The sequence below is a fragment of the Rothia sp. HMSC08A08 genome (genome assembly GCF_001808385.1).
Taxonomy (GTDB): domain Bacteria; phylum Actinomycetota; class Actinomycetes; order Actinomycetales; family Micrococcaceae; genus Rothia; species Rothia dentocariosa.
In genome coordinates, this window is record NZ_KV793061.1 from 57,672 (window position 1) to 113,558 (window position 55,887).

56 protein-coding genes, 1 tRNA gene and 1 riboswitch (2 of these 58 running past the window's edge) are annotated in these 55,887 nt (G+C 56.1%); of the genes, 37 read left to right on the forward strand and 20 right to left on the reverse strand.

Annotation, left to right across the window (positions count from 1 at the left end; all coding sequences use genetic code 11):
* Together ptsP and HMPREF3164_RS03315 are read left to right on the forward strand one after the other, a co-directional pair.
* Window positions 1–1,434, forward strand: partial view of a phosphoenolpyruvate--protein phosphotransferase gene (gene ptsP, locus HMPREF3164_RS03310; RefSeq protein WP_070448843.1) — the 3' portion only. The gene continues 261 nt to the left of window position 1, outside the view; 1,434 of the gene's 1,695 nt are visible here — the last part of the coding sequence; its start codon lies beyond the left edge, outside the window; the stop codon is at window positions 1,432–1,434.
* A gap of 190 nt (window positions 1,435–1,624) precedes the next feature.
* Window positions 1,625–1,903 carry an HPr family phosphocarrier protein gene (locus HMPREF3164_RS03315; RefSeq protein ID WP_013397859.1) on the forward strand — a complete coding sequence of 93 codons (279 nt, stop codon included), beginning with the start codon at window positions 1,625–1,627 and terminating at the stop codon, window positions 1,901–1,903.
* 100 nt (window positions 1,904–2,003) lie between these two features.
* On the opposite strand, the gene HMPREF3164_RS11165 is transcribed toward HMPREF3164_RS03315, so the two are convergent.
* Window positions 2,004–2,228, reverse strand: coding sequence for a hypothetical protein (locus HMPREF3164_RS11165; protein ID WP_168160747.1), 225 nt, complete (start codon window positions 2,226–2,228; stop codon window positions 2,004–2,006).
* Window positions 2,229–2,255: 27 nt separating this feature from the next.
* On the opposite strand from HMPREF3164_RS11165, the gene HMPREF3164_RS03320 reads away from it, so the two are divergent.
* On the forward strand, window positions 2,256–3,356 hold the full coding sequence (locus HMPREF3164_RS03320; protein WP_070448847.1) for a lipid II:glycine glycyltransferase FemX: 1,101 nt from the start codon (window positions 2,256–2,258) through the stop codon (window positions 3,354–3,356).
* 71 nt (window positions 3,357–3,427) lie between these two features.
* Entirely contained in the window at window positions 3,428–5,512 is a 2,085-nt protein-coding gene (locus tag HMPREF3164_RS03325; protein ID WP_070448850.1) for a threonine/serine exporter family protein, read from the forward strand.
* 107 nt (window positions 5,513–5,619) lie between these two features.
* On the opposite strand, the gene HMPREF3164_RS03330 is transcribed toward HMPREF3164_RS03325, so the two are convergent.
* A complete protein-coding gene (locus HMPREF3164_RS03330; protein WP_070448858.1) occupies window positions 5,620–6,294 on the reverse strand; it encodes a uracil-DNA glycosylase in 675 nt (224 codons plus the stop codon).
* Between the two features lie 101 nt (window positions 6,295–6,395).
* Between HMPREF3164_RS03330 and HMPREF3164_RS03335 the strand changes: the two genes are divergently transcribed.
* The 7 genes from HMPREF3164_RS03335 (at window position 6,396) to HMPREF3164_RS03360 (ending at window position 12,274) form a co-directional block, all read left to right on the forward strand.
* Window positions 6,396–6,788, forward strand: a complete 393-nt coding sequence (locus HMPREF3164_RS03335) for a DUF3263 domain-containing protein (RefSeq protein WP_070448860.1) — start codon at window positions 6,396–6,398, stop codon at window positions 6,786–6,788.
* Window positions 6,789–6,929: 141 nt separating this feature from the next.
* On the forward strand, window positions 6,930–7,481 hold the full coding sequence (locus tag HMPREF3164_RS03340) for a LytR C-terminal domain-containing protein (protein WP_004005590.1): 552 nt from the start codon (window positions 6,930–6,932) through the stop codon (window positions 7,479–7,481).
* Window positions 7,482–7,508: 27 nt separating this feature from the next.
* Window positions 7,509–7,691, forward strand: coding sequence for a hypothetical protein (locus tag HMPREF3164_RS11025; RefSeq protein WP_141744099.1), 183 nt, complete (start codon window positions 7,509–7,511; stop codon window positions 7,689–7,691).
* A gap of 162 nt (window positions 7,692–7,853) precedes the next feature.
* Entirely contained in the window at window positions 7,854–9,476 is a 1,623-nt protein-coding gene (gene groL / locus HMPREF3164_RS03345; protein ID WP_048754150.1) for a chaperonin GroEL, read from the forward strand.
* 250 nt (window positions 9,477–9,726) lie between these two features.
* Entirely contained in the window at window positions 9,727–10,062 is a 336-nt protein-coding gene (locus HMPREF3164_RS11170; RefSeq protein WP_168160748.1) for a hypothetical protein, read from the forward strand.
* Between the two features lie 194 nt (window positions 10,063–10,256).
* Window positions 10,257–11,540, forward strand: coding sequence for a 23S rRNA (uracil(747)-C(5))-methyltransferase RlmC (rlmC, locus tag HMPREF3164_RS03355; RefSeq protein ID WP_246822588.1), 1,284 nt, complete (start codon window positions 10,257–10,259; stop codon window positions 11,538–11,540).
* A gap of 86 nt (window positions 11,541–11,626) precedes the next feature.
* Window positions 11,627–12,274 carry a hypothetical protein gene (locus HMPREF3164_RS03360; protein WP_070448862.1) on the forward strand — a complete coding sequence of 216 codons (648 nt, stop codon included), beginning with the start codon at window positions 11,627–11,629 and terminating at the stop codon, window positions 12,272–12,274.
* Here the strand turns inward: HMPREF3164_RS03360 and HMPREF3164_RS03365 are convergent.
* Entirely contained in the window at window positions 12,271–12,546 is a 276-nt protein-coding gene (locus HMPREF3164_RS03365; RefSeq protein ID WP_070448864.1) for a hypothetical protein, read from the reverse strand. The two genes, HMPREF3164_RS03360 and HMPREF3164_RS03365, sit on opposite strands and share 4 nt — an antisense overlap.
* A gap of 121 nt (window positions 12,547–12,667) precedes the next feature.
* Here HMPREF3164_RS03365 and HMPREF3164_RS03370 point away from each other — a divergent pair, with 121 nt between their 5' ends.
* The 4 genes from HMPREF3164_RS03370 to HMPREF3164_RS03385 all read left to right on the forward strand — a co-directional run bounded on the left by HMPREF3164_RS03370 (window position 12,668) and on the right by HMPREF3164_RS03385 (window position 16,835).
* Window positions 12,668–12,850: a hypothetical protein gene (locus tag HMPREF3164_RS03370; RefSeq protein ID WP_246822589.1), complete on the forward strand. Its 183-nt coding sequence runs from the start codon at window positions 12,668–12,670 to the stop codon at window positions 12,848–12,850.
* Window positions 12,850–14,877: an HsdM family class I SAM-dependent methyltransferase gene (locus HMPREF3164_RS03375; RefSeq protein ID WP_141744100.1), complete on the forward strand. Its 2,028-nt coding sequence runs from the start codon at window positions 12,850–12,852 to the stop codon at window positions 14,875–14,877. Before HMPREF3164_RS03370 ends, HMPREF3164_RS03375 begins: the two co-directional genes overlap by 1 nt.
* Window positions 14,870–16,087, forward strand: a complete 1,218-nt coding sequence (locus HMPREF3164_RS11175; protein ID WP_168160749.1) for a restriction endonuclease subunit S — start codon at window positions 14,870–14,872, stop codon at window positions 16,085–16,087. The genes HMPREF3164_RS03375 and HMPREF3164_RS11175 overlap by 8 nt, the downstream gene beginning before the upstream one ends.
* A gap of 100 nt (window positions 16,088–16,187) precedes the next feature.
* The gene (locus HMPREF3164_RS03385) at window positions 16,188–16,835 is read left to right on the forward strand and encodes a recombinase family protein (RefSeq protein WP_070448871.1); all 648 of its coding nucleotides are present in this window, start codon (window positions 16,188–16,190) and stop codon (window positions 16,833–16,835) included.
* A gap of 273 nt (window positions 16,836–17,108) precedes the next feature.
* Here HMPREF3164_RS03385 and HMPREF3164_RS03390 read toward each other — a convergent pair whose 3' ends face one another.
* Complete coding sequence (locus HMPREF3164_RS03390) at window positions 17,109–18,470, reverse strand: MFS transporter (protein WP_246822590.1); 1,362 nt, start codon at window positions 18,468–18,470, stop codon at window positions 17,109–17,111.
* Window positions 18,471–18,739: 269 nt separating this feature from the next.
* On the opposite strand from HMPREF3164_RS03390, the gene HMPREF3164_RS03395 reads away from it, so the two are divergent.
* Entirely contained in the window at window positions 18,740–19,162 is a 423-nt protein-coding gene (locus tag HMPREF3164_RS03395) for a cupin domain-containing protein (RefSeq protein ID WP_197702312.1), read from the forward strand.
* Window positions 19,163–19,665: 503 nt separating this feature from the next.
* Window positions 19,666–21,207: a hypothetical protein gene (locus HMPREF3164_RS03400; protein ID WP_037231286.1), complete on the forward strand. Its 1,542-nt coding sequence runs from the start codon at window positions 19,666–19,668 to the stop codon at window positions 21,205–21,207.
* A gap of 233 nt (window positions 21,208–21,440) precedes the next feature.
* Here the strand turns inward: HMPREF3164_RS03400 and HMPREF3164_RS03405 are convergent, their stop codons facing one another.
* A complete protein-coding gene (locus HMPREF3164_RS03405) occupies window positions 21,441–21,953 on the reverse strand; it encodes a mycothiol transferase (RefSeq protein ID WP_070448874.1) in 513 nt (170 codons plus the stop codon).
* 229 nt (window positions 21,954–22,182) lie between these two features.
* Here HMPREF3164_RS03405 and HMPREF3164_RS03410 point away from each other — a divergent pair, with 229 nt between their 5' ends.
* The 6 genes from HMPREF3164_RS03410 (at window position 22,183) to HMPREF3164_RS03430 (ending at window position 27,065) form a co-directional block, all read left to right on the forward strand.
* Window positions 22,183–22,443 (forward strand): HigA family addiction module antitoxin, encoded by a 261-nt coding sequence (locus HMPREF3164_RS03410; protein ID WP_070448906.1) that lies wholly within the window; start codon window positions 22,183–22,185, stop codon window positions 22,441–22,443.
* Window positions 22,415–22,585: an NAD(P)-dependent oxidoreductase gene (locus tag HMPREF3164_RS10845; protein ID WP_246822591.1), complete on the forward strand. Its 171-nt coding sequence runs from the start codon at window positions 22,415–22,417 to the stop codon at window positions 22,583–22,585. The genes HMPREF3164_RS03410 and HMPREF3164_RS10845 overlap by 29 nt, the downstream gene beginning before the upstream one ends.
* Window positions 22,586–22,833: 248 nt before the next feature.
* The gene (locus HMPREF3164_RS03415; protein ID WP_070448908.1) at window positions 22,834–24,240 is read left to right on the forward strand and encodes an FAD-dependent oxidoreductase; all 1,407 of its coding nucleotides are present in this window, start codon (window positions 22,834–22,836) and stop codon (window positions 24,238–24,240) included.
* Window positions 24,241–24,450: 210 nt separating this feature from the next.
* Entirely contained in the window at window positions 24,451–25,149 is a 699-nt protein-coding gene (locus HMPREF3164_RS03420) for an isochorismatase family protein (protein WP_070448914.1), read from the forward strand.
* Window positions 25,146–25,913: an SDR family oxidoreductase gene (locus tag HMPREF3164_RS03425; protein ID WP_070448915.1), complete on the forward strand. Its 768-nt coding sequence runs from the start codon at window positions 25,146–25,148 to the stop codon at window positions 25,911–25,913. Before HMPREF3164_RS03420 ends, HMPREF3164_RS03425 begins: the two co-directional genes overlap by 4 nt.
* A 21-nt stretch (window positions 25,914–25,934) precedes the next feature.
* On the forward strand, window positions 25,935–27,065 hold the full coding sequence (locus tag HMPREF3164_RS03430) for an isochorismate synthase (RefSeq protein ID WP_070448917.1): 1,131 nt from the start codon (window positions 25,935–25,937) through the stop codon (window positions 27,063–27,065).
* Here HMPREF3164_RS03430 and HMPREF3164_RS03435 read toward each other — a convergent pair.
* Window positions 27,028–28,086 (reverse strand): 4'-phosphopantetheinyl transferase family protein, encoded by a 1,059-nt coding sequence (locus HMPREF3164_RS03435; RefSeq protein ID WP_070448919.1) that lies wholly within the window; start codon window positions 28,084–28,086, stop codon window positions 27,028–27,030. The genes HMPREF3164_RS03430 and HMPREF3164_RS03435 overlap by 38 nt on opposite strands.
* A gap of 114 nt (window positions 28,087–28,200) precedes the next feature.
* Here HMPREF3164_RS03435 and HMPREF3164_RS03440 point away from each other — a divergent pair, with 114 nt between their 5' ends.
* Entirely contained in the window at window positions 28,201–29,523 is a 1,323-nt protein-coding gene (locus HMPREF3164_RS03440; RefSeq protein ID WP_070448921.1) for an RNase H family protein, read from the forward strand.
* Window positions 29,524–29,698: 175 nt separating this feature from the next.
* On the opposite strand, the gene HMPREF3164_RS03445 is transcribed toward HMPREF3164_RS03440, so the two are convergent.
* The 4 genes from HMPREF3164_RS03445 to HMPREF3164_RS03460 all read right to left on the reverse strand — a co-directional run bounded on the left by HMPREF3164_RS03445 (window position 29,699) and on the right by HMPREF3164_RS03460 (window position 32,792).
* Window positions 29,699–29,989 (reverse strand): WXG100 family type VII secretion target, encoded by a 291-nt coding sequence (locus HMPREF3164_RS03445; protein WP_004005567.1) that lies wholly within the window; start codon window positions 29,987–29,989, stop codon window positions 29,699–29,701.
* A gap of 274 nt (window positions 29,990–30,263) precedes the next feature.
* Window positions 30,264–31,754: a sensor histidine kinase gene (locus tag HMPREF3164_RS03450; protein ID WP_070448924.1), complete on the reverse strand. Its 1,491-nt coding sequence runs from the start codon at window positions 31,752–31,754 to the stop codon at window positions 30,264–30,266.
* 6 nt (window positions 31,755–31,760) lie between these two features.
* Window positions 31,761–32,465, reverse strand: a complete 705-nt coding sequence (locus HMPREF3164_RS03455; RefSeq protein WP_013397834.1) for a response regulator transcription factor — start codon at window positions 32,463–32,465, stop codon at window positions 31,761–31,763.
* Between the two features lie 60 nt (window positions 32,466–32,525).
* Window positions 32,526–32,792 (reverse strand): hypothetical protein, encoded by a 267-nt coding sequence (locus HMPREF3164_RS03460; protein ID WP_013397833.1) that lies wholly within the window; start codon window positions 32,790–32,792, stop codon window positions 32,526–32,528.
* Window positions 32,793–32,967: 175 nt separating this feature from the next.
* On the opposite strand from HMPREF3164_RS03460, the gene HMPREF3164_RS03465 reads away from it, so the two are divergent.
* The 5 genes from HMPREF3164_RS03465 (at window position 32,968) to HMPREF3164_RS03485 (ending at window position 37,415) form a co-directional block, all read left to right on the forward strand.
* Entirely contained in the window at window positions 32,968–33,507 is a 540-nt protein-coding gene (locus HMPREF3164_RS03465) for a DUF3027 domain-containing protein (protein WP_239664661.1), read from the forward strand.
* Between the two features lie 229 nt (window positions 33,508–33,736).
* Window positions 33,737–34,441 (forward strand): iron-dependent transcriptional repressor DtxR, encoded by a 705-nt coding sequence (locus HMPREF3164_RS03470; protein ID WP_013397831.1) that lies wholly within the window; start codon window positions 33,737–33,739, stop codon window positions 34,439–34,441.
* A 666-nt stretch (window positions 34,442–35,107) separates the two neighbouring features.
* A riboswitch (cyclic di-AMP (ydaO/yuaA leader) is annotated at window positions 35,108–35,291 on the forward strand.
* Between the two features lie 2 nt (window positions 35,292–35,293).
* Complete coding sequence (locus tag HMPREF3164_RS03475; protein ID WP_048754131.1) at window positions 35,294–35,947, forward strand: C40 family peptidase; 654 nt, start codon at window positions 35,294–35,296, stop codon at window positions 35,945–35,947.
* A gap of 284 nt (window positions 35,948–36,231) precedes the next feature.
* A complete protein-coding gene (locus HMPREF3164_RS03480) occupies window positions 36,232–37,029 on the forward strand; it encodes an L-threonylcarbamoyladenylate synthase (RefSeq protein WP_070448926.1) in 798 nt (265 codons plus the stop codon).
* A gap of 137 nt (window positions 37,030–37,166) precedes the next feature.
* The gene (locus HMPREF3164_RS03485; RefSeq protein WP_013397829.1) at window positions 37,167–37,415 is read left to right on the forward strand and encodes a hypothetical protein; all 249 of its coding nucleotides are present in this window, start codon (window positions 37,167–37,169) and stop codon (window positions 37,413–37,415) included.
* Between the two features lie 18 nt (window positions 37,416–37,433).
* Here HMPREF3164_RS03485 and HMPREF3164_RS03490 read toward each other — a convergent pair whose 3' ends face one another.
* Complete coding sequence (locus HMPREF3164_RS03490; protein WP_070448928.1) at window positions 37,434–38,396, reverse strand: DUF4031 domain-containing protein; 963 nt, start codon at window positions 38,394–38,396, stop codon at window positions 37,434–37,436.
* Window positions 38,397–38,460: 64 nt separating this feature from the next.
* On the opposite strand from HMPREF3164_RS03490, the gene HMPREF3164_RS03495 reads away from it, so the two are divergent.
* Window positions 38,461–38,533: transfer RNA gene (locus HMPREF3164_RS03495), tRNA-Arg, on the forward strand.
* A gap of 54 nt (window positions 38,534–38,587) precedes the next feature.
* Here HMPREF3164_RS03495 and HMPREF3164_RS11315 read toward each other — a convergent pair.
* On the reverse strand, window positions 38,588–38,995 hold the full coding sequence (locus HMPREF3164_RS11315) for a hypothetical protein (RefSeq protein ID WP_246822592.1): 408 nt from the start codon (window positions 38,993–38,995) through the stop codon (window positions 38,588–38,590).
* 4 nt (window positions 38,996–38,999) lie between these two features.
* Between HMPREF3164_RS11315 and HMPREF3164_RS03500 the strand changes: the two genes are divergently transcribed.
* Window positions 39,000–39,572 (forward strand): DUF6318 family protein, encoded by a 573-nt coding sequence (locus HMPREF3164_RS03500; RefSeq protein WP_246822593.1) that lies wholly within the window; start codon window positions 39,000–39,002, stop codon window positions 39,570–39,572.
* A gap of 149 nt (window positions 39,573–39,721) precedes the next feature.
* Here the strand turns inward: HMPREF3164_RS03500 and HMPREF3164_RS11030 are convergent, their stop codons facing one another.
* Window positions 39,722–40,033 carry a hypothetical protein gene (locus HMPREF3164_RS11030; RefSeq protein WP_141744101.1) on the reverse strand — a complete coding sequence of 104 codons (312 nt, stop codon included), beginning with the start codon at window positions 40,031–40,033 and terminating at the stop codon, window positions 39,722–39,724.
* Between HMPREF3164_RS11030 and HMPREF3164_RS03505 the strand changes: the two genes are divergently transcribed.
* Window positions 40,032–40,637 carry a DUF6318 family protein gene (locus tag HMPREF3164_RS03505; protein ID WP_139044854.1) on the forward strand — a complete coding sequence of 202 codons (606 nt, stop codon included), beginning with the start codon at window positions 40,032–40,034 and terminating at the stop codon, window positions 40,635–40,637. The genes HMPREF3164_RS11030 and HMPREF3164_RS03505 overlap by 2 nt on opposite strands.
* Window positions 40,638–40,750: 113 nt before the next feature.
* Here the strand turns inward: HMPREF3164_RS03505 and HMPREF3164_RS03510 are convergent, their stop codons facing one another.
* The 3 genes from HMPREF3164_RS03510 to HMPREF3164_RS03520 all read right to left on the reverse strand — a co-directional run bounded on the left by HMPREF3164_RS03510 (window position 40,751) and on the right by HMPREF3164_RS03520 (window position 43,246).
* Window positions 40,751–41,452: a TANK-binding kinase 1-binding protein (TBK1-binding protein 1) gene (locus HMPREF3164_RS03510; RefSeq protein WP_246822594.1), complete on the reverse strand. Its 702-nt coding sequence runs from the start codon at window positions 41,450–41,452 to the stop codon at window positions 40,751–40,753.
* A gap of 176 nt (window positions 41,453–41,628) precedes the next feature.
* Entirely contained in the window at window positions 41,629–42,162 is a 534-nt protein-coding gene (locus HMPREF3164_RS03515; RefSeq protein WP_070448935.1) for a GNAT family N-acetyltransferase, read from the reverse strand.
* Window positions 42,163–42,397: 235 nt separating this feature from the next.
* Window positions 42,398–43,246: a VOC family protein gene (locus HMPREF3164_RS03520; protein ID WP_070448937.1), complete on the reverse strand. Its 849-nt coding sequence runs from the start codon at window positions 43,244–43,246 to the stop codon at window positions 42,398–42,400.
* Window positions 43,247–43,392: 146 nt separating this feature from the next.
* Between HMPREF3164_RS03520 and HMPREF3164_RS03525 the strand changes: the two genes are divergently transcribed.
* The 3 genes from HMPREF3164_RS03525 (at window position 43,393) to sucD (ending at window position 48,593) form a co-directional block, all read left to right on the forward strand.
* Complete coding sequence (locus tag HMPREF3164_RS03525; protein WP_070448940.1) at window positions 43,393–46,251, forward strand: ATP-dependent helicase; 2,859 nt, start codon at window positions 43,393–43,395, stop codon at window positions 46,249–46,251.
* A 228-nt stretch (window positions 46,252–46,479) separates the two neighbouring features.
* A complete protein-coding gene (gene sucC / locus HMPREF3164_RS03530; protein ID WP_023134562.1) occupies window positions 46,480–47,646 on the forward strand; it encodes an ADP-forming succinate--CoA ligase subunit beta in 1,167 nt (388 codons plus the stop codon).
* A gap of 29 nt (window positions 47,647–47,675) precedes the next feature.
* Window positions 47,676–48,593 (forward strand): succinate--CoA ligase subunit alpha, encoded by a 918-nt coding sequence (gene sucD / locus HMPREF3164_RS03535; protein WP_037236873.1) that lies wholly within the window; start codon window positions 47,676–47,678, stop codon window positions 48,591–48,593.
* A 369-nt stretch (window positions 48,594–48,962) separates the two neighbouring features.
* On the opposite strand, the gene HMPREF3164_RS03540 is transcribed toward sucD, so the two are convergent.
* From HMPREF3164_RS03540 to HMPREF3164_RS03555, 4 genes are all read right to left on the reverse strand, one after another.
* Window positions 48,963–50,171, reverse strand: coding sequence for a VIT1/CCC1 transporter family protein (locus HMPREF3164_RS03540; protein ID WP_070448941.1), 1,209 nt, complete (start codon window positions 50,169–50,171; stop codon window positions 48,963–48,965).
* A gap of 284 nt (window positions 50,172–50,455) precedes the next feature.
* Window positions 50,456–50,956 carry a Dps family protein gene (locus HMPREF3164_RS03545; RefSeq protein ID WP_070448943.1) on the reverse strand — a complete coding sequence of 167 codons (501 nt, stop codon included), beginning with the start codon at window positions 50,954–50,956 and terminating at the stop codon, window positions 50,456–50,458.
* Window positions 50,957–51,231: 275 nt separating this feature from the next.
* Window positions 51,232–51,897, reverse strand: a complete 666-nt coding sequence (locus tag HMPREF3164_RS03550; protein WP_048754122.1) for an HAD family hydrolase — start codon at window positions 51,895–51,897, stop codon at window positions 51,232–51,234.
* Between the two features lie 23 nt (window positions 51,898–51,920).
* Entirely contained in the window at window positions 51,921–52,598 is a 678-nt protein-coding gene (locus tag HMPREF3164_RS03555) for an NAD(P)-dependent oxidoreductase (RefSeq protein ID WP_048754121.1), read from the reverse strand.
* A gap of 176 nt (window positions 52,599–52,774) precedes the next feature.
* On the opposite strand from HMPREF3164_RS03555, the gene HMPREF3164_RS03560 reads away from it, so the two are divergent.
* Both HMPREF3164_RS03560 and clpB read left to right on the forward strand, forming a co-directional pair.
* A complete protein-coding gene (locus tag HMPREF3164_RS03560) occupies window positions 52,775–53,374 on the forward strand; it encodes a hypothetical protein (RefSeq protein WP_048754120.1) in 600 nt (199 codons plus the stop codon).
* Between the two features lie 225 nt (window positions 53,375–53,599).
* A protein-coding gene (gene clpB / locus HMPREF3164_RS03565) for an ATP-dependent chaperone ClpB (protein ID WP_013397814.1) crosses the window boundary here: on the forward strand, window positions 53,600–55,887 show its 5' portion. The gene runs 310 nt beyond the window's last position; the window shows 2,288 of its 2,598 coding nt (coding positions 1–2,288); the start codon lies at window positions 53,600–53,602; its stop codon lies beyond the right edge, outside the window.

Consider the following 55,887-nt stretch of genomic DNA (forward strand, 5'->3'; position numbering starts at 1 on the left):
GCCGTAAAGCTGGTTGAGACTCAGCAGATGGCACCTGAGCGCGCGATTTGGGAGGCAGCAACCTCGTTCGCCGACCAGATGGCTGCCCTTGGCGGTTACATGGCTGAGCGCGTCACCGATATTCACGATGTGCGCGCCCGTATTGTGGCGGAACTGACCGGTCAGCAGGCGCCGGGCATCCCCTTCGCGGAGGAGCCTTTCGTGCTCGCCGCAGTTGATCTTGCCCCCGCAGATACCGCGACCCTTGACCCGAAGAACGTGATCGCCCTGATCACTTCAGACGGTGGTCCGCAGGCGCATACCGCGATTTTGGCGCGCGGCCTGGGCCTTCCCGCTATTGTGGCGGCGAAGGGCGTTACCGATATTCCCGACGGCACCGAGGTCTATGTGGACTCAAATGCGGGTATCGTCAATACCGAGCCGACCGATGAAGACCGCGAAGCCGCCGAAAAATACGCTAACCGCAAACCTATCGCCGACTTCGACGGTAAAGGCGTGCTCGCCGATGGCACCCGCGTGCCACTCTACGCGAATGTGGGCGACGGCAAATCCGCCGAAAAGGCTGCCAGCCTGAACGCCGAAGGTGTGGGTCTGCTGCGCACCGAGTTTGGTTTCTTGGGGCACGACGCCGAGCCGTCTATTGAAACCCAGGCAGCAACTTACAAGTCTGTGTTTGATGCCTTCCCCGGCAAGCACATCGTGGTTCGTACCCTGGATGCGGGTGCCGACAAGCCTCTGCCCTTCCTGAACGTGAATCCCGAGGAAAACCCGGCGCTGGGCGTGCGCGGTTTCCGCACCGACTGGACCGTACCCGGCGTGCTGACCCGCCAGCTGGAGGCTATCAAGCAGGCGTCCGAGGATTCCGACGCCGATATTTGGGTTATGGCACCGATGATTTCGACCACCTCCGAGGCTCGCAACTTTGCGAAAATGCTCAAGGAGGTCGGCCTGCCGGTACACGGCGTGATGGTTGAAACCCCCGCCGCAGCCGTGAACGCCGAAGCGATTTTGGGTGAGGTCGATTTCGTGTCGATCGGCACCAACGACCTGACCCAGTACACGATGGCTGCAGACCGCCTGCTGGGCGATCTGGCTCACCTGAACAACCCGTGGCAGCCTGCGGTGCTGAAGATGATTAAGCTGACCGTCAAGGGCGCTAAGCGAGCTTCGGTGAACGCCGGCGAGAAGAAGTATGTGAGCGTCTGCGGTGAGGCCGCCGCTGATCCGGCGCTGGCCGTGGTGCTGGTCGGCCTGGGGGTTGATACCCTCTCGATGAATGCCGGTGCTATCCCCGCGGTTGCGGCGGTGCTCAAGTCGGTGACCCTGGAACAGGCACGTCATATCGCCAATAAGGCTTTGGAACAGATTTCCTCTGCCGAGGCGAAGGCTGCCGCCCGCGCTGAGCTGCCGATTCTGGACGAGCTCGGCCTCTAGAAGACGCCTCAAACCCGGTGGAGAATAAGGCTAAACCGGTGTTGAAAGTTTATTTCAAGATCGGGTGAGGCATTGATCCCCAAGCGGTGAGTAAAACTGTACAATTGAGGCAAGAAAACAGGGGGTGCATCCTCCCGTTTGATAAACATGGAGTCGATAACAGACGATTCCTTCACAAAGGAGAAAAACCATGGCAGAGGTTATTGCCACCATTGCAAGCCGCGTTGGTCTGCACGCACGTCCCGCAGCAATTTTTGCTGAGGCAGCTGGCGACCTCCCCGTTGAGGTCACCATTGCAGCCGAAGGCGAGCCCGCAGACGAGGCAATGGATGCGGCTTCGATCCTATCCCTGATGTCCTTGGGTGCTAAGCACGGTGACCGTGTGGTGCTCCGAGCAGAAGGTGAAGGCGCAGACGAAGCTCTAGAGACCCTGAAGAAGATTCTCGAAACCGACCACGACGCAGAGTAATCCTTCCGGCGACTCTCGCCAGCTTACCGGTATCCCGTCGCTTCACGTGCGGCGGGATACCTGCTTTAAGGCTCGGGCGCGCATCCGGCTGTTTTCCGCCTCATGCCTCAGCCAGCCCGATCAGGTCGGAAGGGGCATAAAAAGGCTCTTGATACGGATAAAGCGGCGTTTTTAACTCTTTATTCACAGCAAAGCTCTTTTCAGGCGAGGCGAACCCCGCCGATGCACCAATCGCCGCGCCTCTTGTTAGACTTAAGGCGTGCGTGCGCCGCGAGCGCATCAAAAAGACCGCACAAGGTTCGCGGGCGATAGACGTTCGGAACACCCACCACCCCACGAGAGATAGAGACCCTTGCACGAAATTACGGCACGTTTTGCAACCCCAGCAGAAATTCAGGAGTGGGATACCCACGTGATCGCCAACCCGGACGGCGGAAATCTGCTGCAGTCCGCATCATTCGCAAAAGTCAAAGCCGACTACGGGTGGAAACCCCGCTATATCGTGTACGAAGGCACCGTCGATCGTGACGGCGAGAAGCAGCCTTTCGCCAGCTACAGCCTGGCGTTCGAGAAGAATATTCCGTTGCTGGGCAAACTCTGGTACTTCATCAAAGGCCCGGCGGTGCATGATGCCGATGAGCTGCCCGCCCTGCTGCAGGCGAACCGCCGCCTGATTACCGAGCAGAAATTGGGTGTTTTTGCCGTTAAGATCGAACCTGAAATCGTGGCGGATGAGCACGCCCAGCAGGTTATTGCGGGCACCGAGCTGGTTCGTACCGCCGATATTCAGCCGAATGACTACACCGCCATCCTCTCCACCGAAGGCACCGAGGAAGAGGTGCTCAAGTCGTTGTCTTCGCGCGGACGTAACGCTGTACGCCGCGCCACCCGTGAAGGCTGCGAGGTCAAACGGGTTGAGCTCACCGACGAAAATATGCGCGCCATGTATGCCCTTATGGATACCGTGGGCCAGGGCAAAGTTTCGCTTCTGCTGCGCCCCTACGAGTATTACCGCGACTTCTGGAAGGCCTTCGAGAACGCCGGGCAGGGCAGGCTCTACTTCACCTATGAAGACGGCAAACCTTCCGTGGGCGCCTACGTGATTAACTACGGCACGAAGGGCACCTATAAAGACGGCGGTTCTAAGCCGCGCCGTAAACAGTACGGTGACTCTCATCTGGTACAGTGGACTGCGATTACCGACCTCATGAAGGAGCACGGGATCAGCACCTATGACTTCTGCGGCACCCCGCCCGCCGCCGAACTCAAGAATAAGGAACACCCTTACTACGGTCTGGGTCTGTTCAAAACCTCGTTCACGAAGAACGTGACCGACTTCGTGGGCGTTTACGATCAGCCTATTTCAGAGCTCAAATATAAACTCTGGAACGCCGGTGTGGAGCGGCTGATGCTTCGCCTGTGGGTGAAGAAACACCACTATTCCTTCTACTAGGAAACGCCGCACCGCCACGCCACTCACCGGTACACACAGCGCACCAGCACGTAACACGATCAAGGGATACTATGGCGAAGAACCCCGAGGAGCACAGCTACAACCCAGCCGATGAGAACGCGAGGAGTATTCGCCGCCCGGGATATTTCTTCGCCGTGCCTCTCTCCGAAGTGCACGACTCCAAGCTGCGTGAGGCGCTTGCCCACAGCGGCAAGGAGGTTGAGCAGGCTGAGCAGGCGCGTGAGGCGCTTTACGAGGTTGCGGCGGCGCACGGCGTGGAAACTGATACGGACGATACCCAGCTTCTTCCCGTCGACGAATCGGGGATGCCTCTCGACGAGGCTCCACAGATGTCCTACGAGCCGGAAATACCCTACGAGGAAATCCCCGAAGAACCCGTAATCCAGGCGGTGCAGAGCGTGCCGCCTGAGATACCGCATCCGCAGGAGCCGCCCGCGCAGACCTCCAGTAATATCGTCACGGAGGTTGCTAAATACCGCCAGTCCCAGCCCGTTCCTATGACGGGCATGATTCCGCAGGTGCCCAATTCGCATGCGGCACAGCGGTTCGGTGGTGTAGAGCCCACGGCGAGCGCACCCCCGGTATCCGTACCCACTACGACCGTACCCGCCGGGCGCGGTACGGGCGGACGGTGGGGCGTGCGAACCACCCTGCGGTCCTTCGTGCGTGCAGGCAGTCAGGCGGCGGCGCACGCGGCACCGCGCGGTGCGGCGCGCATCGCCCAACGGCAGTTCACCCCGCGCGCCAAACGCGAAGAACGCGCCCGGCGTGAGGCCCTGTACCGTGAGAAAGAATACGCCCGCGACACCCTCAATTTCACGCTACGCCTGGCGGAGGCCATGTTCTACTATGGCGCGGACGCGATGGACGTAGACTCGGCGATTATTGCGGTGTCTTCGGCGTATGGGCTCGATTCGGTGGATGTTAATATCACCAACCAGTCGGTGACCATCAACTACACCTCCGACCCTGATATTTACATGGAGTCGCGCATCAGCTCTCGCAGCATGAGTGCCGACTCCCGGTTCACCCATACGCTCGTGCGCGTGGTGCGTACCTCTACCGAGAATTATGAGGCGCTCGCTTCTACCTACGGGCTGATTCACGATATTACCGAGGGCGGCATGACCTTGGAGGATGCCGACCTTCGCCTGAGCGAGATTACGAACCATCCTAAACCGTATCCGCCGCTGATTACCTGGCTGGCGAATATTGGCTGCGCAACCACGCTGACGGCGGCGCTGGGGGCGAGCTGGTCTACCGCAACCGCTGCGGCGATCGTGTTTATTCCCGTGTACCTGCTGATTCAGTGGCTCAATAAGATTGGTATGCCCACGTTTTTCCGCATGGCGGCGAGCGCGGGTCTGCTGACCTTCCTGGCGATTTGGCTGGGAGGGGATCATTCCATGATTCGCCGCCCGGGGGAGTCGATTTCGGCGCCTCTGGTGGTTGCCGCCGGGCTGATCATGTTCCTGCCGACCTCGCGTCTGGTGGGCGCGGTTCAGGATGCGATTAACGGTTTCCCGGTGACGGCGGCGGGAAGATTCGTTTCGACGGGCATGAGCTTTTTGGGCCTGGTGATCGGCATTGCCTCGGCGGTGAATGCGATTAGCCTGTTTGGCGGCCCGATTCTGGATATTGAGCAGAGCCGGTTTGAGCTTCCTTCGCCGCTCACGTTCTCGGTGTTCATGCTGGCTGCGACGGTTACGTTTGCGATTACCCTACATACGAAGCTTGTGAAGCTGGGGTGGCTGGTGCTCATTACCTGTAGCGCCTTGGTGACCTATCACCTGTATACCTACCTGGTGGGGGTAGATTCGGGGCGTGCGAATACGGCGCTTGCTGCCCTCGTGATTGGCATGCTGAGCACCTACGTGGCGTACCGGTTGCATGCCCCGCAGGCGGTTTTTTCGATTCCTGCGCTGACCTTCCTGCTGCCTGGTTTGTCGTTCTTCCGCGGCATGTACCTGCTGACGGTGGAGACGAACGTGGTCTGGGGTATCCAGAGCATGATTTCGGCGGTTTCGATTGTGATTGCGATGGCGGCGGGCGTGACGTTGGGAAACTACCTGATGCAGTATCTGTTGCAGCGTTTCGCGGTTCCGCGCAATGTGCCCGCGGAGGCTGCCGAGTAGCGCATCCGCGGCTCTCACGTTCCTCTGATGCGGGATGCTACAAAGGCTCTTTATTCCACATTGGAATAAAGAGCCTTTGTATGTAGGTATGAGTGGGCAGATGCGCGCTATTTGACCGTCCAGTCCACCGGTTCCGCACCCTGCCGCACCAGCAGCGTATTCACCCGCGAGAACGGGCGCGAACCGAAGAACCCGCGATGCGCCGACAGCGGCGAGGGATGCGCCGACTCCACACACGGATACGGTTCCAGCATCGGGGCGGTACGCCGCGCATCCGCACCCCACAGCAACCCGACCAGGGGTTTATTGCGAGCCGCCAGCGCCCGAATAGCGCACTCGGTCACCTCTTCCCACCCTTTATTGCGATGCGACCCCGGCGCCCCTTCACGCACGCTGAGCACGCGGTTCATGAGCATGATGCCCTCATCGGACCACGAGCTTAGATCGCCGTGCTGCGCGGGCTCAATCCCCAAATCGTCGGAAAGTTCCCGGTAAATATTGATGAGCGATTTCGGCAGGGGCATATCCCGCTGCACCGAGAACGAAAGCCCCATCGCGTTCCCGGGGGTGGGGTAGGGGTCTTGCCCCACGATCAGCACCTTGACCTCGTTCATGGGGCGTGAGAATGCGCGGAAAATATTTTGACCTGTGGGAAAAGTTCGGTGTCCCGCCGCGTGTTCGGTGCGTAAAAACTCGCCCATGGCGTGGATTTTATCTTCGACGGGCGCGAGAGCCTGCGCCCAGTCTTCGCTCATAATGTCGGTCAGCGGCGGGTTCGTCATGAAAATACTCCCTGAGAAAATTTGACTCTAATAACACGGTGACTTCAACCAACATACTCTAAAGTGTTCATGTAGACCACCTATGTTCGTCAGGAATCCAGATGCCGATACCTTCTTCGGAAACCCCCGAACCTTCGCCTGCTAGCGGCTCCGAAGCCGCCGAACCCGCAGCGGCAGTCCCCGCCGATAGCCCCGAACCCAGCCCCATAGCACAGACAGCGCCTTCCGCCTCCGACACTTCTGAGACCCACGAAACCGGCGGAAAAACTGAGAACACGCGAAAATCTGCTCTCACCGATTTAGAGCGTGCCATGATAGCCCTGGAAAAGCGGCACTGGAAGTACCAGGGCACCAAAGAGAAGGCGATTACCGCGCTCGGGCTCACCCCGATCGCCTACTATCAGAAGCTCAACACGATGATCGACAGCCAACGCGTGATCGCCGCCGAACCTATCCTGATGCACCGCCTGCGCGAGGTTCGCGACCGCAGCTAAAGGCAGCCGCACCGATGTGTGCATGAGCGCACGCCGCTCTGAACAGGACGGATAAAGCCCCATACGGTACCCTGTAAGAGAGAGCTTTGGCAGGGCTCCACCGCGCAGAGCGGTACATCTATTACTCAACCTAGGGAAGTCATGAGCCAATACCCGCACGATGAATTCGACGACATCGACGAGAATACCGCCCGCCGTGGAACATACCGCGGTGTGATTGACGACCCTTCCAAGAGCCCCAAAGGCATTATTCCCGTTGTCGTCGCCGGTATTTTATCGCTCGTGATCGGCGGCGCCATGTACATTAACCACCCGCGCAGCAGCTCGCCCGAGGCTGCCGCGCGTGCCAAGAGCTACAGCGCCCCCGCCTCGCCCTCGGAGTCTTCGTCGCCCTCTGCTTCGGCATCCGAGCAGGCTAAGGATGCGAACGTGGCGGTCTATAATGCATCCGCACCCGGCGGGTCTGCGGCCAAGGCAAGCGCCGCGCTTGAAGGTTACACGATTACCGAAACCGCAAATTGGTCGGGCACCCCTCCGCAGTCCAGCACGGTCTACTACAAGGACGAGGCCAAGAAGTCACAGGCCGAAGCTATTGCGAAAACCCTGAACATCACGACGGTTCAGGAAAGCTCAGACACCTCGATTCTGGGCGAGAACGATATTGTGGTGGTGCTCGCCACCGACTACAGCTAACGGTATCAATCGGCCTGAGACTGCGGTGTGCGGTACCGTTTATCACCCCCGCTAGTTTCGGGAACGTTCAATGAGCCTTATGCGCTCGCATATAACATCGCCCGGCACTCGAAACTGGTGCTTTGGCTCCGTGCATTCGCACTCGAAGCCGTACCCGTTCACCCCATCGCGGCTTTCCGCACGCCTCAAGAATGCGCTGAGGGCGATTAAGCTAAATTCGGTGCTCAAAATGTTTGCCCTCGGGCGCACCAAGTGCCAAAATTGTTTTTAGCACTCGGCGCCTTCAGGTGCTAAAACCGGTATCGAAATTTGCTTCGGCAGACCGGAAAACCTGAGCGCTCCATTCGAAACGTCCAGGAGGGATATCGCCACATGGCAAAACTTATTGCTTTTGATGAAGAAGCTCGCCGCGGTCTAGAGCGCGGACTGAACACTCTAGCCGATGCCGTTAAGGTAACTCTTGGCCCCCGTGGCCGCAACGTCGTGCTTGAGAAGTCGTGGGGCGCACCCACGATCACCAACGACGGTGTTTCCATCGCTAAAGAGATCGAGCTTGAAGACCCCTATGAAAAGATTGGCGCCGAACTCGTCAAAGAGGTAGCCAAGAAGACCGACGATATCGCAGGTGACGGTACCACCACCGCAACCGTGCTCGCTCAGGCGCTCGTGCGTGAGGGCCTGCGCAACGTGGCTGCCGGTGCTGACCCGCTGAGCCTCAAGCGCGGCATTGAGAAGGCTGTTGAGGAGGTCACCAAGACCCTGCTCGACTCCGCAAAAGAGGTTGAGACTGAGGAAGAGATCGCGGCAACCGCATCCATCTCTGCGGGCGATCAGGAGATCGGTAAGCTGATCGCTCAGGCTATGGAGAAGGTCGGCAAGGAAGGCGTGATCACCGTTGAGGAATCCAACACCTTCGGCCTGCACCTGGAACTCACCGAGGGTATGCGCTTCGATAAGGGCTTCCTCTCCGGCTACTTCGTGACCGACCCCGAGCGTCAGGAAGCCGTGCTGGAAGACCCCTACATCCTGGTGGTCAACCAGAAGATCTCGAACGTGAAGGATCTGGTTCCCGTTCTTGAGAAGGTCATGCAGTCCGGCAAACCGCTGCTGATTATCGCCGAGGATGTTGAGGGCGAGGCTCTGGCGCTGCTCGTGCTGAACAAGATGCGCGGCTCCATCAAGTCCGTTGCCGTGAAGGCACCCGGTTTCGGTGACCGTCGCAAGGCTATGATGGCTGATATCGCGATCCTCACCGGCGGCCAGGTTATTACCGAAGAGGTTGGCCTGTCCCTGGATACCGCAACCCTTGAGATGCTGGGTAAGGCACGCAAGGTTGTTGTCACCAAGGACGAGACCACCATTATTGAAGGCGCTGGCGACGCCGCCGCACTTGAGGGCCGCGTGGCACAGATTCGCGCCGAGATCGCAAACTCCGATTCCGACTACGACCGCGAGAAGCTGCAAGAGCGCCTGGCAAAGCTCGCCGGTGGTGTGGCTGTACTCAAGGCTGGCGCAGCAACCGAGGTTGAGCTGAAGGAACGCAAGCACCGCATTGAGGATGCTGTGCGCAACGCAAAGGCAGCCGTTGAAGAGGGTATCGTCCCCGGCGGTGGCGTGGCACTGATTCAGGCGGGCGCGAAGGTCTTCGACAAGCTCGACCTGAAGGGTGACGAGGCAACCGGCGCAAACATCGTGCGCGTGGCTATTGATGCTCCGCTGAAGCAGATCGCAACGAACGCTGGCCTTGAGCCCGGCGTGGTGGTCGATAAGGTTCGTTCTCTGCCCGAGGGCACCGGCCTGAACGCTGCAACCGGCGAGTACGAAGACCTCATGGCTGCGGGTATTAACGACCCCGTGAAGGTGACCCGTTCCGCTCTGCAGAACGCCGCATCGATCGCCGGTCTGTTCCTGACCACCGAGGCTGTGGTGGCTAACAAGCCTGAGCCCGCATCCGCTGCGGCACCGGCTGCTGACCCGATGGGCGGCATGATGTAACGTTTCCCGACTGAGGGAGTATGTTGAAGCTCTCCGGGGTGGGTTCCTGACCGGCACAATGCCGGGTGCGGGACTCGCTCCGGAGAGCTTTTGTCTATCTCAGAGACGCGAGCAGGTGGTTTTTGTCCCGAGCAGGTAGGAGAATCCTACCTTTTCGGCCAAATCCTACCTGCTCGCGCGTATGCGTGATTGCTTGCAACGTGCGCCGTGATTCGTTCGGGATGGGCGAGCCGCGCGGTATGCTGGATTTATGATGCCTAACACCACCTCCAAATCTTCCGAAAACGCCCCTGATGCCCCCGCCCGTTCCGACCGAAACACAAAGAGCATCGGCTCGCGAAATTCATTTCTGAGCATCGGGTCGGTGAACTCATTCTGCAGCATTGGCTCTGTAAATTCGGCGTTTTCGATTGGCTCGGCTTTCTCGTTCGGATCTATCGGCTCGGCTTTTTCTTCGCTGTCCATTGCCTCGTGCCTGAGCTACATGAGCGTGTTATCGGTTTTATCGGAAGCATCTGTGCTCTCGGCACGGTCGTACAGGTCGGTGCTTAAGGCGGGCCAGCAGAAGAAGGCAAAGAAACCGTAGCCTTTCCGCCCGATCCAGCCCTGCCTGCTAAAAAGAGCCTTTATGTGAATAAAGCGTAGTTTTCGCCGCTTTATTCACATAAAGGCTCTTTTTTCGATGGGGCAGGGGCAAAGGAGCACACCTGGCGGCACATCAGCGAAACCACCCGACGGGTTACCCGTGCCCGCGCATCCACAAGGTAGAATGGTGGGGCTATGGAATGCGCCTATTATCGTGAGAGTCTTTGCCGCTCCTGCACTAGCATCGAAACCCCGTACCCCGCCCAGCTCGCGGCGAAACAGGCCGATGCGCGCAGGCTTCTTGCGGCCTACCCTCACCTGACCTGGCTGGAACCTGTCGCCAGCGACGAGGCGCATTTTCGGAATAAGGCGAAGCTGGTGGTGGGCGGTTCGGCGCAGAACCCGTCCCTGGGCATCGTGGATTATCGTTCGGGGCGTGCCACCGATTTAAGCGAATGCCCGCTCTATATTGAGCCGATTGAGCGCGCCATTCCGGTATTGCACGAGCTTATTCAGCGTGCCGATTTGACCCCGTATGACATTCCGGCCCGGCGCGGTGAGCTCAAGAATATTCTGGTGACCGCATCCGAGACGGGCGAGCTGATGGTGCGGTTTGTGCTCCGCTCGAAGAAGCTGCTGGTGCCTATTCGCCGCCAGCTGGGGTGGCTGCAAGAGCGTCTGCCGAAGTTAGCGGTGCTGTCGGTGAACCTGCTGCGCGAGCATGTGGCGCTGATCGAGGGCGAGGAAGAGATTATTCTGACCGAGCGGCAAACCCTGCCGATGCGCGTGAACGGCATGAGTCTGCACCTGCGCCCGCAGAGTTTCTTTCAGACGAACACGCAGATTGCGCAGGCGATGTACGTGCAGGGCCGCGAGTGGGTGGGGCAGGTTCAGCCGCGCACGCTCTGGGATTTGTATTGCGGTGTGGGCGGTTTTGCCCTGCACGCGGCACAGGTGATGCATGGTGAGGTCACCGGGATCGAAATCAGTGCGGAGGCGATTCGCAGCGCCCAGCGTACCGTTGCCGAGCAGGGGCTTAAGGACGTGAAATTTGCGGCGGGGGATGCGACCGAGTTCGCCATGAACGCCCGCGAAACCCCTGAGATGCTGGTGGTGAATCCGCCCAGGCGAGGCATTGGCGAGAGGCTGTGCGCCTGGGTTGAGGGTTCGGGGATTGAGCACGTAATTTATTCGAGCTGCAACGCAAAAACCCTTGCCGCTGACTTGGCGCGCATGCCCTCCTATAAGCCGGTTGCCGCGCGTTTGTTGGATATGTTCCCGCACACGAACCACTATGAGACGGTCTGTTTGCTAACCCGAAAAAATGTCGCAGGGTATGTGAACGTCGATATTGATGTGAAGGAGCTGAAGCGTGGCAAGCGCCGCCGCAAGGCGAAGCTCCTAGCTGATGACTTGACGAAGGAATCCATCGGTCCTACTACGCCGAAAAGGCGCTGGAAAGCCCAAATAAGCCCGTAGAGGACGTTAAGCCTAACGTTGTACCCGTTGTACCAATCGAGCAGGAAAAGCACTCAGAAGGCGAATATGCGCCTCCTAGGGGCAATATGGAGCCAGAGGCGACATATTCCCTTCTGGACGATTACAAAGTCGATTCTGAGGACGTTAAGACCGCTACGGAGGCTTTGAGGTCACAGTACCGCAGAAAGCATGTGGACGTGCGAGGGGATGGTGTCTATGCAAGCATTGAGCATGCACGAGCAAACATCCCAGAGACCACGAGCAAGCTTCAGGAGGACGTGGACAGGGCACACGCCCAGTTCAAGGCTGATAAAGCGGCTGTGGATGAGCTGAAGAGTCAGAAGGCACCAAGCCTGTACGGTCTGAAGCAGTGCTTTAGGATTGCAGGCAATCAGAAGGGCAAGACCCCGTTCGAGCGCATGCTCGATGACATGTTCGCCCAGATGATGGCTGAGCTGATGAGGCAGATGATTGAGGAGCAGCAAAGACAGGCACGCGAGGAAGCCGAGAAGAGGCTCTATGAGAGCCGCAAGGACATGTGGGATGCCGAGAAGAGGCTCAGGGCTGCGAACCGCGCCATAGACAATGAGGCAAGCAGAACGAGAGGCAGAAGGGTTACAAGTCACATGCAGGACGCATACGAGGCAGATAAGGCGGCATACAAGACTAATAGCGAGCAGTACGAGAAAAAAATAAGCGGTTCCCGTGGTGGGAGCCGCTTATTTGCGTCTTAATGAAGCTCAGGGACAGGAACGCCAGACCATGCCGTTCCAAAATGGTCTATTGCCCAGATGTACAGGTCTAGCTCCTCGTCGTGGAAGACCACCTCATCGGTGTGCTCTAGCAGGAAATCGGGGTCGGAGATGATGTAGTACTGGAATATCTCGTTGTTCAAGTCTCCATTTATCAGCTCTAGCGGACGGCTTGCAATCTCGTTGGCGAGCACCATCCCTCCCACCTGTCTTGATAGGTCTTCGTATGTCTTGATGTAATCGTTGAAATCCATGGAATCCGCCTTTTCTGAGAGCAATCTCGACCGTCTTCAGACGGTCTTGCTAGGAGGTTGTTGATAATTACATAGAACTATGATGCTATGTATACATAGTTTTGAAATGAGGAGGTTTCGTATGACGCAAAAGAGCGATAAATCAAAAGACACGAAGCTCTTGCAGGTTTATGTCGAGCCTGAGCTTCATAAGGCACTACAGCAGTATTGCCTAGATAAAGAGACAAAGAACGCTCCAGTTGTGAGGGAGCTGTTAGTCGAGTTCCTTGAGGAACAGGGATATTACGAAAGAGGTGAGAAATAATGGCAAGCATTGAAGAAAAGGTCGAAGAGCACTACAAGAAAGTTCTTGACGACTTGCATATCCGTCATTTCGGAAAGACGGAGACGATTAACGATTCAATCACTAAGGCTTTGAAAGAGGCTGATTCCAAGTCAGGCGGTTCTGGGAACAATTTCCCTGACATTCAGCTCTTGCTTCAGAACAAGACCCGTAGGGACATTCCTGTGATGATTGAAGCCAAGGGCACGAAGGGAAAACTTGAGAAGCTGGCGAGTGATGGCAGCATCGAGCTCATCAGCAACGGCAAGAACCCCAACAGGGCTGTTCAGCAATTTGCCGTAAACGGCGCCCTGCACTATGGGCAGGCGATTCTGGATGAGGGCACGTACAGTGAGGTTGTGATTGTCGGAATCAACGGCACGACTATGGCAGCTGGCGAGGTAGCTGACCCAGAAATCAAGGCATATTACGTGGCTAAGAAGAACGACAGCGTTCCTAAGGTGCTTGAGGGCTTTGACTTCGTGCAGATGAAGGGTGCAAACATAGATTCTTTCTATGCCGAGCTGGATAAGCTGTCTCTGACCGCAGAAGAGCGCGAGAGATTGAAGCGCGACAAGGAAGAGCGCCTTGAGCAGAGCATCAAGGATATCCATCAGCGAATCTATGACGATGCGACCATCAGGGCGTTGTTATCGACCAACGACAAGCTGTATTTCTTCTGCGGCCTTATCATGGCGGGACTTACGACAGAAGGCGTTAAGCCGTTGGAGCTTGAGCGCTTTTACAGCAACGATGACGCCGACGATAACGATGGTGGCATCATCCTGACGAGAACGAAGTCTTTCCTGAACAAGAAGAAGTGCCCGAAAGACAAAATTGACATGGTGCTGAACTATCTGAAGCCCGTATTTGAAAAGCGTGACCTCTGGAAGCCAGTCAATGGAGAGAGCATTATCAAGTCGGTTTTCAAGCAGATTAAGGCGGATATCCTGCCGCTGCTTGAAAGCAACATCCATTTGGACTTCACGGGCAAGATTCTGAACAGCCTGAATGACTGGGTGTCCATCGAGAACGACAGGCTTAACGACGTTGTTCTCACGCCTCGATTCGTTACGAACCTGATGGCACGAATTACACGTACTGATATGGATTCGTTCGTCTGGGATACCTGTATGGGTTCTTCCGGCTTCCTTGTCTCTGCAATGGAAATCATGATTGAAGATGCAAAGCACCGAATCAAGGATGATGAGAGCAGAGATGACAAGGTTCAGCACATCAAGCAGAACCAGCTCCTCGGTATCGAGATTCTGGGCAACATTTACATCCTTGCCGTTCTGAACATGATTCTCATGGGCGATGGCTCGTCTCAGATTATCTGCGGCGACTCGCGCAAGGAAGTGCCGAGGTACATGAAGGCGCACAGCTTCCCTGCCAACGTCTTTTTGCTGAACCCTCCGTATTCAGCACCGGGCAAGGGTCTTGTCTTCGTTGATGAGGCATTGTCTCGCATGGAGACGGGATACGGTGCTGTGCTGATTCAGGAGAACGCAGGAAGTGGTCAGGGCGACGTGTACGCGAAGCGCATTCTCGAGAAGAACACGCTTGTCGCAAGCATTCACATGCCTGGCGACTTGTTCAACGGCAAGTCATCCGTACAGACGGCGATTTACCTGTTCAAGGTCAACTGCCCGCATGAGACAGATAACGTCGTGACGTTCATCGACTTCAGCGAGGACGGCTATTCTCGCCAGAACCGCAAGAAGTCAACACAGAAGGTTAACTTGCGCAACACAGACCATGCCTTGGAGCGTTATGACGAGGTAGCGGCAATTTGCCTTGGCAAGAAGCCGAAGACGAGCTATTACACAGAAGCGAACGGTCTTGTCATTCGTGACACGGTATCGCTGAAGGGCGACGACTGGACGTTCAACCAGCACAAGAAGATTGACACCACGCCGACGGAGGAGGATTTCAAGAAGACCGTCGCTGACTATCTGGCATGGAAGGTTGCCGCGATTCTGAAAGGAGAGGTGAGCGCTGGTGAATAAAGAATTTGTGATGCAAGATGTGTTTCATAAAGTGACACTTCGACGTATTAAAAAAACTTTTGATAAGAAACATGACCTCTCCCAACAACAGACGAAGGAGTTTAGCCTACCGCTCATCAATGCTAAAAATGGTGATAACGGCATTATGTATTACGGTCGTATGGAAGATTGGGAATCAGATACCTATTGCATTGATATTGTTAATGATGGTGCTATTTCGACAGGAAATGTGTATGCACAACCGCAAAGAACAGGTGTGCTGTATAACGCATATATGATTAAGCCCAATATGAAAATTGAGTCAGAAGCAATTTTGCTTTACTTGGCAAAATGTATTGAAAAGTCGATTAAGACAAAATTTGGTTATGACAATAAGGCGACTTGGGCAAAAGTTAAGGAGATGGCAGTTTCTCTACCTGTTATCGAATCATCTGACCCAGACCATGAGTATACGGTTGATGATATTGATTTTGCGTATATGCAAGACCGCATCGCGGAGCTTGAGCAAGACCGCATCGCGGAGCTTGAGCAAGACCGCATCGCGGAGCTTGAGGCTTATCTCGTTGCTTCTGGTCTCGATGACTACGAGCTGACTGATGAAGACAAAGAATTACTCTCTCTCTCTACAAAATGTACATCTGACGAGGATGGCACTGTTGAGACTGATTGCCAGAATGGGCAGGTAAGGTTCAAGAAATATCTTCTGGGTGATTTGTTTGAGTCTTCTACAGGTGATGTTGATTTGCAGCAAAAGGACATTAACGGCAGAGGACAGTTCTTTGTGAATAGTGGTGTTGGTAATCGTGGAATCAAAGGCAGGACTGATAGGAAGGCAAAGATATTCCCATCAAATACAATCACGATTGATTTCTGGGGAAATGCCTACTATCGCGACTTTGAGTACAAGATGGCGACACACAATCACGTGTTCTCGCTTTCGGGTGATGTAATCAAGAATCGCCTTGTGGGCTTGTATATCGTGAGTAAGCTTTCCAAGTTGCCAACGTTGTTTTCATATAACAACATGGCAACTTGGAACAAGCTGAAGCTTTTGGAAATCAGTCTTCCAGTCAATTCTAACGAAGAGATTGATTTCGACTACATGGAGCGTTATATCCGGGCTATCGAGAAGCTCGCGATTGCGGATGTAGTGGAATACAAGAATCGAATGATTGCGACCGCTAAGAAGGTCGTGGCACAAGGTTCTTGAAGTAGGGCAATCCTCGGGGCGATAGGCGCCCCGAGTTGTTGATAAACATGCCAAAAGGAGAAGAATCGGGCTTATTCAGCTGAGGAGGTGAGTCTATAAGGTGCCAAAGAGAAAGAGAGCGCCGAAGAAGGCACTGAGGGCGGTCGGCTACATCCGTGTTTCGACTGACATGCAGGTCGAGCAGGGCTATTCCCTCGAAAATCAAGAGTACGAGATTAAGAACCACGTCGAGAGTAAGCATATGACGCTCGTCCATATCTATCAGGAAGAGAAGGGAGCGTCAGGCAAGAATATCGAGGGCAGACCACAGTTCCAGCAGATGCTCTCAGATATTGCGAAGAACAGGGACATAGATTACGTCATTGTCTACAACATGAGCCGCTTCGCCAGAAACGCCGCTGATGCCCTCACGACGTTGCAGAAGCTCAAGAGCTATAACGTGAGCCTTTACGTGATAAAGGAGGGCATCGACAGCACAACCAGGATGGGTGAGGCGATGTTCTCGTTCGCGTCCATTTTTACCGATTTGGAGCGCGATAACATCCGCGAGAACACAACTGCCGGAAGATATCAGAAGGCACGCAATGGGTTGTGGAACGGTGCTCAGGCTCCGTTCGGGTATCGCCTCGACAACGGGAAGCTCGTCATCGAGGAGAGCGAGGCGGCGGTCGCCCGCAATGGGGTGAAGCACTGGCACGGTTCCACCATCGCACATCGTGATGAATGCAGACGAGGTCGTCTGGTTTGATCTGGTGACTGATGAGGAATACCCGGACTCCGAAGTAAGTATAAGTAAACGCAGTCCCAGCCGTCGGATGCACGGACAGACTTTCAGATTTTCGGGGTCTTCTGTGGTGGTGGGCCCCCAAGATTCGCGAGCAGGTGGTTTTTGCCCCGAGCAGGTAGGAAAATCCTACCTTTTTGGCAAAATCCGACCTGCTCGCAGTGTTGTCAGGGCATTCCGCAACGTGGCGGGCGCGAGGCAGTGGGGGTACTTAGAGACAATGCACAGAGTTTACAGTCATGCACCCGCGCGCCTCTTTGTCTCATTCCGTGTCTCTTGCACCCGAATGGCTCGCGCGGTTGGGCCGAGAATGAACGTGAATACGGTGGCGATGATGAAGAGTGCCCCTCCGGCAACAATGGTGTTGATCGCGCCGAATGCTGGTACCGCCCATCCTGTGATGAGGTACCCGACCATACCTGCTAGGGAGAAAACCACGCCCATGAAGCTGTAGACGCGCCCGCGCATGTGTTCGTCGATAGCGTCTGCGAAGAGGACTTGCCCGAGCACTTCTTCGGGTCCGTAGAACATGCCCCAGATGAACCAGAGCACGAGTACCGCCCACAGCGCCGGGTGTAGTCCCATGCTCAAACAAACGGCGCCGTAGCCGAGTCCGGAGATGCACATCCACCCGCGTTTGGTCATACGCACCCGCCCGGCGCCTGTACCGACGCCGAGTTTGGCTGAAAGCCAGGAGCTGATAACGCATCCGGCGGCGTAGACGGAGGTTGCGATTCCGAAGGCGGTGTAGTCGTGCCCGAGGTCGCGGGTGAGGTATTCGAGCATGGGCAGGGTGGTGATGGGTACGGCGGCGATGGAGAGGAACCAGAAGGTGAGCATGCCGCGCACGACCGGGTTGTGTGCGGTGTAGGCGGCGCCTTCTCGCAGGAGTCTGCCGGTGTGGTGTTCCTGCACGGTGGCGGTGCGTTCGGCGTGGGTGAGGTCGTAGTTGCGTATGGTGGCGACGGTGAGGGCGGCGAGCAGGTTGAGGGTGCCTGCGAATCCGACGGCGAGGGCTGGGGTGGTGAAGGATGCGACGGCGGCTGCGATGGTGGGGCCGAGGGTTTGGGCGAGGAAGATGAGGCTGCCGCGGCGTGCCATGTATTTTTGGTAGTCGTCGCCGAGCAGGGAGGGCATGGCGGCGGAGGCTGCGGGGGATGAGAAGGTGCCGAAGGTTGAGACGAGGAATGCGATGGTGAGGAAAGCGGGTAGTCCTGCGGCGGCGTAGAGGGCTGGGGATGCGATGAGTAGGGCGGCGCTGGCGAGTCTGAAGCTGACGGTGAGGGTTTTGCGGTTGAATCTGTCGGCGATGGTGCCTGCGAAGGGTGCGAAGAGGATGACGGGGACTGCTTCGACGACCATGACGATAGCGGAGTGAGCGAGGTCGCCGGTGGCACCGTAGGTGAGCAGGGGCATAGCGATGGCTTGGATGCTGGATGCGAGAGCATCAGAAACCTGCGCGGTCAGGAGCGTGAGTTGCCCGCGTGCGTTCAGCGGCGTTGCTGATGTGGGTTTTGCGGACGAGTCTGGTGTGTTCGTTGGGATGCGCGGCGCAGGTGATTCAGGGTGCTCAGGCGAAGGGTCTGTGGTGCGTCTCATAATACTGTGGATTCTATCACGGGTAAGAGAGCTGGTGGGTGGGGTGTGGAAGGTTCGCTGAATAGGTGTGGAACCCACGGGATGACAAACTGATAGATACAGTGGACCTGAGATGAGGGCAAGCCGCTTCAAATAAAACCATCACCCTGCCATCACGTCCCGTCGCCGCCTCAACATTCTCCCTCCCACCGCTTCTCACGAAGTTGTCAGCGAGAGTAGACTAAAGATACGGAAGGTTTCTTAGATGAAACCTATGCCGAAAGGAACTCATGATGTCAAAGTTTAAGACCGAAGTAACCGAAGGTATTTTCCCGCTGGGTGAGGTGAACCCGGTATCGACAGCGCCGGATATGCCGTCAAGCTACAACTACCCGCTGGTGTTTGACCCGGAGGTGAGCGCCAAGGTGGCGAACGTGAGTTTTGAGCCCGGTGCCCGTACTAAATGGCATAAGCATGTGGGTGGGTACCAGATTTTGTTGGTGACCGCCGGTGAGGGCTGGTATCAGCAGGAGGGCGAGGAGCCCCGCAAACTTCACGCCGGGGATGTGGCGGTCGCCCGTAATGGGGTGAAGCACTGGCACGGTGCCGCTGCCGATTCGTGGCTTTCGCATATCGTGGTGAACGCGGGTGAGGCTGTTTGGGGCGACCCGGTGACTGATGAGGAATACCCGGACTCCGAGAAATATAGGTAAACGCGGTCTCGAAGGCCGGATGCGTGGGCAGGGCTTCGTGTTTTTCTGGGGTCCTCATTGAGCCAGCTAACTTAGCCACAGCATCGCGATCAGGCACATAACACTAGTGTAAGCGCGCGAGCAGATAGGATTTCGACGAAAAGATAACATTTCGCTATCTTTTCGTCGAAATCCTATCTGCTCGCGCGGTGCTCTTAGGGTATCCCGCAGAGTGGCGGGTGTGAGGTGGTGATATGCCAATGCGGCGTGCTGGCGTGTTGCTGTGGGTTTTGCGTCATAAAGCGTCACAAACAAAATTTTTGGGTGTTTCTATCCGAAAATCCAGTACTTGAGAAAAAATTAAGGGTAAAGTGATGATTGAGTAAAATCCTAAGGATTGTGATGGAGGTATGCATGAATAAAATATAAGATTAAAACAGCAGCTAAAATTATATATAAAATTTATAGATATGTTCTGCAAATTTTATATCCAATGTAGTCTATTTATGCGTAGAAGGTTTAAAATGAATTGGCTAAATCTTGCCTATGAAGATAGAGCACGTAAAATGTTTTGGAAGTCTGTATGGCTCCCTGTGCTAATTTGGGTATACATTCTTTTGCTTCTTTACGTATCTCTATTTTTCTCTATAGGTCAGAAAGACTTAACAATATTTTCAAATATAATTTCTGCTATTCCGTACTACATAAGTTTTAAAACAGGTGTTATTACAACCTTTGGAATGTTAATATTAACACTATTCCTCAATGTTCACTCAGAAACTAAATTTGATTGGAGTTCTCCGACTGAATATGTCCGAGGGTTTGCTTATCAGCGTTATGCATATCTTATCACATACTTCTTAAGTATAGTTTGGTTTATTAATTTTATATATGTTTTGTGGAGAAAATACACTCCCACAGATTTTTTAAATTCATTAGCATCTTATAAAGTAATAAAATTGCACGAAATTGACAAATATAAATTTTTAGATAATTATATTCAAATTGACAATGGGATACCTTTATGGGTTTTCTTGTTCTTGTCTTGGTTTACTATATCTGTATCTCAATATTTAAGTAATGCAAATTACTCAACTCACCATATAGTCATGTCATCATATAAAGAAATATCTGAATTGTCCAGCCAGTATATAGGATACTACTTTTTAGCAAGGATCATTATTACATGGCATAAAAAGGGACAACTAGAACATAACTGTTTTATAAATAAGTTTGTAGAAGTAATTCCAGAAAGGCCTAACAAGAGGAGTCCGGTAAAATATATTGGAGAACTTTCCCCTTATATATTGCAGGGGCTTAAGGTAATAATTCCTGTACATGTAGTACTAATAGTTTTACATATTATGTGGGTTATATACTCTCTCAAAAGGTTTTATGGTATAGAACTTGAAATAAATACAAGTAATGTATTGACTATTATTATTTCTTCTATAATATGTAGTGTGTTATTTGGTTCTGTTTCTATAATGTATTGGATGAATGTAATTATTAAAATAGAGGTCATAAAAAGAATATATAAAAAAATGAATGTTTTTAGCTTAGTTTATTGGATAAACTTGCTAATTCTAGGAGTTTTTGAGTCTTTGATATTTACGTCAAATTTACTTACATTACTTTTTATTTATATCAATAATTATAAGGGGCCCACAGAAGTCGATGATAGTATTATATGGTTTTCTATGTTTATTCCTATTATTTTTTCAACTTTTATTATTCATATAAGGTATCGTCGAATTGCAAAAAAACAACTAAAAAAATTTGAAGTTTATTTTAATGAATTGTTCAAAAAAATAGAAAGTTCTTACAGGGGTAAATACTGGCAATTATTCACTATAGATGCTGAAAAAATTAATGTATATACAATTGCTAGAATTGTTTATCTTGAGTCAAGAGCAAAGAATGCTTGCTCGGAGTATTTGATGTTTTTTGATGGAAATGTCGATAAATTAAATAGTAGTCTGCGCGAAGCCTGTAGAGTAGCTCAAAAAGATTATAGGAAATTTCCTCGCTGGACAATTACAGATATTATGGATATTTTCTCTTGACATTCTAATATCGGAATCGTGAAGGTTGTTCGTTTGACTGTTTCTGCCAAAATCCAGTAGAGCTTCAGGGTTAGGAGTATGGTTGGCTAAAGGAGTGTTACTAAACAGTATTGCCTTGATCTTCGTCAATAAACGGTCAATCGTGGGGTGAGAGCCAAGTATCACCCGCCTCAGAGGGGTGAACGTGTAGGAGCATACGGGATTGCATTCTCAAGCTGAGGGGGGGCAATCCCTTAGCTAACCTCAGCAAGGATACCCGCCGCATAGGCTGCCTGCCCCACGTGCTGGGCGGCATCGTCGATCATACTCACCAGCCGCACCCCGCGCGTCACATGTGGAGTCCACGACGTATCAATCACGTCATCCAAATCAGCCTCGCTCAAACCTGCGATATACTCGCTCAATGCCGCAGTGGTTGCACCCAAATATTCGACCAGCAGCGCGGCATCCTCCACCACGACGGCGCGCGCCTGCTCAGCGGTATGCCCGTAGCCCACCGTATCGCCCAACTCTCCCAAGTTGAAGCGGGAATCGAACCCCTGACTATGCCACACCTGCGGCTCGCCATTCAGCTGCGCGAGCTGCGCATCCATCTGCCGCCCCGCATGCCACAGCAGCCAAGCGATCGAATTCGTATGCCCACCCGCGTGCGCGTTCAACGCACCTTCGGGCAGGGTGTTTACAAGGGTTTTCGCTTCGGTGGCGGGTCGGCTTGCGGCTTCACGCAGAACATCGCGGGCATCCATTGCGGCTCCTTTATCCGGGGGTAAAAGCGTTTACCACTAGTCTAAATTCCAAAGGGGCAGAGGCACATTTATTTTGAGGCTATTTAAGCTGCGAAACGCAAAGCAACCCGCAGGATGGGATGCACTTCTGCGAGTTACCGCGCCGCCCCACACGTCATATGCAGACAATATAATCAATGGAGAATATGTTTTAGGTGGACCGATTTAGGACCTGAGGAGGTAGAGATCGTTGACTATCACTGACAAAATTGCGCCAATTCACCCCGGAGAAGTCCTGCTGGAAGACTTCATTGAAGGGTTTGGGATTACCCAGAATAAGGTGGCGGTGGCAATCGGCGTGCCGCCCCGGCGCATCAATGAGATCGTGCACGGCAAGCGAGGAATCACGGCCGATACAGCTGCGCGCCTTGCCCGATACTTCGGCACGACACCGCAGTTTTGGCTAAACCTGCAAACCACGTATGAGCTCGATATTGTGGAAGACCTCTGAATACCAACTGGCAGGCAATGTGCTGACGATGAATGCAGCCGGACAGAGCGAAATCAGCTACGCGGATTTTGCGGTCGCCGTGCTTGACCTTATTGAGTCGGGGGAGCATCAGCGCGAGCGCGTAAGCGTGGTGTCGCGGTAGCTTACACACTCCCGTTGCCGAGTCTAAAAAGAGCCTTTATGTGAATAAAGCGTTGGAAATCCCGCTTTATTCACATAAAGGCTCTTTTTAGGCTGCATAAGATAAGGTGGACGGCCCGCCAGCGCAGCGTCAAAAAACTTAATGTTTTCTTGCAAAAACCAGGAATAAATGCCACACGCCGCCCGTTGAAGTTTACCGGAACACCAGACACGAATTATAAACACCTCAAACTTCACCGGGAGAACACTATGACTACCGCGCGCCTTCACTTCGATATGGTCGTTATCGGCTTCGGCAAGGGCGGCAAAACCCTTGCTGGCGCCTACGCGAAAACCGGCAAGAACGTTGCCCTGATCGAGCAGTCCTCAAACATGTACGGCGGCACCTGCATCAATATCGGATGCGTGCCCACCAAGGCGCTTGTGCACCGGGCTGACGAGTTCCGTGCCAGCGGCGAACACAATGCCGACGCTGCGAACGCCGCCTACGAGAGCGCCGTGATTTTCCGTGACAAGCTCACCGGTGCCATGCGCGCGAAGAACCGCGAAATTCTCGAATCGAACGCCACCGCCAAGCTCATTGACGGTCACGCACGGTTCCTCTCAGATACCGAGGTCGAGGTTACCGCGGGCGAGGACAAACTGGTCGTCACCGCCGACTGCTTTATCATCAACACCGGCGCCGTGGCGACTATCCCGCCCATCCCGGGCGCCCGCGAATCGAAGCACGTGCTCACCTCTACCGAACTGCAGAAGATCACCCCACGCCCGAAGCGCCTGGGCATTATCGGCGGCGGCCCTATCGGCGTCGAGTTCGCCGGTATTTTCTCCTCCTACGGCACCGAAGTAACCCTGCTTGAAGGCGCTCCCGCGCTTTTCGGGCGTTACGATGATGACGTCGCCCAGGCGGCACGCGAGATTATCGCCGACCAAGGCATTACCGCTCACGCGGGCGTTCGCGTAGAGTCTGTAACCGATAACGCCGACTCCGTGACCGTGAACTACCTGGACTCCGAGGGTGCGTCCAAGCACCTTGAGGTGGATTACGTGATGGTTGCAACCGGGCGTAAACCCGCCACCGAGGGGCTGGGGCTTGAGAACACGAGCATCGAAACCACCGAGCACGGCGCAATCGCTGTCGACGAGCACCTGCGCACCACGGCACCGAATATTTTTGCGCTCGGCGACGTTAACGGCGGCCCGCAGTTCACCTACATTTCCCTAGACGACTACCGCGTGGTGCTCTCGCAGCTGCTTGGTGACGGTTCCCGCTCCACGAAGGACCGCCAGGCGGTTGCCGCAACCATCTACATGAACCCGCCGCTCTCGTCCGTCGGCCTGACTGAGCGTGATGCGCTCGCCGCCGGTCACACCATCAAGGTTGCCGCCAAACCCGTTGCCGCTATCGCCGCTATGCCGCGTGCGAAGGCCCTAGAAAACCCGCGCGGCATCATGAAGTTCGTGATTGATGCCGAGACTGACCAGATTCTTGGTGCTCAGCTGTTGGTGGTCGAGTCTATGGAGGTTATCAACCTCGTGGCGTTGGCAATGCGCCACAATATTACGGCATCGCAGCTACGTGATGAAATTTACACCCACCCGTCGATTACCGAAGGCCTGAATGAGGTTTTGGCGAATGCGGTGCCTGTGAATTAAATTATCCTTGAAATAACAGGAGACTTTGGGGTGCCTGCGAGCTTCCCAACCCGTGCTGTCCACGATACGGCGGCGGGTTGGGAAGCTCGTTTAGTTACGGGGTGTCTATATCTGGCAGTTAAGGATGACCTAATATAGTACTTGCATACAGACAAACGTTCTATTAAGAACACCCTAAGCTGTTGTAGCTCAATGGCAAGAGGAGATCATATGGCACTACCCAAGATTGCCCCTTATTCGTACCGCGAACAGGAGCATCAAAACCGCGCGAACTGGCGGGTCAATCCCGCGCGCGCCGCGCTTCTCGTGCACGATATGCAGCGCTATTTCGTGCGCGCCTTTGAGCTGGAACGCGACGGACAACCCCTCCCAGACGCTCAAATTAATATTGCCATTGCCAATATTCGCCGCCTACTAGATGCGGCACATGCGGCGAACATCCCGGTCTACTACACCGCCCAACCACCCCGCCAGAATCCCGCCGACAGGCGCCTGCTGACCGATTTCTGGGGCGATGGCCTGCAGGACGACGAAAACGCCCAAATTCTCGACGAAATCGCCCCTACCGAAGCCGATACCGTGCTCACCAAATGGCGCTACTCCGCCTTCGTGCGTTCCCCGCTCGAAGAACAGCTCAAAGACCTCGGGCGCGATCAGCTCATCATCGGCGGCATATACGCACATATCGGCTGCCTGACCACCGCCCTTGAAGCGTTCATGCGCGATATTCAGCCCTTCATGGTCACGGATGCGCTCGCCGACTTCACCGAAAAAGAGCACCGCATGGCCTGTGAATACGCCTCGGGTCGATGCGCCCGCGTGCTTAACACCGCCGAGGCGCTGGAGCACATCAACGCCGGTGCCCTCGTCACGGCAGACGAGCCGGAACTCCGGAAGGTATGCGCATGAGCTGGGTTATCGTGACCGGCGCAAACGGCGGAATTGGCGTGGCAACCGTGCACGAACTCATCAAGAATAACTATTCGGTGTATGCCGCCGATCTGGCGGAAAAACCGCACGAATCATTCGCCGCCTACGGCGACGCCATCCTCCGCTACCGCTCCGTCAACGTGAGCGACGAAGAATCGGTGCGGGCGCTCGCACGTGCCGCCGCTGAAGTGGATGAACCTATCCAAGGCGCCGTCTTGGCGGCGGGAATCGTGCACAGCAAACCGCTCTTAGACACCTCTTTTGAAGACTGGAAACGGCTGCATGCGGTCAATGCTGACGGCGTTTTCCTGTGCCTGCGTGAGTTCGCGCGCGTTATGATTGAGCAGGTGCAGACATCACCCGAGAATACGCGTTCGCTGGTGACGGTCGCCTCTAACGCGGCCCGCGTGCCTCGCGCTGAATTCGGTGCTTACGGGGCCTCGAAAGCCTCAGCGGCGCGCGTATCGTCAAGCTTCGGGCTGCAGCTGGCGCGCCACGGCATTCGCGTGAACACGGTCTGCCCCGGCACCACCCGCACCCCCATGGTGACCGACGCGTGGAACGGCGAAGACCTCAGTGCCCTACCCGTGGCGGGCAGTCCTGAGACCTTCCGCCTGGGAATTCCGCTCGGGCGCATCGCCGAACCCGCCGATATTGCGGCGGTGAATGCCTTCCTCATCAGCGATGCCTCACGGCATATCACCATGCAAAATATTGTTGCCGATGGCGGCGCAACCTTCTAACAGACCCGAAAGGCGTTATCAGTGAGCAATAATCTTCCTGATTTTATGTTTGCCACCGGAACCCGCGTGATGCGTACCGCCGGTTCCCTGCGCCAGGTCACCCTTGAGGATGCGCGCGCCGCCGCCGAATCCGCCGGTACCGCCGTGGTCGGTCTGATTCCTTTCGACCCGAACGCACCCGCGCATCTCTTTGTGCCCGAACGCCTGCAGATCGACGACATTCCGGTGCCCGAGCATGAGGTTACGCTCGCCGAACCAACGCAGATTGAGGGCCGCGAAAACCCCGGGTATCGGCAGGCGGTGGCGACCGCCGTTGAGCGTATGAAGGCGCATCAGCTGGATAAGGTCGTGCTCTCTCGCCTGCTGCGTGTCGATTATGCGCCGGGCGCACTCGACCTTGCCGGGGTGTATAACAACCTGCGCGCCCAGCAGCCCAACACGTTTGTTTTTAGCGTTAAGCTGCCGCAGGACCACCGCGGGTTGGAACATCCGTATCTGATGGGTGCCTCGCCGGAGCTGATTTTCAGTACGGAACCCGACACCGGGGAGGGCAGTGCTTTCAAAACGCACCCGTTGGCGGGCAGTGCGCCGCGCATCGCCGAGCATGGAAGCGCCGAGGATGAGGCTCTTGGGCAGCGGCTTATGGCTTCGCGTAAGGATCGTGGCGAGCATGCGACCGTTATCGCCGATATTCGGGCGCAGCTGGAACCTATGACCCGCAAGCTCACTATTCCGGAGGCGCCTTCGCTTCTGCAGACCCCGCAGCTGTGGCATTTGGGCACCCCCATCTCGGGCGTGCTCAAGCAGGGTATGACCTGCCTGGATGGTGCACGCGCCATTCACCCGACCCCTGCGATTTGCGGCGCCCCCACCGAGGCCGCGCGGCGTATGATCGCCGAGCTTGAGCCGTTTAGCCGAGATTATTTCGGCGGGCTCATCGGCTATATGAACGCGGACGGAAGCGGTCAGTGGGCGCTCGTGCTGCGCTGTGCTGAGGTTGATGCGCAAACCGCCATCCTCTACGCGGGCGCGGGCATTGTGGCTGAGTCAGACCCGGTGCTGGAACACACTGAAACCGGCACGAAACTGGGCAGTTTCGGGCGTGCGCTGGGCATTAATACGCTGCCGCAGGCGGTTCCAGCAGACGCTTAACATCCAGCGGTGTGGCGACCGAGTGCACATCCACCACGGGAACAGTGTCTTCGGTTGCCACCGCCAGCAGGAACCGTTCGGGATGCTCCGCCCGCCCCGCCGTATCCGCCGTTGGATGCGCTACCGGGCTGAGCGTCAGCACCGACCAGGTAATAAAGAACGAGCGTTCGCTATTCGTAGGGGCGTTTTCGCCCGATATATCGCGGTTTTTCGGGGTCTGATGCTTACCGGCGTCCTCACCATCCGCCGACGTTTCCTCTGTTGACGTATCTGAGTCTTCGGGCAGAGTGAGCGTGGCACGCACACTCACTCGCGGACTTACAGAAAGCTCATGCTCGCAGGGACGATCCTGCCTGCCCGGCGCATCCAGCGGGTTTGCCGGTTCACACAGAGCGCTGACCATCGCCAAAGTCGCATCGTCACACTCAATCTGCACCGTCTGCGGTGAAACACTTAGCCCGTGCCCGGTTGCCTTGAGAACCGCCTCCTTCGCAGTCCAGATGGCAACTCCCGCCGCCTGCTGCTGGCCTGGCGGCAGGGACTCATAGGCGGCGCGTTCATCGACGGTGAGCGCAACCCGCGCGAAACCCGGGAAAAGCGAGGCCTGAACCACCTCAAGATCAATGCCGAGAACCACCTGCTGCTGCGCACAAAAACCGCCTGCCGCCAGCGAGGGAACCTGAGACATATTGAAATTCACGCCCGCAATGCGCGGCTTACCGTGCGGTTTACCGCTCGTGCAGAGCCGACATGACCGATCCACCGTGATCGTGCGTGCGCTCCGCCCCGAAATACCCAGCCGAGGCGCAGCCAAGGCCCGCATGAGGGCTTCAGTCGCCAGGTAACTCACCGAGGCCGACGGGCTGTGTATCGACGCCGCCTTGCGCCGAGCTTCCTCGCCTACATAGTCAAGCCACGTGAACCTTAACCCACCGGTAAAGGTGCGGGTGGGCAGGGTAAATACACTGATGTGCGTGCGTGAAACATCCGCATCCCCGGAAGATATAGAGTGGATGGTCATACCCTAAGTCTACCCGCCCGCCGCCTGGAACCTGAGCAACGTTACGAAACCTAGAGCTTCATGAACTGACGCCACACTCTGCGCTTTACGAGCGTGTAAGGTAAAGTCGAGAGCATGCAGAATCAGATTATTGCGGCGGCTGACGGCTCCGCGCTTGGTAATCCCGGGCCTGCCGGATGGGCATGGTACATTGACGAGAACCACTGGGCGGCAGGGGGCTGGGAGCACGGCACCAACAATATGGGCGAGATCAAGGCGGTTCTCGACCTTTTTGAGGCGACCGCCCACCGCGCCGAGAGCAAACTTCTGATCTACTGCGACAGCCAGTACGTGATTAACTCCCTCACCCAGTGGATGCCCGGGTGGAAGAAACGCGGCTGGAAAAAGGCCGACGGTAAACCCGTGCAGAACCGTGACCTGCTCGAAGCGCTCGATGCCGCAAGCACCAGCAGGGACTACGAGATGGTCTGGGTTAAAGGGCATGCTGGGCACGAGCTGAATGAGGCCGCAGACTCCCGCGCAAACGCAGCCGCACAGGCCTTCAAAGAGGGGCGAGAACCCGAAACCGGCCCGGGATTTCCCGGCTCGCCCCGTACAACGGGTGAACAGAGCGCCCCGAGCGCTCAAGCCGCCCAAACTCCTGAAACCGAGAACCATGCTCACGCCCAAGACCCCGATACTCTCGCTGCGGATGCGCACCTGAGCCTCGAAGACTTCACCGAAACCGAGGTGGAACGCGCACGCCAGGGGTTCGACTCCCTGAAACTCAACGGGATTCTCAAGCCCGCATCCGCCGTCACCGCCCCCGACCCGCAGGCGGTGCAGGAGCGGAAAACGAAACTTGCTGAAGCCTCCGCACGTGCCGCAGAGCGTGAGGCACAGGCGCAGCAACAAGCGCTCGCCGAGCAGGAACTCGCCGAATCAGAAGCCGAAGAGAACGAAGAATTTGAAGGCGAAGAGTTCGAGGAAACCGAGCAGGAGAGCAACTCTCAGGGAGGCACCACAGAAAATGCCGTGCCCGAAGAGCCTGCACCCGCCCCTGCGGGAACCGCCGCACCGGAACCTGCAGAACCGGAATTTTCCGCCCCGAACCCCGAAGATGCCGTGCACGCCGAACGTGAACTTGAGATGCGCGGCGGGAGCATGAGCGAACCCGAGATTTCTGCGCTGCTGCACGAGCGTCTGGTGTGGGTGACCGCGACCGGTCGATCCGTCAGCCGTGCCGACACCATCGCGTACCGTGCGCGCGCCTTCACCCAGCAGGGCAGCCCCGCCAAACAGGGCGTGCAGGTTGTCGATGAACATAACGTGCTCATCATGGCGGCAGTGCAGACGGCACGCGGGCGGGTCAATCGTTCGAGCCTGTGGCATTACGACACGGCGGCATCCCCGAACGGGTGGCGGCTGCGGTTTAGGCAAGAGACTACCGCATCCTAAACCCGCAACAGCCTCATTGCCCGCATAATCGGCGCAGCCCGCACGAGAGACGGTGTTACCAGATCATCTGCGCCTAGGAAAAACCGGGGCTGCCGTGAAGTCCGCTATCAATCCTTCACGGCAGCCCCGCATGCTATCTCGTTAAAGTTCAGTGCACATAGTGCGGCTCTGGAACCTAGCCCACGAACATCGCAGCGTTCGCGTTTTCAGTCTCCGCATAGTTCACACCCGCACGGTCAAGAGCCTCGTTAATCTGGGTAATCGACTCTTCCACACGCTTCTGGGTGCCGCGCCAATTATCAAGCACCGCCTGAAAGTTCGTCGATGCCGAACCCGTCCACGAACCCTGCAAATCCTGTAGGGATGCGGTCATCCCGGTAACCTCGGCGCTAATGTTAGCGACCTGAGTTTTAGCCTGAGCTGCCTTCGCCGCAATAGTCTCTGAATCGACGACGAACTGTGCCATGATATTCCTCCTGGGTAGAGTGTAAAGGTTTTTCCGAAAGCTGCCGACCACGTGAAATTCTGCCGTAGAATCCCGTGCCGTGCAGCGCTCACCATCTACCCTAGAAAAACGCCCGCCACGATGCGCCCGCAGCCCCTACCGACTGTGGATAAACTGCCCGCACGGGACACAAAAACCGGTTATCCACAGTCCGAGAGCGTCCTAAAACCGGCATGGGATGCGGTTTCTCACCCGCACCAGCCGAACTATGACGAACTATCTCCCCGCCCAGCGGCTACTGCGAAACGCCGTTATCGGTCATTACCGGCGCCGGATAGAACGGCAGGCTAATAACAAAGGTCGCACCGCCTCCGGACGTTTCCTCAATATGCACAGAACCGTCGTGCTGCTCCAAAATCGCCGCCACAATCGACAGCCCCAGCCCGGTGCCGCCGGTATCACGCGAACGCGACGTATCGGTGCGGTAGAAACGCTCGAATACGCGCTCGCGGTCTTCACCGTGAATACCCGGGCCGTGATCGCGCACCTCAATAACCGAGAGCGGGTACCCGGGAACATCTTCGCGCACGCCAACCGCGATTTCTAAGGGCGTGCCCGCCGGGGTGTAGCGCATCGCGTTGGTAAGCAGGTTGGCGACCACCTGGCGCATCCGTGATTCATCGCCGATCACGGGTGCACTTGTGGGGGCTACATCGTCGGTAAGGCCCACAAGCGAGACTTCACGATCCGGCGACGTTGCGTAGGCGTCGTTGCTGGCATCAACCGCCAGGTGGAACAGATCAAAGGGGGCGAGTTTAGATTCACGGCGTTCGTCGATGCGCGCCAGCGTGAGCAGATCCTCGACCAGCTGGCCCATGCGCTTCGACTCGGCCTCGATGCGCCCCATAGCGGTTGCCACGGCCTCATCGTTGGGCAGGGCACCCTGGCGGTATAGTTCGGAGTACCCGCGAATACTCACCAGCGGGGTGCGCAGCTCGTGCGAGGCGTCTCCCACGAACCGGCGCATCTTCGCCTCTGACTTCGCCTGTGCATTAAATGAACTCTCAATCTGCGCGAGCATAGTATTCAGCGAGATCGCCAAGTTGCCGATCTCGTTGCTGGGATTGTAATCCTCGATGCGCTGCGAGAGATCCCCGGCGGCAATCTTCGCGGCGGTCTGCTCCACACGCGCCAGCGGCTCGAAGGTGCGGGTCACAATAACCCAGGTCATCGCGATCGCGGCGGCAAGTGTGGCAAGCCCGAACGCGAAGGTCAGCACCCCAACCAGCGCGACCACCTGGTTCGTCTGCTTCAGCGGCAGGGCAATCACCATTGAAGATGCCTGACCGTTGGTTGAAGACTCCAAAGAAATCGGCATAATACGCCAGTCGTTAGAGCCTGTCCGCGAGTTCACGGTCGTGCCGGTTTCGTGGTATTTCTTGACCTTTTCGGAGTCCCAGCCGGTCAGAACCGGCTCGTTTTCCGCCTGCTGATCGGCTCCCGCAATCGAGTACAGCACGTTTCCGTGCTGATCGAGTACATAGACCCGGTACGAGCCGACCGCCCCGTCCTGCCGGGTCTGTGAGGTCCCGACGGAGGAAACGAGCGAGGAAGAGCTCGCCTTCATCTCTTCGTCGAGCTGATGCACCATTTGGGCGCGCAATGCCGAAATCGCCACGAGCGAGGTGACCGCGATAGCAAGCGCAATGAGTACCGAGGTCACCAGCACCAGCTGGGTTCGCAGCGACAGCGAGTGAGGAAGACGATCAACAGGTTTCAGTGGCACGAGATACTAGCTCCGAGAACCGCGAATCATGTAGCCCACACCGCGTTTGGTGTGAATGAGCGGTTCGTGTCCTTCGCGGTTGTTGTCAATCTTGCGGCGCAGGTACGAAATGTACGACTCCACAATGGAGGAATCTCCGTTGAAGTCGTACTCCCATACGTGGTCGAGAATCTGTGCCTTCGAAAGCACGCGGTTTGCGTTGAGCATCAGGTAGTGCAGCAGGTTGAACTCGGTGGGGGAGAGGTCGATTTCCTCGTCTCCCAGGAAAACCTCATGGGTGTCAATGTTCAGGCTCAGGTCGTCCACGCGCAAAATCGCGTCGTCTTCTTCCTGAGCGTTGCGTGACCGGCGCAGAATAGCGCGGATGCGGGCGATCACCTCATCGAGCGAGAACGGCTTGGTGACGTAGTCGTCACCGCCCGCGCCCAGACCGGCAACCTTATCTTCGGTGGCGTCCTTCGCGGTGAGGAACAGCACCGGGTACGTGCGCCCCGCATCGCGCAGACGGCGAGTGACCTCAAAGCCGTCCATCCCGGGCATCATCACGTCGAGGACGATGAGGTCCGGCTGTTCGTTTTCCGCCTTTTCAATCGCTTCGCGACCGTTACCGGCGGTGACAACCTCAAACCCCGCAAACCGCAGGGATGTAGCCAAAAGCTCTAGAATATTGAACTCGTCATCAACGACGAGCAGTTTAGCTTCTGCAGACATTGTGTACTCTTCTTTCACCAGAAAAATTATCGGAAAATCTTATGTACCGGTATGCGCGTCTTAGCTTGCTCGCCTGCGCAGAACCGCCAGCACAATACTGACCATGAGCGCAAGAAAAGCGACCGGAAGCAGAATCAGCGGAATCTGACTCATGAGCGCTGGCGGATGCGCCCCCGCCCATTTCATGAGGAGCATGACGACGCCGCATATTACGCATACTACGGCTAGAATACCGCCGCCCGCACCTAGCCAGCGAATCGCTCGGGTGTAGGGAAGGGCAGCGGCGGCCTCTACGGGCTCAGAGGAAGATACGCTTTTGCTACTCATGGCATAACCGTATCAGGTTTATGGGCCTGCTCCCGCCGAAAAACGCAATATTGCGCTGTGACGGGCAGTATTCACAGCGTTTGCGCAGGTTAGGGTCTGACATGGGCGCATACGGACGAAAACATCACACGAACTCCTCGCCGTCATCGCGCTGGGAGATGCTTTAATAGGTAGTATGTCTGAACAGGTGAACCAACAGCCCGACGAATCTACCGTGCCCACGCTTGAACATGATGCCGAGACAACGGCAGCTGCGCATGACCCTTTCGTCGTTAAGGAAGATGAACTTCCTACCGGGGAACCCACCCTGGGGCCTGCGCATAGGCGCCGTCGCACCACGAAGGTTGACGATATTCTTGCGGAGGCAAAAGATATTGCACTCACCGGGGTTGAAGCTGTTGCACCGCATAACTCTATCGGTCTGGTGCATCATTTGCGCGGCGAAGAAGAGCGCTTGACTACACATCTTTTTGAGTGCACGCTGCCGGGGTACCGCGGGTGGTTTTGGTTTGCGACTCTGTCGCGGGCACCTCGATCTAAGGTCGCGACTATCTGCGAGGTCGGTCTGATTCCCGGTGATGATGCGCTTCTCGCCCCCGAATGGGTGCCGTGGGCGGATCGCCTGCAGGCCAGTGAACGTGATAACAACGGTGCTGAGGAGGCGGGCGCATCCGCTGAGGATCAGCAGGACGCCGAGGATGCCGAAGAGGTTTAGCGTGAGCTTTTGCTGAGAGCCGCCTTGATAGTTTTGCTTTTCGCGGATGTACTCGGAACGATTTTCGAGATGGATTCTAAGGCGAAAAGTTCGCTTCAAGCGACGCGCCGGGGTAATCCGTGGCAAAACTACTTAAAAAGGTACATAATAGTTACTCAGATATAGGTTCGATATAAGGCTAGGCTACGTTTGCTTGGCTGCAGGTTGTATATAAGGGGAATAAGACGGTATGACCGATCTGATTGATACCACTGAGATGTATCTGCGCACCATCCTCGAACTTGAGGAAGAGGGCATTACCCCCATGCGTGCGCGTATTGCGGAACGCTTAGACCATTCCGGTCCGACCGTCTCACAGACCGTGGCGCGTATGGAAAAGCACGGACTACTCACTGTTGAGCCCGACCGTCACCTCGAATTGACCGATGAAGGTCGCAAGAAGGCCGTTGAGGTTATGCGTAAGCACCGCCTTGCCGAGCGTCTGCTCTCTGATGTGATCGGTCTGGATATCGAGTATGTACATGATGAGGCTTGCCGCTGGGAGCACGTGATGAGCGATCACGTGGAGAGGCGCATTCTGGATATGCTCAATCAGCCTAAGTTCTCTCCTTACGGCAACGCTATTCCCGGTCTTGAAGAACTCGGCATCGACAGCGAAAAGAACGACGAACGTACTGTTCCTATGGCGCTTGCTGCCCGTGATTCCGGACCTGAGGATCGCTTCACGATTTCACGCTTCCCCGAATCTATCCAGACGGATATTGACCTGCTCAAGGTGCTTGCCGACGCCGGTATTACCTTTGGTGCTTCGGTGTCTGTGGTCGGCGGCGACAATAACGATGTAATTGTGCGTGCCGATGGCGAAGACGCCTCTATCTCGCTGGATTTGGATGTTGCGAACGCTATTGTGGTCAAGCGCGCATCTGCACTCTAAAGAATGTATCGTTCGCCAGCCGGGCGGTTGTAGAAGGCGGCTGATAGCGCGCCTTCCCGTATAGATCTCATAATTGACCGTGGGGCTTACCGTAGGGTGAGCTCCACGGTTCTGTTATGTCCTGAAATCTCGGGGGTGAGCGGGTGTGAGCCGCGGTTACTCCTTAATATATAGGGGGTGGCTGCCGGATTATACTCTTCGGGACGGTATATCTGTATCGTCGAGAATTTAGCGTGTCATAGTGCATCCATGCCGGATATGCCTTTTGCAGATGCGATGTTCAAAACCAGGTTTTGGGGGATACATCCCAGATATAGCGCGGAAGCTGCCGTAAAACGACAAAACTTTACGGTGCGACTATCAGGAGAAAATTAACGTTCGCGCAGAAAAAAATTTTAAGAGATGTGGATCAACCTTAAAGAAACCTGGGAATGCTGGATATTTGTGCCGATAAAACCCCTAAAATCCGCGGAACGCTGTATAAAACTACTAGTCAGAGGCTTATTTTAGAAGAACAAGTGTTCTTTTCGTAAAGTATTACTAGCTCGGTGTTACGGACTATTTGACACTATTGGGGTGAAAAAGGTGGCGACAAGAGGTGACAACTGAGAGTTTTCTGTGTATTCTCGTTCTGTGTCCAAATCCTAATCGTAAGAGGACACCTTTGGAGTGAATCCGCCGAGTTCTGCCAGCACTTCAAGGAACGTCTACCCATATACGGCAGAAGCGGGGGAACCACTTTTCGGTTTCTCCTTAGGGGAGAGGCCTAGGGGCTAAGTCGCGCAAGTGACCGAGTGAATCCATGCTCGCGCCCGACAGCTTACCTCGTCAGGCAATGGAGGAATATTACTAATGGCTAAGAAGATTGTTCGTAACGCAGGTATCGTTGCTGTTGCTGGTGCTGCTGTTATCGGTTCCAACATTCCCGCAAACGCATTTGCTGAGGTTCCTGCAGCAACCGACTTGAGCTACGACTACAGCAGCTACGAGTACGATTACAGCAGCTACCAGACCCCCGCAACTTCCTACGTTGCACCTCAGGCTGAGCAGCAGACCGAGTACGTTGCACCTGCACAACAGACCGCACAGGTTGAGACTACTTCTGCACAGGCACCTGCTCCTGCAGCAGATAAGACTCCTGCACCCACTACCAACAACGCAAGCCGCGACGCTATCGTGTCTGCAGCTAAGGCTGCTCAGGGTACCGGTTACGTTTGGGGCGGTCGCTCCTACGGTGCATGGGACTGCTCCGGCTTCGTCTCCTACATCTTTGCTCAGCAGGGCATCAAGCTGACTCCTTACACCTACACCATGTCCACTGAGCTTCGCGCAACCGCGAACCCCCAGCCGGGCGACATCGTGTTCACCAACGGTTACAACCACGTTGGTATCTACGTGGGTAACGGCCAGATGGTCTCCGCTCTGAACCCCTCGCAGGGTACCCAGCTGACCCCCGTTGATGGCAATGGTTACATGCCTGTCGATGGTTACTACACCGCTTTCTAATCTCATCTGAGATAGAGAAGACTTAGACAAAGACGGCACCCGTCCAATCGGATAGGTGCCGTCTTTGCGTGCTCTGGAAGGCGTATACATTCTTCTGCCTCCGGTGTCAGACTTAGTGCACACTCATGGCTTGCGTGCGGATTCTAGACGCTTAAGCCCTCACACTGCGGCTCTATGGAAGAAAAACGCGGGAGAGACCGCATCGTGGTCATGTGAGTATCTCATGATGTGACTATATAAAGATAGGCTTGCCTTATCTTCTAGGCGAGTACAATACTTGAACTATGGAAAATACATCATCATCAACTCCCATCCGCGAAGACTGGACGGGCGAGGCATCTCCAACAGCTGTAGCGACCCTCTCAGGTACCGGCGGCCTGATCGTCGCCCCCACAAAGGTTGGCTATATCCTCATGGCTACTGATGGCGAAGGCCTCGAACGTAAATTTGATGCCAAGCTCCGCAAGCGCGAAAAGCCCGGTGTCGTGCTGTGCGCATCCTTAGAACAACTCGATAAACTCGCCCAGATGACCCCAGAAATCCGCGAATTCTACCGGAAACACTGGGACGACGACATTCTTTTAGGATGCATTCTGCCCTGGCGCGAAGACGCTGAAAAGTACCTGCCGGATGAAACGACGAAGGAACTTGCCCGCGATACGCGCGCAACCAGTTGCTTCGTGGTGCGTTTTGGCACCCCCGCAGAACAGATTGTTCGTGCCCTTTGGGAGAATGAAGGGAAACTGACCTTTGCGAGCTCGGCAAACCCCTCGGGCATCGGGAATAAGGGGCGCGTGACGGGCATTGGCGACCGCATCGAGAACAGCGTAGACGTGATTGTGCGCGGCGATGAATACGTGAAATCCATTCAACCCGATAAGACCGACGAAACACGCCACGAACAGGGCGTGATGGTCTCGATGGTCGATGCCGAGGGCAACCTGGTGCCCGAACAGCACGGTGAACGCGGCGTGACCCCCGCCCCCACCCTGATTCGTAAGGGTCTGGACTATGAAGAGATTATGCGCCATCTGAGCGACTCATTCCCCAGCTGGGATTATCGCCACGGCATGTACTACTAAGCCCGCCTCAGGCTATTTTCGGTAGGTTATACGGGGCGTGCGTCTGATGGTCGATCAGGCACACGCCCCGTATACGTCTCTAGGCGTGAGGCGAAAATGCGTTCTTGCGGGGCAGGATATGCGGGTACCATAGAAGAATGCCAACACAGTTTGAAAGCCCTAAGAACAGCTCCGACCAGGAATTTACGTACCTTGCCGTCGGCATGGTGGCGGGCGCGATTCCGGGTATTGTGATCGGTTTGCTCGTCGCGCTGCCGCTCGGTAACCCGGCCATGTGGGTTTCTGTCGTCGGCGGCATAGGCATTATTATCGGCATGGTAAGTGCCCGCATGATCTACCGCAAGAAAACGAGGGCACGAAAAAATCCCCGCAGTGAGCAGGACTAACTCATCGGTGGGCACAATTTAGTGTGCCTCCTTAATGGGCTGTTCGCTCAACGCTGGGCGGTAGCCCTCCAGCTCGGTACGGAGGTTCAGACGCGCGGGCGCATCCCAGAGAAGATGCGCGGTGTCTGAGGCATAGATCGCCGTGCGGTTCAGAAAACCTTGCAGAATCGCCGCTCGGCCGCGTGTGAAGGCGTCCGGAGCGTAATGGGCGTACTCGGCGCGAACCCCAGCGACATAGCGGGTATAACGCGGGCTATCGGCGGCGAGAATCGCAAGGTCAGCATCAAGGAAGAATGCTGCATCGGCACGGGTAAGCGCGCCAGAGGTATATTCCTCAATACCATCGACTAGTTGGTGAGAAGCCGTGAGCTCTATCAGGTGCGCAATAGCGGTAACCTCGCGGTTCGTGAGAGACCCGGTGCTTGCCAGGGGAGTGAGGGCGGTACGTGCGAGGTCGGCACTAGCCGCCTCATCTTCGCCGGGATTTGCCTCGTAGACGGCATCATGAAACCATGCCGCCAGAAGTACCGCCCGCGGGGTTGCGGTGTGGTGTCGTTCGTAAAGCGTCTTGAGCGCGGTGAGCATTTCCGAAAGATGCACGCTCGTGTGGTATTTCCGATGCGGCTGCTCGTAACGCGCCAGCAGATTTTCGCCCAGTGCTGTGTGTCCGGGCAGCAACGAGTCCCAGACGCGCATGAGACGCGGGCGTATTTTGTTAGGGCGTTCCCGCAATGGCACCCGCAGCCCGCTGTCTATCAGGATGCGTGTCAGCTGCGACCCGCTCACCTCGCGCGCACCTGCACGAACCAGCCCCTCGTACCGATACGCGGGAACGTCGTAGTGGTCGGCATCGAAGGCACGCGGACTTATGCCGGTTTTCGCCGCAAAATCGTGAAGTTCCGCCAAAGAAGTGTCAGAAATCAGGTGCGAAAAGACCGTGCCGTGTGCGGGCCAGACGGGCGGGTCAATAAAAATACTCACTCGTCTATTCTAGGGGCGTGTAAGATGCTAAAACCTGTGTGATGCCCGTATAATGGAACGAGTTGCCCCCGTAGCTCAGGGGATAGAGCACTTCTCTCCTAAAGAAGGTGTCGGACGTTCGAATCGTCTCGGGGGCACGGGTAGCGAACCTGCTTGATGCAGCTTCCTCGCGGAGGAGCATCAAGCGGGTTTTATTTTATCTGCAGGGCGCCGTTGCCCGTGTTGAGGGCGTAGAACATAAAGATTCCATAACATTTTGCCGCAAATCCTGAAGTAGGCAGCCCTATACGCTTATTCTGAAAGTGACCGATAAACACCCATACATATCTATGAGAGGCAATGATGTCTTCTATTTTTACCCGCAGAAATGCATTGTTCGTGTTCGGAACCGGAGCCGGTGCGGCACTATTGAGCGCGTGCGGTGGTAATTCCACCGCTGAAAGCTCCGGGTCGGGGAGCGCATCGTCGTCTGATGTATCGCCGAGTGCCTCTTCAAGTTCAAGCTCTTCATCGTCGAGTTCAGCCTCGGCCAGTTCCTCGTCAGCTTCTGCATCATCAAACTCAGGATCCTCACCATCGCAGTCTGGCGCAACCGACATTGATATGAGCGGCAGCTATGGCGGAAAAATTGATTTTGAGTCCGTTCTGGAATACGAGAAATCCGGTACATATGAGCCCGCTACGAAGGAGCATCCGGCAAAAAATGTTCCTAAACCCAAGAAACCTGCCGGTGCGGATGAGAAGTCGCTCAAAGGCCTCCACCTGAGCATCGCGTTTGCGATTGCCGCAACGCAATACGCCTATAACACGGGGGATTACTCCCTGCTGGAGCAAAGCTCTATGTCGGAACCAGAACGCAATTACTTCTTGAGGGAAGAGAAGGAAAGACTCGATAAAACCCGCGAAGGCACATTCTGGCCGGATAATATTACGATCGAGTATACGCTCACCGAAGAGAGTCCCCGGCTTGAAGGCGATGGCGAATACATATGGGATCGTGAATTTATCGTTGAGTACGGTAAATTCGAGGTTGTTGACGGCAAGGTTGAGTACCCTTCAGACGAAGACCACGACATGATATATCGCGATAAATTTATAGGTAATCTGACGGCGCAGTATATTAACGGAGCTTGGATAACCAGCGCGGTTGCCATTCAGCCGAAGTCTAAGAGCTAAAACGTAAGTGCCCTTGCCTCTGTAGAGGTATTTATCTCCGAAGGACTCTGTTGATCCTTTCGGACTACCTAATGTGCGTGCTGTACTGCTCTATACTCCTGTGCGACGAGTATTGCTGATGATGACGGGAACTTGTGCGCGGTGCCGCGCTAAAAGAGGCAGTGCAAGCCTAAACTTAAACATATACCGATTTGTCCTACACTTCCGATAAGGAGAACTCTACTCATGTCTTCTCTGTTCGATCGTCGAACCGCCTTACTGGTTCTGGGCTCTAGCGCCGGTGCCGTATTTTTATCTGCCTGTGCCCCTAAGGTGAAGGGGATTGAGGCGACGTCGCCCGCATCCTCTAGTTCATCGTCTTCTTCCAGTTCATCGAGCTCTAGTTCCTCGTCAAGTTCTTCAAGCTCCAGTTCGTCAGCATCAAGATCGCCGTCCTCAAGCCCGAGTTCGAGCATCGACATGAGCGGCAGCTACAAGGGCGATATTAACTTTGAATCCGTGCTCGAATACGAGAAGTCGGGTACTTTTGAGCCCGCCACCAAAGAACACGCTCAGAGAAACACCCCCAAACCCAAGAAACCGTCGACTATGAACGAAAAATCCGCTAAAGGACTGAGAGACAGTATTGCCTACGCGGTGGCGGCGGTTGAGTATGCGATTAATACGGGTGATTATTCTCTGATCCAGCAAAGCAACATGGATAAAGTGGAGCAGAACTATTATTTAGACCCAGAGACCAAAGAAAAGCTCGAAAAAGTACGCAACGGTAAACGGTGGGTTGATAACGCTAAATTCACATACACTCTAGATACCGAAGTGCCAGATTCTGAGGGTGAGTACTACTCGTGGGATCGCACTTTTTCTGTTGACTATGGTGCGTTTGAGGTCAATGACGGTAACGCAGAAGAACTTGTGCCCGGCGGCGCTAAAGTTACCAAAAAGTTTACGGGACGTCTGCTTGCCGAGTACAAGCATGGGGTGTGGGAGGTTCTAGGGGTCGTTACCCAGATTAAAGAGGAAGGTGAGGAGAGCACAAGTAGTCCATCAGCTTCGTCAAAAGTTTAGCCAACGCTGATCCCGCCTTCCGTGCGGGGCTCTGCATGAGCCCTCCCATGAAAAAGGAACCCTAATCGTGAAGTAGGGTTCCTTTTTCATACAAGGAGGACGAGGGTGAAAAGTTATTTTTCGGATTTACCATCTGCCTCGACGTTCGGCCCGCCCGCGATAAAGGTGGAGGCCGCATCCTTAATGCTGCGCACCAGCTGGTATGCGATACCCGCCAGAGACAGAAGCAGCAGCGCCCAATCCACAGGTAACAGCACGTTCAGAGCGCCGGGCTGATGCGCGGGGTCGGCGAGCGCCGCATCCAGCATAAAAATCGTGGCAATGTGCGCGAGCAGGTAGCCCACCGGCGCCGCCGTGAACAGTGCCCGCAGCACCTTCGGCAGGCGTGACGTGTACGCCAGAAACGCCAGCGAAAGCCCAAAAAAGAGCGCAAAAACTATGCCCACCGAACGATGCGCATACGTGTAGGCACCCAGATTGTCGCCCAGTCCGGAAGCGAAGGCGGATAGGGCTTCGGTTGAGGTGACGGGGGAGAGATCGGGGACTTGGGCGTTCGCCAGCCTGCCGTAACTGGGCAGCACCCAGAACGCCGCATAGGCGCCCAGCAGCAGGGAGATCGTGACCGCCACGTACAGAAAAGTCTTCGAACGCTGCTGTTCGGCGGGCGCGTTCGCGCGCACGGCACGGTCATTCATGACCTGTTTGAGCTCATGAATTTTATGCTCTTGGGGTTTTCGCCCGGACTGCGGTCGGCTCTGCCCCTGCTGTGCCTGTTCGCCGTACAGGCGCTTCTTCTGACCTTGTGATAGACCCATACCTTCCATTATTGCGCAGAGTGACTGGCCGTGTCAGCGTGGGGCCTTTACCAAAAGAATGGGAGTATATGCGGGGCAGGCTTCTTGGTCTTCTGTCGCGTGATACTCTTATTTGCTACCGGAAACTGACAGCCGCAAAGTTGGTTGTATCCTGACATACCATGCCTAGTTTTCTATTACTCACCCAGACTCGCAATTGTCCTCTCTCCGCTTTCCCAGTCACTACGGATCACCGCATATCCCATGACATCGCACCTGATACCCTGAACGGTAACTCCAGCTTCTCGATAATGCGCCTCGTGAACCCAACCTGCAGAGTTAAAAGCACGACGCATAGCAATATTGTCGCTTCGTGTATTGCCCTCAACGCGGATAATGGAGCTTTTGGATTCAAAAATAAGGTCAGTTAACTTAATGAGCGCAATACTCCCGATCCCTTGATTTCTATATTTCGCTGCAATACGCATATCTATTTCTGCTGTGGAATCTTGCAGTCCGTGCACTATGGCAATACCGACGTGCTCTCCATCGTTGTAAATAAAGGCAACACGGTTATTAGGTTCCGAGAATTCCTGCTCTTCAAACCGGCGTATGAGGCTCTCATGCGATACTTTATGTTCAAGATGGAATGGCCAATCGCTGCCGCAGAAAACATTCTCAAATGGTTCCCATTCGTGCTTTATATCTGCCCAACGAACAACACAGTTCATGTTTTTCCTAACTTATTTTTCAGCTCATATTTTGTGTTTCGAGAACGTATGAATCTCATCTTCAACACTGAGCTCACATAATAAAACATAGGAGGAATCAACCGTAATAATCTGATAGTACAGGGTATTACTTTCGGAACTTATACCACCGATTACGCCAAGGGGTTTCATGGTGGAAATTCCTTTTACTATTTACTGAGGAGTCCTCACAGTGGGGTCAGATGATGTCAGTACCCTATAGCTTGGCCAGGTCGATCTTGCCCATGTGCAGGATCTTATCGCGTGTGGCGGCGTCGGCCATGAGCTCGGCGATATTGTGGGGGACAACCTGCCACGAGACACCCCAGCGGTCGACGCACCAGCCGCAGCGCTCGGCCTCGGGCACAGCAGAGAGCCCCGCCCAGTAGCGGTCGATCTCTTCTTGGTCGCGGCAGGAGACGATCATGGAGACTCCGGGCGTGAAGGTGAAATCGTGGAAGGTCCCAGAGTCCGTGGCTGCTATCCAGGTGCCGCGCAGGGTAAAGTCGGTGAACATGACCGTACCCGCATCCAGCGGTCCGCCTTCCTCGTAACGGTACAGAGCACCGCGGCGGGCGTTATCAAACAGGGCGATCCAAGCGTCTTTGGCTTCCTCGGCATGAGCGTGATTAGTACCGCCGAACATGAAGGATGGGATAACAAAGGGGCGCGGATCGCCGTCCGGGTCGGTGAGCATGAGCTGCCAGGTCATGCCGAAACGGTCACGAACCCAAGCGTAGCGCGGGGAGAAGGGGTACTCACCCAGCTCCATGAGTACGCCGCCGGTGCTGAGCCGCTCATAGAGCTCATCAAGGTAGTCTCGGGCCTGTTCCTCTCCGCCGAATAAGAGCGGATCAAAGTTCAGGATGCAGCTGATCGACGGGTTTGGCGCGTACTGGTTACCGCCGTTGATGAGCGAGAGCCTGAAACCGTGGATGCTGACCGTCGTCACAATCCCGGGCGCCTGCTCGGCAATGGATGTATCGCGGAAAACATCAGTATAGAACTGTGCTGCTTCGTCGGCGGTGCCGTCGCACCAAATAGCGGGAGTGATGACCTGATCCATTCGGTCATCGTAGCATGAGCGCACCGCGCGGTGGGGTACCGCTAAGAGCGAATTATGCGCGGCAAACGAGCGCGACGGGTGGGAGCGAGAGGGCAAATACGGTAGCATGGAATATCGAACGTGTATTCTAGGCAGCGAGGTAGACCATGAGCGAACCCACCAACTCCGCATCCGGCGTTGAGCCTGCCGCAGATACCCTCTTTGCCGATCTCGAAAACACGCAGCCGCCCTACGATCCCGAATATGATGCCCATATTCCGCCGGAAGATAGCTCCGCACCCGAAGAAGACCCCTTCGCCCACGAATCTTTTATGCCCGAGCTCAACCCTGAAGCGGTGAATGCCCAAACCGTCACCGCCCATGAGGATGCGCTCGGCGAGTTCATGCCGCCCGCCTACCGAGTGGGTGGGTACGGAAGCGAGTACAACCCCGAAGACCCTTACGGGGAGCGCACATATTCGCTGAGCACAATCGACCCTGCAACCCTGATCGACGGGCTTAACGACCGGCAGCGCGAAGCTGTTTTACACGCCGGTTCGCCTTTGCTGATCGTCGCCGGGGCCGGGTCTGGCAAAACCCGCGTGCTGACGCACCGCATCGCCCATCTGCTCGCAACCGGGCGGGCAACCCCCGGGCAAATTCTCGCCATCACCTTCACGAACAAGGCCGCAGCGGAAATGCGTGAGCGCATCCAAGCGCTGATCGGTCCGCGCGCACAGCACATGTGGATTTCCACCTTCCACAGCTTCTGCGTGCGCGTGCTGCGCCGAGAAGCCAAGGCACTCGGGCTCAAATCGACCTTCACAATCTATGATTCGGCGGATTCGCAGCGCTTGCTCACGCTCATTATCAAAGAGCTGAACCTTGACACTAAAAAGTTTGCCCCCAAGGCCGTGGGGCACAGGATTTCCGCCCTCAAAAACGAGCTGGTGAGCGCCGAAGAATACAGTGCGGCCGCCGCGAACAACCCGTGGGAAAAAACTATCGCGCAGATTTACACCGTCTACACTCAGCGCCTTCGCGCCGCGAACTCCCTCGACTTTGACGATCTCATTGGCAAAACCGTGTTTTTGCTCAAGAAGTTCCCCGAAATCGCAAACTATTATCGCCGTAAATTCCGGCATATTCTGGTGGACGAATACCAAGACACCAACCACGCCCAGTATGCGCTCGTGCGGGAGTTGGTGGGGGCGCATCCGCAGGGAAACACTCGCGAACAGGGGCCGTACCCGGATGCTCCGCCGCCCGGCGAACTGACCGTCGTGGGCGACTCAGACCAGTCGATTTACGCCTTCCGTGGCGCTGACATTCGCAATATTACGGATTTCGAGAGCGACTACCCCAATGCGCACATTATTCTGCTGGAGCAGAACTACCGTTCCACGCAGAACATTCTCTCTGCCGCGAACGCCGTGATTGAACGCAACCCCAACCGCCGCCCCAAGAAGCTGTGGACGGCATCGGGGGAGGGCACAAAAATCGTGGGGTACGTCGCCGAATCAGAGCATGCGGAGGCGCGCTACATTGCCCAAGAAATAGACCGGCTTGCTGATGAACACGGTATCAAACCCTCGGATGTGGCGATTTTCTACCGCACCAATGCTCAATCCCGCGCCCTTGAAGAACTGCTGATGCGTGCCGGACTGCCGTACCGCGTGGTCGGCGGCACCCGGTTCTACGAGCGCAAAGAAATTAAAGATGCGCTCGCCTACCTGCGCGCCCTCTCAAACCCGGACGACGACGTGAGTGTGCGGCGTATTCTCAACGAACCTAAACGCGGTATCGGTGCGAAATCTGAGACCGTGGTTGCCGATCACGCATCGGCACAGCGAATTTCTTTCTTCGCCGCCGCCCGTGCCGCTGCCGCCGAGCCGGGGAGCGTGCCGGGTTTGGGCGCTGCCGCCGTGAAAAAGTATGCTCAGTTCGTCAAGCTCATGGACGACCTCGCCCAGATTGCGCGCACCGAATCAGCCGCCACAACCCTAGAAGCGGTGCTCGAACAGTCCGGCTATCTCGCCGCCCTGCGCGAATCTAAGGACATTCAGGACGAATCCCGGGTGGAAAACCTCTCGGAGCTGCTGGATGCGATGGTCGAGTTTGAGGCGGAGAACCCCGGCGCGGACTTAGAACAGTTCTTAGAGCATGTCTCGCTAGTGGCAGATGCCGACTCGATCCCCTCCCGAGGCGCCTCCGCTGACGGGCAGACCCCGTCTGCCGCGCAGATTGCCGCCGAGGCCGCAGAGGCGAAGGCACAGGGCATGATCACCCTGATGACCCTGCACACCGCCAAAGGCCTGGAGTTCCCGGTTGTTTTCCTGACTGGGCTGGAACATGGGCTGTTTCCGCATCAGCGGGCGCTGACCGACGAGGGTGAGATGAGCGAGGAACGCCGTCTTGCCTACGTGGGGCTCACGCGCGCGATGCAGCGGCTCTATATCACCCGCTCCGAGACCCGCACGATGTGGGGCAAGAGCCAGTTCAACCCGCCCTCACCCTTCCTGGAAGAGATTCCCGAGGAGCTGATCGAGTGGCGCCGCCTGGGCGGATTTGCCGGGTTTGGTGCCTCCGGGATGGGGGCATACGCCAACGGTGCCAGCGGGTATGGAGGCTACGGGCAGGGCGGCTATCGCGGGGCGAGCGGATACAGCTCCGGCGGTGGGCGCGGGTTAGACGGGCGCAGCACGGGCGGCTACGGCACAGGATACGATGAATCCCGCACCCGAGCGAACCGTGAACCATCAACAGCTGAGGTCAATGGTTCGGCAAGCTACGGTTTGGCGGCCGCAGCCAGCGCATCCGGAGCGGTGCGCAACCGATCACGGGTGCATCAAGGCAAGGAAATTCCGCAGCTGAAGGTGGGCGATACGGTGCGCCACACCAAGTTTGGAGAGGGCCGAGTTCTCGCTCTGGAAGGCACCGGCGATAAGACCGTGGCGAAGGTGCGTTTTGCCTCCGAAGAGAAGCGGCTGCTGCTGCGGTACGCGCCGTTGGAGAAAGTCTCGTAGACCCTCGATCCGTAGGGCGCATCCGAACACGTGATGCCACCCACAAAAACCGGGTTGATGTGCACCCATAAGTGCACACTAACCTATATTTCCGATAAAGTAGAGATGAGAGGATTTCGAAAGCGTTTTCGCGCGCCCGCACGGGTGCCAAGGCGCATCGTATGAACCTCATGAGACCAGGCCGTTGCACACCATGCGGCGGCATCACTTCGACGAAGAAGGACACCTGTGGACCTTTTCGAATACCAGGCGCGCGATCTCTTCGCAAAGCACGGTGTACCCGTGCTCAAGGGTATTGTTGCGACCACTCCCGAAGAAGCAAAGGCAGCAGCTGAGGAAATCGGCGGCCTGACCGTCATTAAGGCTCAGGTTAAGACCGGTGGCCGCGGTAAGGCCGGCGGTGTGAAGCTCGCTAAAAACCCTGACGAGGCATACGAGTACGCTCAGCAGATTCTTGGTATGGATATCAAGGGTCATACCGTTCACCGCGTGCTGGTCGCACAAGGTGCTGATATTGCTGAAGAATACTATTTCTCGATTCTGCTTGACCGTGCAAACCGCTCGTACCTTGCCATGTGCTCGGTCGAGGGCGGCATGGAAATTGAGCAGCTCGCCGCTGAACGCCCCGAGGCTCTCGCTAAGGTTGAGGTGGACCCGCTGGTGGGCATCGACTCCGCTAAGGCACAGGAAATTGTTGAGGCCGCCGGGTTCTCTGCTGAACTGCAGCCCAAGGTGGTTGAGGTTCTCGTGAAGCTGGGCGATGTCTTCAAGAAGGAAGACGCAACCCTCGTTGAGGTTAACCCCCTCGTGCAGACCCCCGAAGGCGATATTCTGGCTCTTGACGGCAAGGTCTCTCTCGACGATAACGCGGAATTCCGCCAGCCCGATCACGTGGCGCTTGTTGATAAATCCGCCGAAAACCCGCTGGAAGCTAAGGCTAAGCAGCACGACCTGAACTATGTGAAGCTCGACGGTGAAGTTGGCGTTGTCGGCAACGGTGCCGGTCTGGTGATGTCTACCCTGGATGTGGTGGCATACGCTGGCGAAAAGCACGGCAACGTGAAGCCCGCCAACTTCCTCGATATTGGTGGCGGCGCATCCGCTGAGGTTATGGCTGCGGGCCTTGAGATTATTCTGGGCGATGAGCAGGTTAAGAGCGTTTTCGTGAACGTCTTCGGCGGTATCACCTCGTGCGATGCCGTGGCTGAGGGCATCGTGAAGGCGCTTGAGATTCTGGGCGATTCCGCAACTAAGCCGCTTGTGGTGCGCCTGGACGGCAACAACGTGGAGGAAGGCCGTCGCATCCTCTCTGAGGCAAACCACCCGCTCGTGGTGCAGGCAACCACCATGGATTCAGGCGCCGACAAGGCAGCAGAGCTCGCTAACAAGGCGTAATCGCCACCGAAGGATTTATAGGAAAAACTATGTCTATCTTTGTGAACAAAGACTCTAAGGTCATCGTTCAGGGCATCACCGGCGGCGAAGGCACCAAGCACACCGCTCGTATGCTCGCAGCCGGCACAAACATTGTGGGCGGCGTGAACGCCCGCAAGGCTGGCACCACCGTTACCCACAAGGCAAAGGACGGCTCCGATGTTGAGCTGAAGGTCTTCGGTACTGTTGCCGAGGCTATTGCCGAAACCGGTGCAAACGTTTCGATCGTTTTCGTGCCGCCCGCCTTCACCAAAGCCGCCGTGCTTGAGGCTATTGAGGCTAAGATCGGTCTGGTCGTCGTCATTACTGAGGGCGTGCCTGTGCAGGATACCGCTGAGTTCTGGGCTGCCGCGAAGGCTTCGGTGGACGAGAACGGCAAGCAGATTACCCGCATTATCGGGCCGAACTGCCCCGGCATTATCACCCCTGAGGAGTGCCTGGTCGGTATTACTCCTGCGAATATCACCGGAAAGGGCAAGATCGGTCTTGTCTCCAAGTCGGGTACCCTCACCTACCAGATGATGTTCGAGCTCGCCGACATTGGGTTCACCACCGCTATCGGTATTGGCGGCGACCCGATTATCGGCACCACCCATATTGACGCTCTGGAGGCTTTCGAGGCTGACCCGGAGACCGAGGGCATTGTGATGATTGGTGAGATTGGTGGCGACGCGGAGGAGCGTGCCGCCGAGTACATCAAGGCGAACGTCACCAAGCCCGTAGTCGGTTATGTGGCTGGCTTTACCGCTCCTGAGGGTAAGACTATGGGCCACGCTGGTGCGATCGTTTCGGGTTCTTCGGGTACCGCTCAGGCGAAGAAAGAGGCCCTGGAGGCTGCTGGCGTGAAGGTCGGCAAGACCCCCTCCGAAGCCGCTAATCTGATGCGCGAAATCTTCGCCAACAAGTAGCATTTTGCCCGGTTCGGGCAGCTAATAAGACCCCCGGCGGTGCGAGCCATTACGCTCGCGCCGCCGGGGATTCATATATAATCAAAGTACTAATTCGCTCCTGTCAACGGCCCTCCACTATCGGGAGAGTGCCAACGGCAGGAGTTTTTCTATTGGGCTTGCGAGGGAGTGTAAAACAAAGAACCAGTCTCTCCATTATGATTACTCTTTGCGCAATGCTGTATAGCCGATGACCTGATATGCAAGTAGCTAAAGCTGAAAGACTGCTTGGATGCGCCAGTTCCGGATGTCACGCTCATGGGCGTGGCATTTCGTGTATTGCAAGGGGGCAAAGCCGATGGCTTAGAGAAAGTATGGGGCGGAATAGACCTACCCCAGCGTGGTGCCGAAGGCTAGGCCCAGCAGGTAGGTGATGCCCGCCGCGCCCAGTCCGATAAGGATTTGACGCAGCCCGCGGCGCATCGGGGAAGACCCCGAGAGCAGACCCACAATACCGCCGGTGAAGCCCAGCGCCATGGCGACGAACAGGAGCGAAAGCGCCATCGCCCAAACGCCGGAAAGCCCGAAAATATAGGGCAGAATCGGCACGAGCGCCCCGGACGCGAAGAAGCTAAACGATGCCGCCGCCGCACCAATATCCGTACCCAGCGCTACATTCTCTTCCTCGCCCTCTTCATCAGCACGATGCGACAGCGACGGGTCGCAATCACAGTCGAGGTACCCGAAACGTTCCAGTGCGCGATGATGCGCCGCCTCCTCATCCATGCCGCGCGCCCGGTAAATGAGCTCAAGCTCGTTCGCATCAATATCAAGGTCACTCGCTACACGCAAGGTCACCTGGGTCGGCTGGGATGCATCCAAAAGTTCACGCTGGGAACGTACCGAAACGAACTCGCCCGCCGCCATAGAAAGCGCACCCGAGAGCAGCCCGGCAATCCCCGAAAGCAGCACCATAGAGCTGGACGCGCCCGAGGCCGTAATACCGATCGTCAGCGCCAGATTCGAGACCAGCCCATCGTTCGCGCCGAACACCGCCGCGCGGAAGTTACCCGAGAGCTTTTCACGCCCGTTAGTGGCCAGGGCACGGATGATTTCTTCGTGAATAGCCTCGTCAGCCGCCATTTCTTCGGTGGCGTCGGGATCTTCGGCGTAGGGGGAGCGGGATTCGGCCCGCTGAGCCATCGCCAGAATAAAAACCGACCCGAAATGCCTCGCAAGGAACTGCAAAATCGCCGAAGAGAGCGAAGGACGTGAAGGTTTACCGGCATGTTCGCCAAGCATATCGCGCCAGTGTTGTTGATGGCGTTTCTCGGCCTCGGCAACCTGCATCAGAATCTCACGCTCTTCGCCTTCGGCGCGCTGGGCCAGATAGCGGTAGATGCGTGCCTCCGACTCTTCATCGGCGAGATAACGCCGCCACCGCCGGATCTGCGCATCACTCGGCTGGGTGACGGGGTGGTGCCGTGCCGGTATGTGCCCGGTCGTCGGGGAAGAATCTTCGGATGCGGTGCGAACCCCCTCAGCCTGTGCGGTGAGAAGATGCTCGCTCTGAGTTTTATGCGGTTCGGCCGATGTCATAGATACCCCGGGTAGATTGGTGTGCAACTCACCAGCATAGGGGGTTCGTCCTCGAAAATCTAGGAAAAGGTGCCGGTGCTTTTATGTTCGCTGCGTCGAAAAATATCTTTCCCAGTACCCTCATTGGTACGTTTCTTCATGCGAACAAGAATTTACAAGTAGCATGAGAAACGGCTGTTAAGAAAACCTGAGGAAAATCAATACAGGGGATAGTTAGGACAATAAAGGTGCCGCCTCCCGCGTAGGGGAGACGGTACCTTTCGTTCTAAAATCCTGTGTGCGGATTACTTGATTTCGCCTGCGCTGTTCTCTAGGAATGCGCGAATGAACCACTGGAACTTCTCAAGCTCAGCGGTCTGACCGATCAGCAGATCCTCGGTAATGGGATCAACTTTACCGGCGAACTCGATAGCCTTGCGATGGTCTTCGATCACGCGGGTGTAGACGTCGTTGAGGGCATGCAGGTGCTCGGTCACGCGAGCGCGGCCTACGGGGTAATCCTCGTGGTTGCGTGCTGCGACCAGTGCACCGGGGAGACCGTTGGGGGCTGCACCCAGGGTTGCCATACGTTCTGCGATGTCGTCCACGAAGTTGCGAACGGTGTCGACCTGCGGGTCAATCATTTCGTGCACGGCGATGAAGTCGGGACCGGTTACGTTCCAGTGTGCGTGCTTTAGGGAAAGATGCAGTTCGTTGAGGTCGTGCAGACGAGCCTGTAGAACCTCGGAAATTTCTTTGCCTTCGTCAAGTGTAAGACCGGGTGCGGTGTATTGTGCGAATGTCATGTGAGACTCCTTCTTAGTGTGTAGATGCTGCTTCAAGGGGTAGACGGCGGGGGATTCTCACCCGCTATTTCCCCGCAAAAGCGTTATCCTTAGTAAATCATTTTTACGCCCCGGAGTCAAGTTTATTTTTAGTAATTCATAATAAGGGTGGCTTTGGATGCGGTTCTGACAACGCTAAAAAATAGCCCAGATAAGGCTTAGCACACCCTGCCACAACCCTGTGCAATCAGCGAACCATCATCGTGAATACGGCGAGAAATGCGAAAATCGGGCGGCTAATCGCCTAAGGCGCGCACCGCATCCAACGTTAACTCGGTATGTAACATGCGGGCATGCCCCAGCTCGGCAGGAACCTCAAGCTCACCCGGCACTACAATTACCTTCATACCCGCCGCCGTTGCGCTGCGCACCCCGGAGGGCGAATCCTCAACCGCCACACACCGACTAGGCTCAACCCCCAAACGCTGCGCCGCCAAAAGGTATGGTTGCGGATCCGGCTTCGGATGCGTCGTCTCATCGTTGCCAATAACAACCGAGAACGTTCCTTCCGGGGCGGCATCGGCTGTACGCTGAGCGATCGACGTAGTCGCATTCGTAACAATTGCCGCTGGAATCTGGGCATCGCGCACTTGGTTCAGGAAACGCTCAATACCGGGCAGAAACTCCACCTGCTGATGCGCCAGCGCCTCACGAACTTTGGCAACCAGGCGCTCGTTAATCTGCTCATCCGGCAGATCAACCCCGCGTTTGCGCAGGCGGTCGAGCGTAAATTTCATGGAAAGCCCCAGACAATCCAGGGTATCTTGCTCGGTCCAGGTGCCGCTGAACTCGGCCGCCAGAGCAACCTTCGCGGCGGCCCACACTGGCTCGGTATCCACAAGCGTGCCGTCATGATCGAAAAGAATTGCTTGAGGAAAATTCCCCTGAATATTAGTGTTCATGCCATTAAGCCTACCGGGCATTTCTATGTAGCCCGTAGGACAACGTCATCAATCGTCACCAAAAAATCTGTCCCCGCGTTCTGTGGGTTTCCCGCAATATTGAGCAGAGCATCAGCAACATCTTCACGAGCAATCGTCGGGATGCCCGGAACCTGTGCAACACTCGTCACATCAACCACCTTCGCCCCGCCCTTACCAGGCTTATCTGTCAGCCTGCCCGGCAGTGCCCGCGAAATATACGGCTGATACTTAGTAACCATAGCGTCGGCCTTCACGCGGTCCCTAAAAATACTGCGCATAATGGTCTTACACACTACACGCATTAAGAAAGATGCGCTCCGTACCGTATCGCCCACTCCGTAGGCGCTCATAATAACGCAGTGCTTCACACCCGCACCCACTACCGAATCCATAATGAGCGGCAGGCGCTTCTGCATGAACGTGGTGGATAGAAACTCTCGCACCGTAGCTTTCTGCCCCAGGATGCTAACCATTACATCCTGTCCGGAAGAAATTGTGGCGAGCCGCTCAGAATCGTTCAGGGCACCGGGGACAATCATGAGGTTCTGGTGTTCCCCCAAAAGCTCCACCGTCTTATCGGGGTTACGCACATAGGCGGTAACCATGTGCCCCTCCTCTAGCGCTTTGCGGGTGAAAATGCTTCCGGTGCGACCGCTTGCTCCTAAAACCAGTATTTTCATGTAGGCTCCTATTATTTACCGCTAGGGGGCATGAGTACCCGCAAGCCCCCAATGTGCTCAGTATAACAATAAAGTTTTTGGTTAAAGTTTAGGTTTATGTGGGATTTACCGCGGAAAGCCCGCTGACATGGTGAGTGCTGTACCAGTCCGGGGCACAAACCGTTTAAGATGGCACAGTGAACGAAAAATCAGAGCACTCCGGATCGCACCCGCATGTAAACTCATTAGCTGCACGCACACCTGCCCTCATACAGGTTGCAACCCTCTACGCCGCCTACCCCATGGCATTCGTCTCTGCTGCTTGGATTACCGTCGGCCGTGCCCTCTTTGGTGCCGCTGGTGATCTCGTGCCCATTTTTGCTATCTCATTCGGTCCCGCGCTAGCCGTGATTCTGTGCCTGGGCGCGTGGTGGATGCTTCGTGATGCGCATCGTCGCGTTGACGGAGGCGAGCACCTGCGGGTTGGTGCATCCTGGGGATTCGTATTTTCCGTGTGGGCCTGCTGGGTGCTCGCTTTTCTCTTTGGGATGTTCATTCCCGATTACCGTGCCGGGGTGCCGGTATCGGGAATTGGTGCGCTCGCGGGTGCCGATTACGTGGGCTACGGTGCAGGATTCGGGAATACCTTCGGAATTTTGACCTTTGCTATGGCTATTACCGCCGCCGTGGTCGCTTTCAATGCTAATAGGCGCTCGGCGCGCATGCAGCAGGGTGTTACCGACGAGGTTTTGGAGGAGCAGGCGCGACAACAAAGCCCGTATGACTTCTTGGACTGAGGCCTATCTGATTCTCGCCCCCGCGCACTAAAAAAGGCTCTTTATGTAAATAAAGCGTATTTTTCACCGCTTTATTTACATAAAGAGCCTTTTTTAGCCCCGAATTTTGGTCCCGAAAACCGTCGGTAACCCCTTGCATCCAAACGTTGAGTGTAGTAGACTCAAGTTAGCTGTAAAAAGAAGGCGCAGGATGCGCCCCGCACAAGACGCGAAAGGATAAGATTTATGGACGCAAAATTCACAACCAAGAGCCAAGAAGCGCTCTCCGCCGCTAATATGAACGCGCAGACAGCGGGTAACCCCAGCATCGAACCTGCGCACATCCTCAAAGCACTGATGGATCAGCGAGAAGGCGTTGCCGTAGCGGTTCTCAAGGCCGCAGGGCTCGACATTGATGCCATTTCGGAAGCCGCATCCGCAGAGATTAAGAAGCTGCCGAAGGCATCTGGCGCATCCGTACAGAACGCAAACTTCAGCCGCAGCGCCCTCGCCGCTATCCAGAGCGCGCAGACCCACGCCCAGAAATTCGGTGACACCTACATATCCACCGAAATGCTGCTGCTGGGCATCGCAAGCGGCGATAGCGATACCGCTCGCGCGCTTGAAAACCTGGGCGCAACTGCCAAAGTTATCGAAGAGACCATTCCCCAAGTACGAGGAGACCGCACCGTGGATACCCCGGACCCCGAAGGCACCTTCCAAGCCCTTGAAAAGTACGGAACCGACCTGACAGCGCTCGCCCGCGAAGGCAAGCTCGACCCCGTGATTGGCCGAGACTCCGAAATTCGCCGCGTGGTGCAGGTGCTTTCCCGGCGCACCAAGAACAACCCCGTGCTTATTGGTGAACCCGGCGTCGGTAAAACCGCTGTGGTCGAAGGGCTGGCTCAGCGCATGGTCTCTGGCGACGTCCCCGAATCCCTGCGCGGTAAAACCCTGATCAGCCTTGACCTTGGATCCATGGTTGCGGGCGCTAAATACCGTGGAGAATTCGAGGAACGCCTCAAGGCCGTGCTCGAAGAAATCAAGAAATCCGAAGGCCAGATCGTCACCTTTATCGACGAGATGCACACCGTGGTTGGTGCGGGCGCATCCGAAGGTTCCATGGACGCGGGCAATATGCTCAAGCCCATGCTGGCACGCGGTGAGCTGCGCATGATTGGCGCTACCACGCTCGACGAGTTCCGCGAGAACATTGAGAAAGACCCTGCCCTGGAACGTCGTTTCCAGCAGGTGTACGTGGGTGAGCCTAGCGTTGATGACACCATCGGTATTCTGCGTGGGCTCAAGGAACGCTACGAGGCACATCATAAGGTGCAGATTTCCGATGCCGCCCTGGTTGCCGCCGCAGCACTTTCAAATAGGTACATTCCCTCACGTCAGCTGCCCGATAAGGCGATCGACCTGGTGGATGAGGCCGCATCGCGCCTGCGCATGGAGATCGACTCGGCCCCCGAGGAAATCGACCAGCTGCGCCGCGCCGTAGACCGCCTGACCATGGAAGAACTGGCCCTCAAGAACGAGACCGACCCGGCGTCGAAGGAACGCTTGGCGGCGCTGCGTAAAGACATGGCTGACAAGAAAGAACAGCTGGATGCGCTCAACGCCCGCTGGGAAGCCGAAAAGGCCGGTCTGAACCGCGTGGGCGATCTCAAGAGCGAAATCGACGAGTTGCGCTCGCGTGCCGAGGTGGCACAGCGTGAGGGTAACCTGGCGGATGCATCCCGCCTGCTCTACGGCGAAATTCCCGCCAAGGAGAAGGAACTGGAAGAAGCTCAGCGCGCCGAAACTGAGGCTCATGGCGAGGCTATGGTCTCTGAAGAGGTCACGGCTGACGACATCGCCGAGGTTATCTCTTCCTGGACGGGCATTCCCGCCGGGCGCATGCTTCAGGGTGAATCCGAGAAGCTGCTGGAGATGGAGAAACGCATCGGTGAACGCCTGATCGGTCAGGAAGCTGCCGTTGTTGCCGTAGCGGATGCGGTTCGCCGCGCCCGCGCCGGAATTTCCGACCCGAACCGCCCGATTGGTTCCTTCCTGTTCCTGGGACCGACCGGCGTGGGTAAGACCGAGCTCGCAAAGGCTCTGGCGGAGTTCCAGTTTGACGACGAGCACGCCCTAGTGCGCATCGACATGAGTGAGTACGGCGAGAAGCACAGCGTTTCCCGTTTGGTGGGTGCGCCTCCCGGATACGTGGGTCACGAAGAGGGCGGTCAGTTGACCGAGGCTGTGCGCCGTCGCCCCTACTCCGTGGTGCTGCTGGATGAGGTTGAGAAGGCCCACCCCGAGGTCTTCGATATCCTGCTGCAGGTGCTTGATGACGGTCGTTTGACTGACGGTCAGGGTCGCACCGTGGACTTCCGCAACGTGATTCTGATTCTGACCTCGAACCTGGGTTCCCAGTACCTGGTCGATCAGGAGATGCCGTTTGAGGAGCGCACCGAGAAGGCGATGCAGGTGGTTCACCAGGCGTTCCGCCCCGAGTTCCTGAACCGTCTGGATGACATCATCATGTT

Excerpts from the sequence above, each read along its gene's own strand:
- HMPREF3164_RS03315 (WP_013397859.1), top strand. The coding sequence starts at position 1,625 with ATGGCAGAGGTTATTGCCACCATTGCAAGCCGCGTTGGTCTGCACGCA.
- HMPREF3164_RS03325 (WP_070448850.1), top strand. The coding sequence starts at position 3,428 with ATGGCGAAGAACCCCGAGGAGCACAGCTACAACCCAGCCGATGAGAAC.
- HMPREF3164_RS03330 (WP_070448858.1), bottom strand. The coding sequence starts at position 6,294 with ATGACGAACCCGCCGCTGACCGACATTATGAGCGAAGACTGGGCGCAG.
- HMPREF3164_RS03335 (WP_070448860.1), top strand. The coding sequence starts at position 6,396 with ATGCCGATACCTTCTTCGGAAACCCCCGAACCTTCGCCTGCTAGCGGC.
- HMPREF3164_RS03340 (WP_004005590.1), top strand. The coding sequence starts at position 6,930 with ATGAGCCAATACCCGCACGATGAATTCGACGACATCGACGAGAATACC.
- groL (WP_048754150.1), top strand. The coding sequence starts at position 7,854 with ATGGCAAAACTTATTGCTTTTGATGAAGAAGCTCGCCGCGGTCTAGAG.
- HMPREF3164_RS11170 (WP_168160748.1), top strand. The coding sequence starts at position 9,727 with ATGATGCCTAACACCACCTCCAAATCTTCCGAAAACGCCCCTGATGCC.
- rlmC (WP_246822588.1), top strand. The coding sequence starts at position 10,257 with ATGGAATGCGCCTATTATCGTGAGAGTCTTTGCCGCTCCTGCACTAGC.
- HMPREF3164_RS03360 (WP_070448862.1), top strand. The coding sequence starts at position 11,627 with ATGGAGCCAGAGGCGACATATTCCCTTCTGGACGATTACAAAGTCGAT.
- HMPREF3164_RS03365 (WP_070448864.1), bottom strand. The coding sequence starts at position 12,546 with ATGGATTTCAACGATTACATCAAGACATACGAAGACCTATCAAGACAG.
- HMPREF3164_RS03370 (WP_246822589.1), top strand. The coding sequence starts at position 12,668 with ATGACGCAAAAGAGCGATAAATCAAAAGACACGAAGCTCTTGCAGGTT.
- HMPREF3164_RS03375 (WP_141744100.1), top strand. The coding sequence starts at position 12,850 with ATGGCAAGCATTGAAGAAAAGGTCGAAGAGCACTACAAGAAAGTTCTT.
- HMPREF3164_RS03390 (WP_246822590.1), bottom strand. The coding sequence starts at position 18,470 with ATGAGACGCACCACAGACCCTTCGCCTGAGCACCCTGAATCACCTGCG.
- HMPREF3164_RS03395 (WP_197702312.1), top strand. The coding sequence starts at position 18,740 with ATGATGTCAAAGTTTAAGACCGAAGTAACCGAAGGTATTTTCCCGCTG.
- HMPREF3164_RS03400 (WP_037231286.1), top strand. The coding sequence starts at position 19,666 with ATGAATTGGCTAAATCTTGCCTATGAAGATAGAGCACGTAAAATGTTT.
- HMPREF3164_RS03405 (WP_070448874.1), bottom strand. The coding sequence starts at position 21,953 with ATGGATGCCCGCGATGTTCTGCGTGAAGCCGCAAGCCGACCCGCCACC.
- HMPREF3164_RS10845 (WP_246822591.1), top strand. The coding sequence starts at position 22,415 with ATGAGCTCGATATTGTGGAAGACCTCTGAATACCAACTGGCAGGCAAT.
- HMPREF3164_RS03415 (WP_070448908.1), top strand. The coding sequence starts at position 22,834 with ATGACTACCGCGCGCCTTCACTTCGATATGGTCGTTATCGGCTTCGGC.
- HMPREF3164_RS03420 (WP_070448914.1), top strand. The coding sequence starts at position 24,451 with ATGGCACTACCCAAGATTGCCCCTTATTCGTACCGCGAACAGGAGCAT.
- HMPREF3164_RS03425 (WP_070448915.1), top strand. The coding sequence starts at position 25,146 with ATGAGCTGGGTTATCGTGACCGGCGCAAACGGCGGAATTGGCGTGGCA.
- HMPREF3164_RS03435 (WP_070448919.1), bottom strand. The coding sequence starts at position 28,086 with ATGACCATCCACTCTATATCTTCCGGGGATGCGGATGTTTCACGCACG.
- HMPREF3164_RS03440 (WP_070448921.1), top strand. The coding sequence starts at position 28,201 with ATGCAGAATCAGATTATTGCGGCGGCTGACGGCTCCGCGCTTGGTAAT.
- HMPREF3164_RS03445 (WP_004005567.1), bottom strand. The coding sequence starts at position 29,989 with ATGGCACAGTTCGTCGTCGATTCAGAGACTATTGCGGCGAAGGCAGCT.
- HMPREF3164_RS03455 (WP_013397834.1), bottom strand. The coding sequence starts at position 32,465 with ATGTCTGCAGAAGCTAAACTGCTCGTCGTTGATGACGAGTTCAATATT.
- HMPREF3164_RS03460 (WP_013397833.1), bottom strand. The coding sequence starts at position 32,792 with ATGAGTAGCAAAAGCGTATCTTCCTCTGAGCCCGTAGAGGCCGCCGCT.
- HMPREF3164_RS03465 (WP_239664661.1), top strand. The coding sequence starts at position 32,968 with ATGTCTGAACAGGTGAACCAACAGCCCGACGAATCTACCGTGCCCACG.
- HMPREF3164_RS03470 (WP_013397831.1), top strand. The coding sequence starts at position 33,737 with ATGACCGATCTGATTGATACCACTGAGATGTATCTGCGCACCATCCTC.
- HMPREF3164_RS03475 (WP_048754131.1), top strand. The coding sequence starts at position 35,294 with ATGGCTAAGAAGATTGTTCGTAACGCAGGTATCGTTGCTGTTGCTGGT.
- HMPREF3164_RS03480 (WP_070448926.1), top strand. The coding sequence starts at position 36,232 with ATGGAAAATACATCATCATCAACTCCCATCCGCGAAGACTGGACGGGC.
- HMPREF3164_RS03485 (WP_013397829.1), top strand. The coding sequence starts at position 37,167 with ATGCCAACACAGTTTGAAAGCCCTAAGAACAGCTCCGACCAGGAATTT.
- HMPREF3164_RS11315 (WP_246822592.1), bottom strand. The coding sequence starts at position 38,995 with ATGTCGGTTGCGCCAGACTGCGATGGTGAGGATCCTGAGTTTGATGAT.
- HMPREF3164_RS03500 (WP_246822593.1), top strand. The coding sequence starts at position 39,000 with ATGAGCGGCAGCTATGGCGGAAAAATTGATTTTGAGTCCGTTCTGGAA.
- HMPREF3164_RS03505 (WP_139044854.1), top strand. The coding sequence starts at position 40,032 with ATGAGCGGCAGCTACAAGGGCGATATTAACTTTGAATCCGTGCTCGAA.
- HMPREF3164_RS11030 (WP_141744101.1), bottom strand. The coding sequence starts at position 40,033 with ATGTCGATGCTCGAACTCGGGCTTGAGGACGGCGATCTTGATGCTGAC.
- HMPREF3164_RS03510 (WP_246822594.1), bottom strand. The coding sequence starts at position 41,452 with ATGGGTCTATCACAAGGTCAGAAGAAGCGCCTGTACGGCGAACAGGCA.
- HMPREF3164_RS03515 (WP_070448935.1), bottom strand. The coding sequence starts at position 42,162 with ATGAACTGTGTTGTTCGTTGGGCAGATATAAAGCACGAATGGGAACCA.
- HMPREF3164_RS03520 (WP_070448937.1), bottom strand. The coding sequence starts at position 43,246 with ATGGATCAGGTCATCACTCCCGCTATTTGGTGCGACGGCACCGCCGAC.
- HMPREF3164_RS03525 (WP_070448940.1), top strand. The coding sequence starts at position 43,393 with ATGAGCGAACCCACCAACTCCGCATCCGGCGTTGAGCCTGCCGCAGAT.
- sucD (WP_037236873.1), top strand. The coding sequence starts at position 47,676 with ATGTCTATCTTTGTGAACAAAGACTCTAAGGTCATCGTTCAGGGCATC.
- HMPREF3164_RS03540 (WP_070448941.1), bottom strand. The coding sequence starts at position 50,171 with ATGACATCGGCCGAACCGCATAAAACTCAGAGCGAGCATCTTCTCACC.
- HMPREF3164_RS03545 (WP_070448943.1), bottom strand. The coding sequence starts at position 50,956 with ATGACATTCGCACAATACACCGCACCCGGTCTTACACTTGACGAAGGC.
- HMPREF3164_RS03550 (WP_048754122.1), bottom strand. The coding sequence starts at position 51,897 with ATGAACACTAATATTCAGGGGAATTTTCCTCAAGCAATTCTTTTCGAT.
- HMPREF3164_RS03555 (WP_048754121.1), bottom strand. The coding sequence starts at position 52,598 with ATGAAAATACTGGTTTTAGGAGCAAGCGGTCGCACCGGAAGCATTTTC.